Source organism: Pseudomonas mucoides (genome assembly GCF_015461845.1).
Taxonomy (GTDB): domain Bacteria; phylum Pseudomonadota; class Gammaproteobacteria; order Pseudomonadales; family Pseudomonadaceae; genus Aquipseudomonas; species Aquipseudomonas mucoides.
This window is the reverse complement of sequence record NZ_JACOPW010000001.1, coordinates 971,353-1,029,023: the sequence shown is the minus strand read 5'-3', so window position 1 is coordinate 1,029,023 and position 57,671 is coordinate 971,353. Positions and strand designations below refer to the sequence as shown.

The 57,671-nt window shown below is 59.1% G+C and carries 50 protein-coding genes and 1 tRNA gene (2 of these 51 only partly in view); 30 read left to right on the top strand and 21 right to left on the bottom strand.

What is annotated here, in order from left to right; translation table 11 throughout:
- A protein-coding gene (locus H8F22_RS04835; protein ID WP_194939800.1) for a 1-acylglycerol-3-phosphate O-acyltransferase crosses the window boundary here: on the bottom strand, positions 1-535 show its 5' portion. Its footprint begins 188 nt before the window's first position; the window shows 535 of its 723 coding nt (coding positions 1-535); its start codon is at positions 533-535; its stop codon lies off the left edge, out of view.
- Positions 536-749: 214 nt separating this feature from the next.
- Entirely contained in the window at positions 750-1,439 is a 690-nt protein-coding gene (locus tag H8F22_RS04830; protein ID WP_027922523.1) for a crotonase/enoyl-CoA hydratase family protein, read from the bottom strand.
- 308 nt (positions 1,440-1,747) lie between these two features.
- Here H8F22_RS04830 and H8F22_RS04825 point away from each other — a divergent pair.
- The 10 genes from H8F22_RS04825 to H8F22_RS04785 all read left to right on the top strand — a co-directional run bounded on the left by H8F22_RS04825 (position 1,748) and on the right by H8F22_RS04785 (position 7,881).
- Positions 1,748-1,837 (top strand) — tRNA-Ser (locus H8F22_RS04825).
- Between the two features lie 243 nt (positions 1,838-2,080).
- Entirely contained in the window at positions 2,081-2,914 is an 834-nt protein-coding gene (locus tag H8F22_RS04820; RefSeq protein ID WP_027922524.1) for an oxidoreductase, read from the top strand.
- A 22-nt stretch (positions 2,915-2,936) separates the two neighbouring features.
- A complete protein-coding gene (locus tag H8F22_RS04815) occupies positions 2,937-3,875 on the top strand; it encodes an AraC family transcriptional regulator (protein ID WP_027922525.1) in 939 nt (312 codons plus the stop codon).
- Positions 3,876-3,926: 51 nt separating this feature from the next.
- A complete protein-coding gene (locus H8F22_RS04810; RefSeq protein WP_194939799.1) occupies positions 3,927-5,255 on the top strand; it encodes a serine hydrolase domain-containing protein in 1,329 nt (442 codons plus the stop codon).
- Between the two features lie 27 nt (positions 5,256-5,282).
- The gene (locus H8F22_RS04805; protein ID WP_027922527.1) at positions 5,283-5,603 is read left to right on the top strand and encodes a YbjQ family protein; all 321 of its coding nucleotides are present in this window, start codon (positions 5,283-5,285) and stop codon (positions 5,601-5,603) included.
- Positions 5,604-5,780: 177 nt separating this feature from the next.
- On the top strand, positions 5,781-5,969 hold the full coding sequence (locus H8F22_RS32545) for a hypothetical protein (RefSeq protein WP_027922528.1): 189 nt from the start codon (positions 5,781-5,783) through the stop codon (positions 5,967-5,969).
- 336 nt (positions 5,970-6,305) lie between these two features.
- The gene (locus H8F22_RS04800; protein WP_027922529.1) at positions 6,306-6,677 is read left to right on the top strand and encodes a hypothetical protein; all 372 of its coding nucleotides are present in this window, start codon (positions 6,306-6,308) and stop codon (positions 6,675-6,677) included.
- A 114-nt stretch (positions 6,678-6,791) separates the two neighbouring features.
- On the top strand, positions 6,792-7,265 hold the full coding sequence (locus H8F22_RS04795; protein WP_050590149.1) for a glycine zipper domain-containing protein: 474 nt from the start codon (positions 6,792-6,794) through the stop codon (positions 7,263-7,265).
- A 122-nt stretch (positions 7,266-7,387) separates the two neighbouring features.
- The gene (locus H8F22_RS04790; RefSeq protein WP_027922531.1) at positions 7,388-7,570 is read left to right on the top strand and encodes a hypothetical protein; all 183 of its coding nucleotides are present in this window, start codon (positions 7,388-7,390) and stop codon (positions 7,568-7,570) included.
- A gap of 98 nt (positions 7,571-7,668) precedes the next feature.
- Positions 7,669-7,881 (top strand): hypothetical protein, encoded by a 213-nt coding sequence (locus H8F22_RS04785; RefSeq protein WP_059181332.1) that lies wholly within the window; start codon positions 7,669-7,671, stop codon positions 7,879-7,881.
- 456 nt (positions 7,882-8,337) lie between these two features.
- On the opposite strand, the gene H8F22_RS04780 is transcribed toward H8F22_RS04785, so the two are convergent.
- A complete protein-coding gene (locus H8F22_RS04780; RefSeq protein WP_032833448.1) occupies positions 8,338-8,757 on the bottom strand; it encodes a hypothetical protein in 420 nt (139 codons plus the stop codon).
- A complete protein-coding gene (locus H8F22_RS04775) occupies positions 8,754-13,610 on the bottom strand; it encodes an RHS repeat-associated core domain-containing protein (RefSeq protein ID WP_194939798.1) in 4,857 nt (1,618 codons plus the stop codon). The genes H8F22_RS04780 and H8F22_RS04775 overlap by 4 nt, the downstream gene beginning before the upstream one ends.
- A 252-nt stretch (positions 13,611-13,862) precedes the next feature.
- On the opposite strand from H8F22_RS04775, the gene H8F22_RS04770 reads away from it, so the two are divergent.
- Positions 13,863-14,558: an HAD-IA family hydrolase gene (locus H8F22_RS04770; protein WP_027922536.1), complete on the top strand. Its 696-nt coding sequence runs from the start codon at positions 13,863-13,865 to the stop codon at positions 14,556-14,558.
- 63 nt (positions 14,559-14,621) lie between these two features.
- Here the strand turns inward: H8F22_RS04770 and H8F22_RS04765 are convergent, their stop codons facing one another.
- Complete coding sequence (locus H8F22_RS04765) at positions 14,622-15,368, bottom strand: 3-oxoacyl-ACP reductase family protein (RefSeq protein ID WP_027922537.1); 747 nt, start codon at positions 15,366-15,368, stop codon at positions 14,622-14,624.
- Positions 15,369-15,493: 125 nt separating this feature from the next.
- On the opposite strand from H8F22_RS04765, the gene H8F22_RS04760 reads away from it, so the two are divergent.
- On the top strand, positions 15,494-16,417 hold the full coding sequence (locus H8F22_RS04760; RefSeq protein WP_194939797.1) for a LysR family transcriptional regulator: 924 nt from the start codon (positions 15,494-15,496) through the stop codon (positions 16,415-16,417).
- Positions 16,418-16,571: 154 nt separating this feature from the next.
- Here the strand turns inward: H8F22_RS04760 and H8F22_RS04755 are convergent, their stop codons facing one another.
- Entirely contained in the window at positions 16,572-17,312 is a 741-nt protein-coding gene (locus H8F22_RS04755) for a phosphoadenylyl-sulfate reductase (protein ID WP_008027340.1), read from the bottom strand.
- 173 nt (positions 17,313-17,485) lie between these two features.
- Here H8F22_RS04755 and thrH point away from each other — a divergent pair, with 173 nt between their 5' ends.
- Positions 17,486-18,103, top strand: a complete 618-nt coding sequence (gene thrH / locus H8F22_RS04750; protein WP_027922539.1) for a bifunctional phosphoserine phosphatase/homoserine phosphotransferase ThrH — start codon at positions 17,486-17,488, stop codon at positions 18,101-18,103.
- Positions 18,104-18,204: 101 nt separating this feature from the next.
- Here the strand turns inward: thrH and pabB are convergent, their stop codons facing one another.
- The 4 genes from pabB to rloA form a co-directional block, all read right to left on the bottom strand.
- A complete protein-coding gene (gene pabB / locus H8F22_RS04745; RefSeq protein WP_027922540.1) occupies positions 18,205-19,542 on the bottom strand; it encodes an aminodeoxychorismate synthase component I in 1,338 nt (445 codons plus the stop codon).
- A 157-nt stretch (positions 19,543-19,699) separates the two neighbouring features.
- Positions 19,700-20,686: an alpha-L-glutamate ligase-like protein gene (locus H8F22_RS04740; protein WP_027922541.1), complete on the bottom strand. Its 987-nt coding sequence runs from the start codon at positions 20,684-20,686 to the stop codon at positions 19,700-19,702.
- Entirely contained in the window at positions 20,686-22,218 is a 1,533-nt protein-coding gene (rloB, locus tag H8F22_RS04735; protein ID WP_027922542.1) for an osmotic stress tolerance membrane protein RloB, read from the bottom strand. Before rloB ends, H8F22_RS04740 begins: the two co-directional genes overlap by 1 nt.
- A 5-nt stretch (positions 22,219-22,223) precedes the next feature.
- Positions 22,224-22,760 carry a retropepsin-like aspartic peptidase RloA gene (gene rloA / locus H8F22_RS04730; RefSeq protein ID WP_194939796.1) on the bottom strand — a complete coding sequence of 179 codons (537 nt, stop codon included), beginning with the start codon at positions 22,758-22,760 and terminating at the stop codon, positions 22,224-22,226.
- Between the two features lie 302 nt (positions 22,761-23,062).
- Here rloA and H8F22_RS04725 point away from each other — a divergent pair, with 302 nt between their 5' ends.
- The 6 genes from H8F22_RS04725 (at position 23,063) to prpD (ending at position 31,603) form a co-directional block, all read left to right on the top strand.
- Positions 23,063-23,779 carry a GntR family transcriptional regulator gene (locus H8F22_RS04725; protein ID WP_172825947.1) on the top strand — a complete coding sequence of 239 codons (717 nt, stop codon included), beginning with the start codon at positions 23,063-23,065 and terminating at the stop codon, positions 23,777-23,779.
- Entirely contained in the window at positions 23,776-24,666 is an 891-nt protein-coding gene (gene prpB, locus H8F22_RS04720) for a methylisocitrate lyase (protein WP_027922545.1), read from the top strand. The genes H8F22_RS04725 and prpB overlap by 4 nt, the downstream gene beginning before the upstream one ends.
- A 42-nt stretch (positions 24,667-24,708) precedes the next feature.
- A complete protein-coding gene (gene prpC / locus H8F22_RS04715; RefSeq protein WP_027922546.1) occupies positions 24,709-25,836 on the top strand; it encodes a bifunctional 2-methylcitrate synthase/citrate synthase in 1,128 nt (375 codons plus the stop codon).
- A 204-nt stretch (positions 25,837-26,040) separates the two neighbouring features.
- The gene (gene acnD / locus H8F22_RS04710) at positions 26,041-28,635 is read left to right on the top strand and encodes a Fe/S-dependent 2-methylisocitrate dehydratase AcnD (RefSeq protein WP_027922547.1); all 2,595 of its coding nucleotides are present in this window, start codon (positions 26,041-26,043) and stop codon (positions 28,633-28,635) included.
- Between the two features lie 66 nt (positions 28,636-28,701).
- Entirely contained in the window at positions 28,702-29,892 is a 1,191-nt protein-coding gene (gene prpF, locus H8F22_RS04705; protein WP_027922548.1) for a 2-methylaconitate cis-trans isomerase PrpF, read from the top strand.
- 226 nt (positions 29,893-30,118) lie between these two features.
- Positions 30,119-31,603: a 2-methylcitrate dehydratase gene (prpD, locus tag H8F22_RS04700; RefSeq protein ID WP_027922549.1), complete on the top strand. Its 1,485-nt coding sequence runs from the start codon at positions 30,119-30,121 to the stop codon at positions 31,601-31,603.
- On the opposite strand, the gene H8F22_RS04695 is transcribed toward prpD, so the two are convergent.
- Complete coding sequence (locus H8F22_RS04695; RefSeq protein ID WP_407692647.1) at positions 31,572-32,480, bottom strand: DMT family transporter; 909 nt, start codon at positions 32,478-32,480, stop codon at positions 31,572-31,574. The genes prpD and H8F22_RS04695 overlap by 32 nt on opposite strands.
- Before the next feature lie 136 nt (positions 32,481-32,616).
- On the opposite strand from H8F22_RS04695, the gene H8F22_RS04690 reads away from it, so the two are divergent.
- On the top strand, positions 32,617-34,026 hold the full coding sequence (locus tag H8F22_RS04690) for an aminotransferase-like domain-containing protein (RefSeq protein WP_194939795.1): 1,410 nt from the start codon (positions 32,617-32,619) through the stop codon (positions 34,024-34,026).
- 124 nt (positions 34,027-34,150) lie between these two features.
- Here the strand turns inward: H8F22_RS04690 and ppsR are convergent, their stop codons facing one another.
- Positions 34,151-34,969 carry a posphoenolpyruvate synthetase regulatory kinase/phosphorylase PpsR gene (ppsR, locus tag H8F22_RS04685; RefSeq protein WP_027922552.1) on the bottom strand — a complete coding sequence of 273 codons (819 nt, stop codon included), beginning with the start codon at positions 34,967-34,969 and terminating at the stop codon, positions 34,151-34,153.
- A 174-nt stretch (positions 34,970-35,143) separates the two neighbouring features.
- Here ppsR and ppsA point away from each other — a divergent pair, with 174 nt between their 5' ends.
- The 8 genes from ppsA (at position 35,144) to H8F22_RS04645 (ending at position 43,201) form a co-directional block, all read left to right on the top strand.
- The gene (ppsA, locus tag H8F22_RS04680) at positions 35,144-37,519 is read left to right on the top strand and encodes a phosphoenolpyruvate synthase (protein WP_027922553.1); all 2,376 of its coding nucleotides are present in this window, start codon (positions 35,144-35,146) and stop codon (positions 37,517-37,519) included.
- Between the two features lie 91 nt (positions 37,520-37,610).
- Positions 37,611-38,600, top strand: coding sequence for an alpha/beta fold hydrolase (locus H8F22_RS04675; RefSeq protein WP_027922554.1), 990 nt, complete (start codon positions 37,611-37,613; stop codon positions 38,598-38,600).
- A gap of 121 nt (positions 38,601-38,721) precedes the next feature.
- Complete coding sequence (gene rraA, locus H8F22_RS04670; RefSeq protein ID WP_027922555.1) at positions 38,722-39,213, top strand: ribonuclease E activity regulator RraA; 492 nt, start codon at positions 38,722-38,724, stop codon at positions 39,211-39,213.
- A gap of 24 nt (positions 39,214-39,237) precedes the next feature.
- On the top strand, positions 39,238-40,233 hold the full coding sequence (locus H8F22_RS04665; protein ID WP_027922556.1) for a zinc transporter ZntB: 996 nt from the start codon (positions 39,238-39,240) through the stop codon (positions 40,231-40,233).
- 63 nt (positions 40,234-40,296) lie between these two features.
- Entirely contained in the window at positions 40,297-40,545 is a 249-nt protein-coding gene (locus H8F22_RS04660) for a hypothetical protein (protein ID WP_027922557.1), read from the top strand.
- A gap of 2 nt (positions 40,546-40,547) precedes the next feature.
- Entirely contained in the window at positions 40,548-41,372 is an 825-nt protein-coding gene (locus H8F22_RS04655; protein WP_008048604.1) for a mechanosensitive ion channel family protein, read from the top strand.
- Positions 41,373-41,459: 87 nt separating this feature from the next.
- A complete protein-coding gene (sigX, locus tag H8F22_RS04650; RefSeq protein WP_008146300.1) occupies positions 41,460-42,050 on the top strand; it encodes an RNA polymerase sigma factor SigX in 591 nt (196 codons plus the stop codon).
- A 107-nt stretch (positions 42,051-42,157) separates the two neighbouring features.
- Positions 42,158-43,201, top strand: a complete 1,044-nt coding sequence (locus H8F22_RS04645; protein ID WP_027922558.1) for an OmpA family protein — start codon at positions 42,158-42,160, stop codon at positions 43,199-43,201.
- 74 nt (positions 43,202-43,275) lie between these two features.
- Here H8F22_RS04645 and cobA read toward each other — a convergent pair whose 3' ends face one another.
- The 8 genes from cobA to H8F22_RS04605 form a co-directional block, all read right to left on the bottom strand.
- The gene (gene cobA / locus H8F22_RS04640) at positions 43,276-44,049 is read right to left on the bottom strand and encodes a uroporphyrinogen-III C-methyltransferase (protein WP_027922559.1); all 774 of its coding nucleotides are present in this window, start codon (positions 44,047-44,049) and stop codon (positions 43,276-43,278) included.
- Positions 44,050-44,059: 10 nt separating this feature from the next.
- Positions 44,060-46,777: a nitrate reductase gene (locus tag H8F22_RS04635; protein ID WP_059181324.1), complete on the bottom strand. Its 2,718-nt coding sequence runs from the start codon at positions 46,775-46,777 to the stop codon at positions 44,060-44,062.
- Entirely contained in the window at positions 46,777-47,094 is a 318-nt protein-coding gene (gene nirD / locus H8F22_RS04630) for a nitrite reductase small subunit NirD (RefSeq protein ID WP_027922561.1), read from the bottom strand. The genes H8F22_RS04635 and nirD overlap by 1 nt, the downstream gene beginning before the upstream one ends.
- Positions 47,091-49,544, bottom strand: coding sequence for a nitrite reductase large subunit NirB (gene nirB, locus H8F22_RS04625; protein ID WP_027922562.1), 2,454 nt, complete (start codon positions 49,542-49,544; stop codon positions 47,091-47,093). The genes nirD and nirB overlap by 4 nt, the downstream gene beginning before the upstream one ends.
- A gap of 349 nt (positions 49,545-49,893) precedes the next feature.
- Positions 49,894-51,564, bottom strand: a complete 1,671-nt coding sequence (locus H8F22_RS04620; protein ID WP_027922563.1) for a bifunctional protein-serine/threonine kinase/phosphatase — start codon at positions 51,562-51,564, stop codon at positions 49,894-49,896.
- Positions 51,565-51,571: 7 nt separating this feature from the next.
- Positions 51,572-52,783 (bottom strand): nitrate/nitrite transporter, encoded by a 1,212-nt coding sequence (locus H8F22_RS04615; RefSeq protein ID WP_027922564.1) that lies wholly within the window; start codon positions 52,781-52,783, stop codon positions 51,572-51,574.
- 309 nt (positions 52,784-53,092) lie between these two features.
- Complete coding sequence (locus H8F22_RS04610; protein WP_027922565.1) at positions 53,093-53,668, bottom strand: ANTAR domain-containing response regulator; 576 nt, start codon at positions 53,666-53,668, stop codon at positions 53,093-53,095.
- A 15-nt stretch (positions 53,669-53,683) separates the two neighbouring features.
- The gene (locus tag H8F22_RS04605) at positions 53,684-54,895 is read right to left on the bottom strand and encodes a CmpA/NrtA family ABC transporter substrate-binding protein (protein ID WP_027922566.1); all 1,212 of its coding nucleotides are present in this window, start codon (positions 54,893-54,895) and stop codon (positions 53,684-53,686) included.
- 228 nt (positions 54,896-55,123) lie between these two features.
- On the opposite strand from H8F22_RS04605, the gene H8F22_RS04600 reads away from it, so the two are divergent.
- On the top strand, positions 55,124-56,143 hold the full coding sequence (locus H8F22_RS04600; protein ID WP_059181321.1) for a quinone-dependent dihydroorotate dehydrogenase: 1,020 nt from the start codon (positions 55,124-55,126) through the stop codon (positions 56,141-56,143).
- Between the two features lie 188 nt (positions 56,144-56,331).
- Here the strand turns inward: H8F22_RS04600 and rmf are convergent, their stop codons facing one another.
- Positions 56,332-56,547, bottom strand: a complete 216-nt coding sequence (gene rmf / locus H8F22_RS04595) for a ribosome modulation factor (protein WP_003223300.1) — start codon at positions 56,545-56,547, stop codon at positions 56,332-56,334.
- Between the two features lie 531 nt (positions 56,548-57,078).
- Here rmf and rlmKL point away from each other — a divergent pair.
- A protein-coding gene (rlmKL, locus tag H8F22_RS04590) for a bifunctional 23S rRNA (guanine(2069)-N(7))-methyltransferase RlmK/23S rRNA (guanine(2445)-N(2))-methyltransferase RlmL (RefSeq protein ID WP_027922568.1) crosses the window boundary here: on the top strand, positions 57,079-57,671 show its start. The gene runs 1,678 nt beyond the window's last position; 593 of the gene's 2,271 nt are visible here — the first part of the coding sequence; it begins with the start codon at positions 57,079-57,081; the stop codon falls past the right edge of the window.

Here is a 57,671-nt window from a genome sequence, read left to right as displayed (position 1 = left end):
ACACGGGCACGATTGGTACGCCGGCAGCAATCGCCATTTGGAACGCGCCTTTCTTGAACGGCAGCAACTCTTCGCCCAGGTTGCGCGTGCCTTCCGGAAAGACCCAGATCGACGTGTCTTCATGCTGCAAGGTGTGCGTGGTGGTCAACATCGACTGGCGCGCCTTGTGCGCATTGCCGCGATCGATCAACACGTTGCCGGCCAGCCAGAACAACTGCCCGAACAGCGGCACCCACTTCAGGCTCTTTTTGCCGATGCACACGGTACGGCGGGGCACCACGTTGCCGAATACAAACAGGTCGTAGTTGGATTGGTGATTGGCGATGATCACGCAGCTGTCAGGCTTGTTCATCAACGGCCCGACATCGGCCTTCACCCGTAAACGCAAAATACACATCGCCGGCCACGCATAGAGACGTGCGCACAAACGGCTGTTGTCCGGGTTGAACGGGCGACACAGGCCCAGAATCACCCCAAGCACACCGGCCAGAATAAAGTGCAGGCCCATCAAGAACATACGAAACACAAACAGCATTTACAGGCCCCACCGGGACAAAAGGTGGCGCAGTGTACGGATGTGCACTGTTTTCGGCAATTGCCGCTATAGAGGAGGGAGATAGGCGATGTTTGTGCGCATGTTTCCGACTTGTGGGTCAGACGCGTTCTAGAGCGGTTACAGACTTTTCAACATCATGGGTAAGAAAAAGCCCGACTCGACGGTCGGGCTTTTCAACGCTGCGAGTCTGGGCTTAACCCAAGTGTTGCTGATCGAGGATGATTGCGTTATCCAGCGTCTCCAGCAGCGCCTTGCGTACTTTCAACTTGGTGTTCTTGTGCGCGGTCATGTTGATCTTCTTCAATTGACGAGCGGCTGCCAGCGCGGCGCCCTCCAGCTCTTCGGCCGAGACCACCACGTCGAGGAAACCTGCGTCTACGGCGCTCTTCGGAGTGAACATCTCGCCATTGATCACCGAGCGATGCAGCGCAGCCTTGCTCAGGCGATCACGGGCAATCTCGATACCGGCGTGGTGCATGGTCATGCCGATCTGCACTTCGTTCAGACCAATGCTGAACGGGCCATCAACCCCAATGCGGTAATCCGCCGACAACAGCAGGAACGCACCCTTGGCCACGGCATGCCCAGGGCACGCCACGATCACCGGGAACGGGTGCGACAGCAGGCGACGGGCCAGCGTCGAACCGGCAGTGACCAATGCCACGGCTTCTTTCGGACCGGACGTCATCACCTTCAAGTCATAACCACCGGACAGAATCCCCGGCGTACCGGTAATGATCACCACCGCACGATCAGTCACTGCCTGATCCAGCGCAGCGTTAAACGCGGCAATCACGTCGGGCGAGATGGCATTGACCTTGCCATTGCTCAGGGTCAGGGTCGCGATACCGTCTTCGAGATGGTAGGAAATCAACTCACTCATGACGCTATTCCTTGTATGAAAGTTGGGGCAGACGTTACCCACCGCGACAGGCCAGGTAAAGCGCCGTGACTGACCCGCCAGTCACCCTTTCCCCGCCGCACAAGCGTAGCCCGCCACATCCGCGGCGCGTTCCCTTCTATATAGAAGCAGGCGCGAAGCCGGAGATTGGCAGGTTTGCCATGACGCCAAACCCGGTGGAACGACTAAAACGCTAAGCGCATGAAAATTCTGCAAAAAAAGTTTGCCATCGGAAAAGGTTTCGACTACATTAGCGCGCCTCGACAGACAGAACTTGTTTGACGAGATACGGTGAAGTGTCCGAGTGGCTTAAGGAGCACGCCTGGAAAGTGTGTATACAAGAAATTGTATCGAGAGTTCGAATCTCTCCTTCACCGCCAAATTCGATGTAACCAGAACCCCTGATTTCGAGAGAAATCAGGGGTTTTGTGGTTTCCGGGGGCTGAAAAAGAGTCTGGCCAGTGACCCATCGAAAGCGCACGACAAACAACTGCCGAATGGCTAACTGCGCCCACCTCACTCTTGCCCCTGATACGAATAGGCAATGCTCGAAGACAAATCGGCATAGGTCGCCTGGTTTGCGATAGCTACCATGGCACCACACCTACTTGTCGGAGATGGCCATGATCAGCAGAAAAACCCTCTTCATCACCGGGGTCAGCAGCGGCTTCGGCAACGCCCTGGCGCAAGAAGCGCTTGCAGCGGGCCATCGCGTCATCGGCACCGTTCGCAGTGAAAGCGCGTTGCAAGCTTTTCAGGCTCTTTCCCCGGACAGTGTTCATGGGGTCATCCTGGATGTAACGGACTTTGATCGCATCGACAGCGTCATAGCGGAGGTTGAAGCAAACCACGGCCCGGTCGATGTATTGGTCAACAATGCCGGCTACGGACATGAGGGCATCCTCGAGGAGTCGCCGCTGGATGAGATGCGTCATCAGTTCGACGTCAATGTCTTCGGCGCGGTAGCGGTGATCAAGGCCTTCCTGCCTTATTTCCGCAAGCGTCGGGCCGGTCACATTCTCAATATCACGTCCATGGGCGGCACCATCACAATGCCGGGTATCGCCTACTATTGCGCCAGCAAGTTTGCTCTCGAAGGTATCTCGGACACACTCAGCAAAGAGCTACGGCCTTTCAATATCTTCGTCACGGCGGTGGCACCTGGCTCGTTTCGCACTGACTGGGCAGGACGTTCGATGCAACGCACGCCGCGAAGCATTGCCGACTATGACGCCAGTTTCGACCCGGTACGTAAGGCACGCGAAGAGAAGAGCGGTAAACAGCTGGGCGACCCGCGAAAAGCAGCACAAGCGATGTTGCAGGTCATTGCCAGTCCGACGCCGCCTGCGCACGTGTTGTTGGGTAGCGATGCATTGAGCCTGGTGCGTGACAAGCTTGCCAGCGCTGCCAGTGAAATAGATCAATGGGAAGCGGTGACCCGTTCAACCGATGGCTGATCGGCAAGTACAGGGAGCATTAATGACTCAGGTCGACTCACGCACCTCGCGCATGGTGCAGTTGATGGAAAAGCTCGCTCCGGTTGAAGGCTACAACCTGAGCGCGCTGGAGGACGTGCGCTTTTTGCGTTCAAACCGCCCGCTGACCCGCACTCCGGTTTTGTACGACCCCGGCATCGTGATCCTGTGCCAAGGACGCAAGCGCGGGTATCTGGGCGATGATGTCTACCTTTACGACGCCCAGCATTATCTCGTGGTCTCCGTCCCCGTTCCGTTCACCATGGAGACCGATGCCAGCGAAGCGGAGCCGATGCTGGCGGTTTACATGCGCCTGAACTTCCAGCTGGCCAGCGAGTTGCTGCTGCAAGTCGATGAAGCACTAGGACCCAGTGATGCCCAGCCCAAAGGCATGTACGCGTCGCCAATGGACGACTTGTTACGTACCTCGACGCTGCGTTTCCTTGACGCCATGAGTCGACCGGGTGATGCGCACATACTCGGCCCGTCGCTGATGCGGGAAGTCTACTACCGCATCCTGACGGGCGAGCAGGGTGGCTCAATGCGCGCTGCGCTTAATCGCCAGGGGCACTTTGGCAAGGTCACTCGGGCCATCCGCAAGATCCACAGTTGCTACCACGAGCACCTGGATGTGGAGTCCCTTGCCCAGGAAGCAAGCATGAGCGTGCCCAGCTTTCACCTGCATTTTCGTAGCGTGACGGACTCGTCTCCGATGCAATACCTCAAGTCGACGCGCTTGCATCAGGCTCGATTGCTGATGTTGCATAACGCGATGACCGCTTCGGCTGCGGCGTTCAATGTGGGCTACGAAAGCGCCTCGCAATTCAGTCGCGAGTTCAAACGCTTCTTCGGCCGAACGCCCCAGGCTGAGATTGAGTGGATGAAGGCGACCTATGCGTTGCCTGCGCCGTCCACGCCATCCTTTTATGTTTCGTCGCATTAGTGATAAGTCGGGACTGCTAGACTGCCGAACCCCTCGAATGGAATCGACACAATGCCTCACCTTCGCGCTGTTCACCGCCGCACTGTCAGGTCCATCACTGCGGTGTTGGCATGCGCCCTGTCACCACTCGTCACCGCAACCACATTCCCCGACGCCGAAGCCAGTGACCCCGCCAAACTGGGCTGGATGGTCGGTTCGCCACCTCCTGCCGATCGCACCGTGCGCTTCGAGGACGGCAGTTACTTCCAGTTCCCGGCTATGCGCTGGAGCGTTTCGAACTTCCGGCAGCTCATGCCGACAATCAACGTTTCACGAGGCCTCGGCGCCCCGGTCCCGCTGACTTCTGCGCTGCGCAACGATATCGATGCCGTCAGCTTCACGCCGCTTGGCGCAACGCAGGCGATGACCTGGAATCAATCCCTCGCCGCCACTTACACCGACGGAATTGTGGTGATGCACAGGGGCAAGGTGGTCTATGAGCGCTACTTCGGTGTGCTGAAACCCGAAGGTCAGCACGCGGCGATGTCAGTGACCAAATCCGTGGTCGGCACGCTGGGTGCAATGTTGGTGGCTGAGGGGCGAATCGATGCGAACAAGCCTGTCGCCGATTACGTTCCCGAACTGGCGGCCTCCGCGTTCGGCAACGCCACGGTACGTCAGGTCCTCGACATGACCACCGCGCTCAAATACAGCGAAGACTATGCCGACCCGAATGCCGAAGTCTGGGCGCACGCAAAGGCCGGCAGTCCATTGCCCAAGCCCAAGGACTACACCGGGCCGCGGAGTTACTACGAGTTTTTGCAGACCGTTCAACTGCAAGGCAAACACGGCAGCGCGTTTGGCTACAAGACCGTCAACACCGACGTCCTCGGCTGGATCATCGCCCGAGCGACCGGCCGCAACGTTGCGCAGTTATTATCGGAGCGCATCTGGAGTCGTTTGGGCGCCGAGCAGGATGCCTATTTCACCGTGGACGCCATCGGCACGCCGTTTGCTGGCGGTGGCTTGAACACCGGCTTGCGAGACCTCGCCCGGTTTGGCGAGATGCTGCGCAATGACGGCCAGTTCAACGGCCAGCAGATCGTGCCCAAAGCCGTCGTGGATGACATTCGTCGTGGTGGCGACAAACAGGTTTTCGCCAAGGCCGGTTATGACTTGTTGAAGGGCTGGAGTTACCGCTCGATGTGGTGGGTGACGGGCAAGGAGGGCGGGGCATTCATGGCGCGCGGCGTTCATGGCCAGCGCATCTATGTCGATCCGAAAGCCGAGATGGTGATTGTTCGTTATGCCTCGCACCCGGTTGCCAGTAACTCGGCGAATGATCCGGTGACGCTGCCGGCGTTTGATGCGTTGGCCGCGTTTTTGTCCAAGTTGCCTTGATTCGCTGTTTATAAAGAAGGAATTCCTATGATCACCACCACAACCCACGCCATCGAAGGCCGTCAGATCACCGCCTACCTGGATATCGTCAGTGCCGAGTCAGTGCAGGGCGTGAACGTTATCCGCGACGTGTTTGCCGGGATGCGGGATTTTTTCGGTGGGCGTTCTCAGACGTTGGAGCGGGCGTTGAAGGAAGCGCGGATTCAGGCGACTGACGAGATCAAGGAGCGGGCGCGAGCGCTTCAGGCGGACGCCGTGGTAGGGCTCGATTTTGAGATCAGCATGCCGGCTGGCAAGGGCGGGATGGTCGTGGTGTTTGTGACGGGGACAGCGGTCAGATTGAAGTGATTCGATTTGTTTGATCGCGAGGTGTTTTATCGGTCGCAGCGCGGGCCATTCGTCGGGCACGCAACAATCTGAATTACAAGTCCGGTAATGACCGACTAGTCTCAAAAGCCTTGGTGGTCGATATTTTTCAGGCAAATGGCTTTGCCGGTGTCGACCCTTTTTGAGAGGGGAAGAGGTATGGCTGATCCGTATATCGAAGACGACGGGGCTGAATTTCCAATCAACAATTGCGTTAAATGCGGCCAGACAGAGTATGTGGCGGGCTTCGGGGAAGACCCGGTCCAGGTCGGCAAAGTGAAATCCACCGTGCCCAGAGGGCCGAAGTCGAAATTTCTACCGAGAGTGGCAGCGCCTTCCAGGAAGTAACCGTTAACCGCACAAACCCCGCCATTCAGCGGGGTTTTTCGTTGTTGCAGCACCCATTGTCGGTTGAAAACCCGGCGGCAGACGCTCGGTGGTGTTGGTCGTTTGTTTTTTCACAAACTTTTCACAGCATCGCCCGTAGGCTCAAACCATCCGTTAGAAAGCAGTACCTGGCCCGTTCCCCAGCGGGCTTTTTTTTGCCTGCCATAAAACCTTTTCCATAAACGCTGTCCAACCGTCGCTAATTGCGAGGTGCGGAGGTTTTTGTGTGGACGTTTCGTGCGCTAAAGCATTCAATCCCCGCCTTTCATTTATCTCCCTATTTTTGAGGTTTTCGTCATGCGTTTAACTCTGCCTGCACTGGTTCTTGGGCTTCTGGTTGCTCAAGGTGCGATGGCTGCCAGTGATGGCACCGCGGCAATTGGCGGCGGTCTGGGCGGTGCGCTGGGTAATGTGGTCGGCCAAAGCATGGGCGGCAGCACCGGCGCAGCGATTGGTGCGGGCGTAGCGGGCGCAGCCGGCAGTGCTGTTACAGCACGCAAAGGCCACCGTACTTCCGCTGCCATTGGTGGTGGCGTTGGCGCGGCCGGCGGTTCGGTGATCGGCAACAGCCTGGGTGGCAAGAGCGGTTCCACCATCGGCGCTGGTTTGGGTGGTGCTTTGGGCGGCGGCGTTGGCAGCAACCTGGCCAACGGTCACAAGCGTCACTGATCCTGATCGATCAGCATCGAAGAGCCCGGCTAAACGCCGGGCTTTTTCGTTAATGAACGATTCTTTGACCCAAGCCTCAAAGGTCGTATACCCCCGTAGAATAAGAGGCTTCCCATGACTCCGGTTAACAACGGCAAAAAGTGTAGAAACATCATTGCTCGACGTTTGGTGCTGTCTGCGTTTGTGGTTGGACTGTTCGCGGCTCAAGGTGCAATGGCGGCCGGCGACGGCACCGCTGCAGTGGGCGGCGGTCTGGGTGGTGCGTTGGGTAACGTCGTCGGCGGACAATTGGGCGGCAGCACAGGCGCCGCTATTGGCGCGGGCGTTGGTGGTGCGGCCGGTAGCGCAGTCGGGGCGAGTAAAGGCAATCGCAACGAGGCGGCTATTGGCGGTGGTTTAGGTGCAGCAGGTGGCTCAGTGGTTGGCAACAGCCTCGGCGGCTCGACCGGTTCGACCATCGGCGCGGGCCTTGGCGGTGCCGCGGGTGGTGCAGTCGGGAACAACCTGGGCGACGACGGCAACAATGGCAGCTCACATTCCGGCCACGGGAACGGTCACAAGCATAAGCACAAAAACAAGCATCACTAATACGCTCTCGAATAGAAACCCGGCCTGGTGCCGGGTTTTTTGTGTCTGCAATTCGCAAACCGGAACGATTGGCCACAGGCGGTCTCGAACTTCATACACCCCCCAATAATGCGAGGCATGCCATGACGCCAGAAACCGAAGGCAAAGAACAAAAAGGCCCAAGCGGACTTCCATTCATCAACGACCCTGGCAATGAAGATCCGGGTTCACTCATGGACGACGCCACGGTGCCCCTCAACGACTCTGATGACGCGGGCGATGTGGGGAACCTCGAGTACGAAGAAGAGGATGAAGACGTAGATTGATGTGTTTTGTTTAACCGATCGTCTCTCTGATCGAACACCACCCTGCATCACCCCTCGAACTATCAGGGCCTGCTTTTCAGGCCCTTTGAGAGGTGCTTATGAACGCTGATCCGAAAGACACCGACACCGACGACACACCTGAATATCCGCTGCCGTCACCGACCGATTCGTTGAGTCGTGATCAACGTCCGCCCGATGACGATACGGCGGTGGAGCAAGTGCCTGACGATGATGTGAGGCGCGGTGATGTCGAGGCGGACCCTGAAGATCCGGACATTGCCGGTGAGGATTACTCAGGCGAGCCGAGCTGAGTCAAGCCGCTCGTCGGTTGTGTGGCACCTTTAAAAACAGAGCGCTGCCAGATCAGGTATGCACCTTTTTTAAAGGAGATGCGTCATGGTCAGTTCAAAATTAACAGCCCTGATCATTTCGGGGCTGTTGTCTGTCTGCTCATTGAGTGCGTTTGCTCAATCCAATGGGAATGATGCGCCTGTGGATAAAGGGGGGATGCCTCCGTCGACTGAAATGAATGCGAATTCTGCTGATGGTGATGCGTTGCCGCCGGGGAGTATTAATGGTGGGAATGGGGGGGATGCGAATGGGAGTAGTACTAGTCCGGGGAAGGGGAGTGGGGCGGTAAGTGGTGGGAGTGGGGCTGGAGGATCGGACAGCTCTGGAGAAGAGGCTGATGGGAGAAAGAAAGAGACTGGTAGTTAAAGCGGTAAAAAGCCCGGGTAATGCGCCGGGCTTTTGGTATTTAGTTACGACTAGTCCTCATCGTGGGTTTTTTCAGTCTCAATCCATTTTCTATAAAAGGCTCGCTGTTTGGCTGAGTCGTTAGTTAAGTTGTGTTCATCGTAATCGAATATGTAAATCACGTCATCGAATGATGAGGCTTTACCTAAAGTTAATTCGTATGCTTTCAATCCAAGAGACATCTGTGATGACATGCTGGACGTATGAACATTTACTTTTGATCCTTTGCATAGGAATTTTATTCCAGTGTTGTCTTCTCTAGTGCGAGCGAAGCATCTATAAAAATCAGAGTCAGAATAGGTTTTAGATAATCCGTTTTGCATCGTGAATATGATGGTTACATCTCCGTTTCCAGCTTTATTGTCGCATGTCAATCGAGCCGTTTCTTTAAGTCCATTGTTTTCAATCGTTATTTCTACTGTCCGTATCATTTTTTAATTCTCCTGTTAGGGTTTGGTATGGAATAACCAAAGTCTTTGCCATTATCAAGAATTAGGGTTGCTCCAAGTACATCCTCTTTTTCAATGCGGCTTGGAATGGCAATTTCTTTTTCTCTACCAAACTCGTACAAAGATCCTAGTTCTATATTTAGATCGTGTCCGGGGATTTTGTTGAGTGTATATAGATAGCCCGGTTTTGTGTTGTATTCAGTGGCGAAAAATTTCCCGGCTTCCCTAGAAGTGGATGTGCTAATAAAATTGCTCGGTGGATCCCGACTGTCTAATGAGTGTAGTAGTAGGTCGTTGCTTTTTCCTTTGCTTTTAAAACCATTTTCAAATACATCGTGAGGCTCCCTTTCGTCTCCGCGATATAAGAAGTCGTCCTCTTTTTTGGGTTTTGGTAATTGGGGTTCACGATTTTTAATCGCTACCTTACTGGCCGGATCCTCCTCCCCAAACGCCGGCCTCTTACACCCATCCCCCCCAGGACACTCATTCAACCCCAACGGATCAACCCATCCTGTCGGGTTCCGCGTGTACTGATACCCGTTCAACCCACCCGCTAACCCACTCGGGTCCGGCGTCAAATACCGTCCCAGATCCGGGTTGTAATAACGATGCCGGTTGTAATGCAGCCCTGTCTCCGCGTCGAAATACTGCCCTTGAAACCTCAACGGTTGATCCAGCACCTGATGGGTATCGCGATTCAACCGGGTCAGGCGGCCGTAGGCGGTGTATTGCGCGGCCCAGATGATGTCGCCGCTGTAGTCGGTGAGTTCTTGGGGGGTGCCAAGGTGGTCGAGTTGGTAGTAGAACGGGCAGGCCTGGCGTGGGCCTTTGCCGTCGAGCATGGCGAGTGGGCGGAAAGTGCCGGGTTCGTAGAGGTAGCTGCGGTGGTGGTCCAGGCTGTGTTCGGCGATGAGCTGGTCGCCTTGCCAGAAAAACTCGGTGGTTTTGCCGTCGACGGTTTTGCGGATGCGGCGGCCGAAGGCGTCGTAGCGGTAGGTCGCGCAGGTGCCGTTGGGCAGCGTGGCGCTGATTAACCGGTGTTGGCAGTCGTAGTGGTATTCGGTGACGAGTTTTTGCCCGGTGCCGCGGCGTTCGCGGATCAGGTTGCCGAAGGCGTCGTAGTCGAAGTGGCGGTCGCCTTGCATCAACAGGCGATTGCCTTTGATGGCGGCCGGGCCGGGGCGATCCTGCATCAGCAGATTACCGGCGGGGTCGTGGGCGAAGCTTTCGGGTTGTTGGTCGCGGGAGTGGCGGACGCGGATCAGGCGGTTGAGCGGATCGTATTGGTAGTTGCGTTGGCCATGGCGGGTGTCCGCGAGGGTGTCGAGGTTGCCGTTGGCGCTGTAGGCATAATCGCGTCGATACAGCGATTGCTGGTGTTGGCTGACGGCATGGGCCTTCAGACGACCTTGTTCGTCGTGGTCGTACTGGCTGTGTAACAAGCCTTGCTGGCGCTTTAGTTCGCGGCCGAATTGATAGGTGTGGCTTGTGAGCCGGGTGCCGTTGAGGTCGATGGCTGTCAGTGCACCACCCTTGGCGCGGTGGTAATCGATTTTGCTGTTGTCTGGCAGGCGCAGGTGGTTGAGTCGACCGCACGCGTCGTAGCCATAGCGCAATGTGGCCCAGCTCTGGTGTTCTGTGATCAGCCGGTTCTGAGTGTCGTATTCGAATTCCAGTGGGTGATCGTGGTTGTCGTCGACACTGACCAAGCGGCCCAGGCTGTCGTAGTGGTATTCGACGTTGCTGCCGTCGGGCAGGGTTTTGATCAGCAGGCGACCGGTTGAGTCCCGTTGGTAACGGGTCATCAGTTGCGAGCCGTCATCGCCGAACTCGATTTTTTCCAGCAGATGACCATTGAGGTCGTAGGCATACGCAGTGCGTCGACCGTCAAATCCGACTTCCTGTCGGATCAATCCACTAGCTGTGTAGTCCAGTCGATAGTGTTCGCCGGACTCGTTCTCGATTTCGGTCAGCAGAAGCCGTGCGTTGTCATAGCGATAGTGCAGATGCGTGCCGTCGGGGTTGATCCGGCGGCTGACCAGGTGCAGGTCATCGTCGTACTCAAAGCGCGTGACACGCCCCAATTCATCGCGTTCGGCGGTGATTTTGCCGTAGGCGTTGTAGCTGAAGGCTCGGCTGGCACCAGTAGGAAGAGTCGTCTGGAGCAGTCGGCCAACGGCGTCCCATTGGTAGTGAGTGACAGCGCCATGTTCATCCTGACGGGTAATCTGCCGTCCCAGAGCGTCGTAGGAAAACCGCCGCTGACCGCCGTCCGGCAAGGTCTCCTCGATCAGTTGCCCGATAGCATCCCGAACGAAAACATGACGACTGCTGTCCGGAAAACGGATCGATGCCAGTTGTCCTTGAGTGTCGTAGTGGTAGTGAGTGACCTGGCCGTCGGGGTCGATGGATTCGGTGACATCACCCTGAGCGTTGCGTTGATATTTCCATACCGCCTGACCGCGATAACGCGCATGCAGGAAACCGTTGCGGTATTCGTAGGACGTTGGCTCATCTTCAGGTGGAATCAGCGCAATCAGCCGCCCGAGATCGTCGTAGCGGTATTGAGTAATGGCCCCCAACGGCCCCTGTTCGGCAATCAGCTGACCCTTGTGGTCATAAGTCTTGAGGTGCTCGGCGCCATCCGGCCCGACCCGGCGCACCAACCGCGCCGTATCGTCATGGACGTAAACCTCCTCGCTGCCATCGACGTTTTTAACCAGCACTGCGCCGTTGTCGTCCCAGGCATAGCGCGTATCCATTTGCGCGAACGTCGCCCAGTGCCTTGTGCATCGGGCCGCTTTGCCGGACCGCTCCCACTCCCAAAAAAAACTGGCCCCACCGGCCAATTGCCGCTGGAGAATCACGTGTCGGTCGTCGTAGTCGTACCGTTCGCTTTCCCCGGCGGCATTGGTCGCTTCGATCAGTCGCTGTCGGGCGTCGTAGCGGTAGGCAATCAGCGTTTGCTCGGTACGCCAGGCGTCAGCCGCCGTATCGGCGGGGTGAAACGACTGGTACTCGACGGCGACGATGTGCCGGCGCTCGTAGCGCAACAGCAGCGAACGACCGGCGCCGTTGTCGAGGCGCTGAATGCGATCCTGCCGGTCACGGGTGATGTGCAGCCTGTTGTTATAGGCATCGCTGATCGTGGTCAGCCGGCCATTGCGAAAGTGATAGAACCGCGCGGTTTCGCCAGCGAGGGCGAGCACCAGTTCTTCTGGTTTATCCCCTGAATAAATCGCCGCCCGCGACAGGCTGTTGTGAATGGCCGGGCGTTTCTGGCTGGGCAGCGGAAATGTCGTGCGGCGGTTTTCATGGTCGATCCAGACGACGTGCTCTGCGTTCAGCTCCAGCCGATGCGCCAGCGAATGACTCCAGCCCCAGCCCAGCCCGCAATCGATTTCCACCGCGCTGCTTCGGTACAACCGGGTGAACGCAAACGGCAACAAACCGTTGAGCGATCCATCGTCCAGAGTCAGCAACTCTTCGCCGGTGACCATCGACACCGGGCAGCCATTGGTGCAGGTCAGTGGCCCGCAATCGGCGCTGTCGCCGTTGGGGTTTTTCGCCTGCTCGGGGGCGTCGTCGCGCTGTTCGTGCCGGCTCAGGCGAGTCTTGGGTGCGGATTTGTTGCGAGCAATGGCGACCGGGTTGTTCACCCATACAACCGGTGCAGAGCCTGCACTGATCTGTAGTGGCACCGCAGGCGCAGGGTTCAGCGGAACAGTGCGGATATTGACCGCGAGGGGTTTGAATACGCCCGTATGGGGCGTCAAGTCGGATAGAGCGGCCAGGCGCAAACTCGCGGCTGCCAGCCATTTACGCGCTCGCTCCGATTTGATTTTGCCCAGCACCTTCGCACTGATACCGAACCTCAGCCCTACAGGCCCCGTGAAGCGTGCCAGCAGGAATCCAATCAATACCCCTGTACGAATTTCTGCCACAACTTCGGCGATGTGCTGCGGTGGCATCATCCGCAGCCAACTGGTGAACGCCGCCAGATGGATGAACATCAACGGCTCGTCACTCAACACCAGCAACAGATTGGCAATCGATTCAGCCGAGGCCTGCAGCAGCGTTTCAAGTTCTACTTCGGTCAGGTACTCAAGGAGTTTTTCGCTGTTGGCCTGCAGGTCGGTGATCAGCTCGTAAATCTGCTTCACGTCATCCCACAAATCGTTCAGCGACGTCTCAACACCGAGCCAGTCAGCTTGTTGCAACAGGCCGTAGCGCTTGAGGAATCCGGCTTGTGCATACTCGGCCCATGGCGCTTCGAATTCAGTCGTCCACTCATTGCGCAGCCAGTCTTCCAGGCCGTCGATGACGCCTTGATAGGAGGCGTAGAGTGCTTTGACATGATCGGTGGAAACATTCGGAAAGAAGGTGATGCGGTAACGTTGGCCGCGTTCGCACTTGGGGATTTCGAGAATGCCGCTGGGGCCGATCTCGTGGTTGACCGGCTCGCCATAGGTGCCATCAGCATTCAACGGCTCGAGCATCACCGGCGTATTGCCGATGGGGACGAATTGCGCCGCGTCGAACATGTGTACCAGCGTCAACGAGCCGCTGGCCGGGCACTCCCCGACGGTGGAGCTGACAGGCGCAGTGGAATGCTTTGGCGCGACCAGCCGGACTAAGTTGCCGACCTTGAACACCTGCTCGATATCCAGCGCCTTGCCGGTCCAGAAACTCTCCGCCCAGGCATCGTAGTCGTTGAGGCACAGTCGAAAGTCAGCCAGCAACCCTTCGACATTCGGCTGCTCAGGGTCCATGGCAGCGACCACCAGCAGTCCGATGGTGTTGTTCAAGGCCAGAACCTTGTCAGGTTCGAACATTCGCAGTCCCTCGCGCAGATCAGATGTGAGCGCGAGACTTTGCTTGGGATCAGCGGCTAAAGAAGTCGGGAAAAGAGGCGTTTTATGTAGGGAAAGTCGCTAAATGACGGTCAGCACTTTTTGTAACGGTCGGGCATTGCCCGTTGCTCAATGTCAGCCGCGCTCGCTATGCTGCTGAATCCTTTAATCGATCACGGACCCGGCCACACCTGCGCCGCCTCTGGGATGTCATTAGAAAACGGATCCGATGCGATGAATGCACCGCTCAATCAGTTCGGCCCGATCAAGGCTGTGATTTTCGACATGGACGGCTTGTTGCTGGACACCGAGGGCATTTACACCGAGGTCACGTCGCTGATTGCCGCGCGTTACGGTCGGGTTTTCGACTGGAGCATCAAGCAAAACATCATTGGCCGTGGGGCCGGTGATCTGGCGCGATACGTGGTCGAGGCGCTCGATTTGCCGATCACCGCCGAAGAGTTCCTGGTGATCCGCGAACCATTGATGCGCGAGCGTTTTCCTGCCGCGCTGGCGATGCCGGGTGCTGAGGAACTGGTGCGGCACTTGAAGGCCAACAACATTCCGATTGCCGTGGGTACCAGTTCCTCGCGTCAGTCGTTCGGGCAGAAGACCACGTTGCACCGTGACTGGTTTGCGCTGTTCGATTTCGTTGTGACGGCCGATGACCCGGAGGTCGGCGCAGCTAAACCGGCGCCGGATATTTTCCTCACCGCAGCGCGGCGCCTGGGCGTTGCGCCTGAGGACTGCCTGGTGTTTGAGGATTCGCCGTTTGGCGTCACCGCGGCGAAAGCGGCGGGGATGACCGCGATAGCGATCCCGGATGCAGCCATGGCGGATGAGAAATACGCACATGCCGATGGCATTCTTCGTACGCTGAAAGCGTTCACACCGAGCGCGTGTGGTTTACCCGCCCTCGAATGGGCTTAACGCACCCGTAAGCAAAAGTGGGAGCGAACAGGCTCGCTCCCACTTTTGCTTGTGTCTAGCGCATCAGGCGCCGAAACCACCGTCGATGGTCAGGCTGGCCCCGGTGATGTAACCGGCTTCCGGACCAACGAGGTAGGCCACGAAGCTGGCGATCTCTTCTGCTTTGCCGTAGCGACCCACTGCCATCAACGGGATCAGGCTTTCCGCAAAGTCACCGTCAGCCGGGTTCATGTCGGTGTCGACCGGGCCGGGCTGCACATTATTAATGGTGATGCCGCGCGGGCCGAGGTCGCGGGCCAAGCCTTTGGTCAGACCTACCAGCGCTGATTTGCTCATGGCGTAAGGGCCGCCACCGGCGAAGGGCATGCGGTCGGCGTTGGTGCTGCCGATGTTGATGATGCGACCGCCTTCAGTCATGTGTTTGGCGGCGGCCTGGGTGGCGATGAACACGCTGCGCACGTTGATGGCCAGGGTCTGGTCGAAATCTTCGAGTTTGAAATCCTCCAGTGGTGCAACGGCCAGCACGCCAGCGTTGTTGACCAGGATGTCCAGGCGACCGAAGGCTTTAACCGTAGCACTCACGGCGTTGCGGATGGCTTCAGCGTCGGCGCTGTCCGCCTTGATGGCCAGGGCTTTGCCGCCGCTGCCGGTGATGCTGTTTTGCAATTCTTCGGCTTTGGCCGTGGAGCTGACGTAGGTGAAGGCAACGGTTGCGCCTTCAGCGGCCAGACGTTTGACGATGGCGGCGCCGATACCGCGGGAACCGCCTTGAATCAAAGCCACTTTGCCGCTGAGGTTCTGAGTAGTCATAACGATCTCCAAAATCCCGAGGCGAGATGCCTCGGTTGATGGAGCCTAGTATCGATTGAGGATCAGGCGATGAGTAGCCGGCAATTGCGATAGTCTGTGTAAACCAAAAGTTTATAGTGGCACCTATGGAAACCTTCGGCAGTATCGAATGCTTTGTGCGCAGTGCAGAGGTCGGCAGCTTTGCCGAAGCCGCGCGGCGCTTGAGTTTGACCCCGGCCGCCGTAGGCAAGAGTGTGGCAAAGCTCGAGGCACGGCTTGGTGTGCGGCTATTTCAGCGCAGCACCCGCAGCCTGACGTTGACGGAGGCCGGTCAGCTGTTCCTTGGCGAGGTCAGTTCCAGCCTGCACACGATCCAGAATGCGGTGGCCAATCTGGCCAGCGCCGAAGGCCGACCGGCGGGGACACTGAAGGTCAGCATGGGCACGGTGTTTGGGCGCTTGTATGTCGTGCCGTTGCTGGGGGAGTTTTTGCGGCGCTTCCCCGCGATCAACCCGGACTGGCATTTCGATAACCGTCAGGTCGATTTGATTGCGCAGGGGTTCGATGCGGCCATTGGCGGTGGTTTCGAACTGCCCCAAGGGGTGGTGGCGCGCAAACTGGCGCCGGCGCATCGGGTGTTGGTGGCGTCAGCCGGTTATCTGGAGGCGCATGATGCGATCGCCGAGCCCGATGATCTCAAGCACCACGACGGCATTCTGATTCGTTCGCCGCAGACCGGCCGGGTGCGCTCCTGGCAGTTGACCAGTCGCACGCAGCAACACAGTCCGCTGACGTTGAAGGCGCGGATGACCATGAGTGATTCGGAAGCCGCGTGCGCGACGGCGGCCCAAGGGCTGGGGATTGCGCTGGTGAGCATGCCGTTCGCCTCGGGGTTTCTGGAGAGCGGGAAGCTACAGCGGGTGCTGCCGGACTGGTATGTCGACGATGGCAACATTTCGATCTATTACGCGGAACACAAACTGTTGCCGGGCAAGACCCGGGCGTTTGTGGATTTCATCATTGAGCAGTTTGCGGAGCAGGGGCTGGGGCAGCGGTTTAGTGCGGTTTGAGTTCGGCTTGGGGCCGAGTTGCTGTCATCGCGGGCAAGCCCGGCTGCCACCGGGGATTTGTGAGCGCCGCCAATCCACTGTGGGAGCGTGGCTTGCCCGCGATGAACGATAACGCGGTCTGCCGCTCCCACAGGGGATCTCACAAGGCTCGGGATCAGGCCTTGGATTTGCTGATGATGTTGCCTGCATGCAACCCGCATTCTTTCTGCGTCGCCTCTTCCCACCACCAGCGACCTTCGCGCTCATGCTGGTTCGGCAGCACCGGACGGGTGCACGGTTCGCAGCCAATGCTGATGAACCCGCGCTCATGCAGGCTGTTGTAGGGCAGCTCCAGCATGCGGATGTAGCCCCAGATCTCTTCGCTGGTCATTTGCGCCAGCGGATTGAATTTGTACAGGGTGCGCTCGGGCGTCGAGAACGCGGTGTCGATTTCCAGCACCGCGACGGCGCTGCGGGTGCCGGGGCTCTGGTCCCGGCGCTGGCCGGTGGCCCAGGCGGTGACGCCGGACAACTTGCGGCGCAGCGGCTCGATCTTGCGGATGCCGCAGCATTCGCCATGGCCGTCCTTGTAGAAACTGAACAGGCCTTTTTCCTTCACGAAGGGTTCAAGTTTCGTGTAGTCCGGCGACACCAGTTCGATGTCGATCTTGTAGTGCTCGCGCACCTGATCGATGAAACGGTAGGTTTCCGGGTGCAAGCGGCCGGTATCGAGGCTGAACACCTTGACGTTCTTGTTCAGCTTCCAGGCCATGTCTACCAGCACCACGTCTTCGGCGCCGCTGAAAGATATCCACAGGTCATCGCCAAACTCGGCGAAGGCGAGTTTCAGGATGTCCTGGGCGGACTTATTGGCATAGGTCGTGGCGAGTTCCACGACGTCGAACGTTGGGCTCATCAGGGCGGCTTCCTACAGGTCGGTGGCGCTGGGCGCTCTATATGGCTGCGATGGTAACAAAATCCTGCAGCCGCTGGCGCGCCCTCTGCGTTGCGCCGGTCAGCCCGAATCGCTAGAGTTCGGCAGTCTTTTTGCTCGCTCGACTCAATAATCAATACAAATGGGAGTGTCTTGTGGAAATTGCCTGTCTGGATCTTGAAGGTGTACTGGTCCCGGAAATATGGATCGCGTTTGCCGAAAAAACCGGAATCGAATCCCTGCGGGCTACCACCCGGGACATTCCTGACTATGACGTGCTGATGAAGCAACGCCTGCGAATTCTCGATGAACACGGCCTGAAACTCGCCGATATCCAGGAAGTGATTGCCACGCTCAAGCCGCTCGATGGCGCCATCGAGTTCGTTAATTGGCTGCGCGAACGCTTCCAGGTAGTGATCCTGTCAGACACGTTCTATGAGTTTTCGCAGCCGTTGATGCGCCAGCTGGGTTTTCCGACGTTGCTGTGCCATCGCTTGATTACCGATGATTCCGGTCGGGTGACCAGCTATCAGCTGCGTCAGAAAGATCCCAAGCGTCAGTCGGTTCTGTCCTTCAAGAGCCTCTACTATCGGGTGATCGCGGCGGGGGATTCGTACAACGACACGACGATGCTGGGTGAGGCGGATGCGGGGATTCTATTCCATGCGCCGGACAATGTGATTCGCGAGTTTCCACAGTTCCCGGCGGTGCATACGTTTGAGGCGCTGAAGCAGGAGTTCATCAAGGCTTCTAATCGGGCGTTGAGCCTTTAGTCGTCTGGAAGGGCCCCATCGCGGGCAAGCCCGGCGCCTACAGGTATTGCGCTAAACCTGTGGGAGCCGGGCTGGGTCCGGGCGGCGTTCCGACGATGCTTTTAAAGGTTTTGCAGGGTGTCGAGCAGGACTTTGACCTTGGTTATCGATTCCTGATACTCGGCCTGCCACTCGGAGTCGGCGACGATTCCGCCACCGCCCCAGCAACACACTTGCCCATCCTTGACCAGCAAGCTGCGAATCGCGATGGAACTGTCCATCTCGCCGCGCACATCCAGATACAGCAATGACCCGCAGTACAATCCACGCCGGGTCGGCTCCAGCTCATCAATAATCTGCATCGCCCGAATCTTCGGCGCACCAGTGATCGAGCCGCCGGGGAAGCTGCCGGCAATCAGGTCCAGCGCATCGCGGTCATCCGCCAGTTCACCGGTCACGCTGCTCACCAGATGATGCACGTTCGGATAGCTTTCCAGGCTGAACAACTCCGGCACTCGCACCGAACCAATGCGGCAGGTGCGCCCGAGATCATTGCGCAGCAGGTCGACAATCATCAGGTTTTCCGCGCGATCCTTGGGGCTGGCGAGCAGTTCGGCGGCATTCGCCGCGTCTTCGGCAGCGGTCAGGCCGCGAGGGCGGGTGCCTTTGATCGGACGGGTTTCCACCTGCCGTTCGCTGACTTTGACGAAGCGCTCCGGCGACAGGCTCAGCACCGCGCCGCCCTCGGGCAGGCTCTGGAAACCGGAAAATGGCGTCGGGCACGCGGCGCGCAACGCGACGTACGCTGCCCATGGATCGCCTTGGCACTCCGCCCGGAAGCGCTGGGCGAAGTTGACCTGGTAGCAGTCACCGGCCTGGATGTAGTTCTGAATGCGTTCCAGCGCCTGGCGATACTGGTCGGCGCTCAGGTCGGCACGCATCGGCGCTTTCAGGGTGAAAGGTTCAAGGGTTTCGGCCGGCGGCTGACTGAACAGTGTGATCAGACGCTGGCGTTCGCTATTGACCAACGACGGGTGAAACACCAGTTGACTGGTCTTCACGTGGTGATCGCTGATCAAGGCCCAGTCATATAACCCGAAACGCGCATCGGGCAATTGCAGATCGTCTTGCGCCTGGCTCGGCAGGTTTTCCAGGTGCCGACCGAAGTCGTAGCTCAGGTAACCGATCAGGCCGCCGGCGAAGGGCAGTTCATCAGGCACTTGCGCTTTACCGAGTCGTGTCAGGTTTTCGCGCAGGCGTTGCAGGAAATCGCTGCCGCTTTCGTCGGGTAATACAGCCAGTTGCGCCAGCGGCCAGGCGCTGAGCAAATCAAAACGCCCACGCTCGGCACTTGGCCGGCCACTGTCGAGCAGCACAGCGCCGGGCGCGTGACGAATCGCCGCGAAGTAGTCGGCGGGGTTGGCGCGATAAGGGAGCGGGTGTACGGAACAGGTCAACATGGGCGGGGCGGGTCAGCCATCGAGGCGGGGTGGCGATTGTAGTCCTCTGCAGGATTTGCTCCTAGAGGGGATGTCGGGGATTGGCAAGTTGAGTGCTTTAGTGACTGTCAGTCCGCCATCGCGAGCAAGCTCGCGATGGCCGCGACTCGGTTTCAGATCAGCCCTCAACCGCCGGAATATGCCCAAACATCTCCTGAACAAACTCCACGCGCTCTTTCACCGTCTCGGTAACCCCGCGAGCCTTCAACTCTTCCAACCGCGCTTCAACCGCATGTGTACGCAAGGTCAGCCCGCAATCGTTGGCGATCTGGATGTTCAACCCAGGGCGGGCATTGAGCTCGAGGATCAACGGGCCTTTTTCCTGGTCCAGGACCATATCAACGCCGATGTAACCCAACCCGCACAGCTCATAACAGCCGGCCGCGAGTTTCATGAAACCGTCCCAGTAGGGCAGTTGCACGCCATCGACGGCGTTGGTGGTGTCGGGGTGTTTGGTGATGATGTTGTTCAGCCAGGTGCCGCGCAATGTTTCCCCGGTCGCGAGGTCGACACCGACGCCGATGGCGCCCTGGTGCAGGTTGGCCTTGCCGCCGGATTGCCGGGTCGGCAGGCGCAGCATGGCCATCACGGGATACCCCATCAACACGATGATGCGAATGTCCGGCACGCCTTCATAGCTGATGCTCTTGAAGATCTGGTCCGGGATCACCCGGTATTCGATCAGCGCGCGGTCGCGATGACCACCCAGGGAATACAGGCCGGTGAGGATACTGGAGACATGGTGCTCGATTTCCTCATGGCTGATGATCTTGCCGGACACCGTGCGATAGCGGCCCTCGAAACGGTCGGCGACCACAATGATGCCGTCGCCACCCGCGCCCTGCGCGGGTTTTATCACGAAGTCGGTACGGTCGCCGATGATGGAATCGAGGTTGTCGATTTCCTTCTCGGTGGAGATCACGCCATACAGTTGCGGCACATGAATGCCAGCGGCAATGGCGCGCTCCTTGGTGATGATCTTGTCATCGACAATCGGGTACAGGCTGCGCTTGTTGTACTTGAGCACGTAGTCGGCGTTACGCCGGTTGATGCCCATGATGCCCCGGGCTTCCAGGGCCTTCCAGGTTTTCCAGAAACCGAACATCAGACGTCCGCCTTCAGGAACGCCTTGAATCGCACCAGTTCGGTCAGGCGGTAGCCGCGATAGCGACCCATTGCCAGCATGAAGCCCACCAGGATCAGCAGGATCGCCGGGAACGTGAACACGAAGTACACCAGCTCCGGCACGGTCATGATCAAGTGCGCCAGGGACGCGGCGAACAGCGTGCCGATCGCCACTTTCATGGCATGGCCCGAACCGCGTTCTTCCCAGGTAATCGACAGGCGTTCGATGGTCATGGTCAGGATCACCATCGGGAACAGCGCCACCGACAGCCCGCGTTCGAGGCCAAGTTTATGGCTGAACAGGCTGATCGCCGCGATCAGCACCACCACGAAGGTCAGCACCACCGACAGCCTTGGCAGCATTTGCAGCTTCAGGTGTTCAAGGTAGGAACGCAGCGACAGCCCCAGCGCGGTGATGATCGTGAACAGCACGATGCCGAAGCCGAGCCCGGTTTCGCGGAAGGCGAGGGCGATCAGCACCGGGGTGAAGGTGCCGAGGGTCTGGATGCCGATCAGGTTGCGCAGGATCAGGATCACCAGCACGCCAATCGGGATCATCACCATGATCATGAACGTCTGCTGGGTTTGCAGCGGCAAACCGTACAGCGAGTATTCGAGGAAGTTGGCGTCGGTGTTTTCGTCGGTCAGCTTGGCCAGGCGAATGGCGTTCATTTCGCTGTTGTTGAGGCTGAAGGTCACGTTGGCTTTTTTGCCGCCATCGACGGTGATCAGGTTTTCGTCGCCGGTCCACCACAGCAGGCGATCGGTCGGCAGGCCTTGCTCACCGGTTTCCGGGTTGAAGTACAGCCAGTCAGTGCCGTTGAAGCTGCGCAACCAGAGTTCAGGCAGTTGCGGCTGGTCGGCCACCAGACGAATGGTGTGGACCTTTTCCACCGGCACGTGGGCGATGGACAGGACCAGCTCGACGATTTTGGCTTTGTTCGCGGTGGACGGATCGCCGGCCAGCAGCAGTTTCACATTGTCGTCGCTTAGATTGTTGACCCGCTTGATCGCTTCGCCAATGAAGGTCTCGACGTCAGCCGAGTGCTGGCGAATCGGTGCGAGCAGGGCTTCGGCGGCGATTTTTTCCGGGCCTTCGACGGCGATACTGTCACGGAAGGTCGGGCCCTTGACCTTGGATTTTTCGCCGGAGTAACGCTTGGTCAGCACCAGACGGTAATAAAGGGTTTGATTGCCCTTGGCCCGACGCGCCGACCAGGTGACCTTGCGGTTGCCGTCGACCCGATTCACTGCCACGCCGTAGTTATTGGAGATGAAGCTCTCGTTGAGGCTGACGAAGTCGCGGCTCAGTGGCGGCACGAACATCTGGATCTTGACCGGGTCCTTGGCACTGGCGACGAACTCGACCTTGGCGTCGATGTTCCACAAGTCGTCGGTGGCGTCTTCGGTCACGGGAATGCCGAGCACGAAGATCTGATAGGCCGTAACTGAAATGCCCAGCACCACCAGGATGGCGATCAGCATTTTCAGATGGAGGTTAAGAGAGCGCATTGGAATTACTCTGCGGTATGAGCGGCGGTGGCGCAGGCGGGTTTGCCAGCAGCGTATTTAAGACTGGGGTCGACCAGCGCGTCGAAGCGTTTGAGCGCTTCGGAGCCGATCAACAGCGGGTATTGGAAGGCGCTGCGGTCGGTCAGGTTCACTTCGATGTTGCGTAATGCCGAACCCATGCAGATGTCCAGCTCGATTACCGGGCGGGCCGTGTACTTCTTGCCTTCTTCCGGGTCGTAGTCACCGGCCCGGCGCTTGATCTTGCTGACACGGGCCAGCGGCCGTTCGATCGGGTGCGAATGGGCGGCGTCGATGGCCAGGTAAAAGCGTACCCAGGACTCACCGTTGCGTTTGAAGCGTTTGATGTCGCGGGCACTCAGTGAGGCAGTTTTCGCCCCTGTGTCGAGCTTGGCCGCGACTTCCAGGTCGATGCCATCCAGGGAGGCGTACTCGTTGAGGCCGTACACCGTCTTTTCCCCCGCCGCGGCAAAACCGGGCAGACACAGTAGATAAAGGAATGTCGGGAAGGGCTTGAGTCTCATAAATCCTGGCGCGCAGCGGTCCGTACGTCGATTCAAGGCCCTGGCATTGCTGCGCAAGCTCCCTCGTATGCCTATCAGCTATTTGTGACAAACAGTGCAGATGTCACAAACAAATGCGGGCGGCATTCTAGCACGGTGGTTTGCTGGCGCCACCGCTGGCGGGCGGCTATAAACCACTGTGCTGCTTTGTTATGGTGCGGCGGGTTATTAGACGATTGTCGACAATATCGAATTATCCTTTGACTGCGGCGCCTGTTTTCGCTAGTTTTTGCGGCATCAGCTTTCAAGGTGTCGACAATATGTTGGATCAACTGGATCCCCCGCTCATTACCCAAGACGATTCGGAGACACTTTCCGAAAACGTCTTCCGGCGTATTCAGGCGGCCATCGTCAAGGGCGAGATCGCCCCGGGCAGCAAGATCTCCGAGCCAGAGCTGGCGCGCACCTATGGCATCAGCCGCGGGCCGCTGCGTGAAGCGATCCACCGCCTGGAAGGTCAGCGCCTGCTGGTGCGCATTCCGCATGTCGGGGCGCGGGTGGTCTCGCTCAATCATGCCGAGCTGCTTGAGCTCTACGAAATCCGTGAATCCCTTGAAGGCATGGCCTGCCGCCTGGCCGCCGAGCGCATGACGCTCGAAGAAATCGACGAACTGCGCCGCGTCCTCGAAACCCACGAGCGTGACGAAGCGTTCCAGGCTGGCCGAGGCTACTACCAGCAGGAAGGTGATTTCGACTTCCACTACCGGATTATCCAGGGCAGCGGTAACCGCACCCTGACGCAAATGCTTTGCGGCGAGCTGTATCAACTGGTACGCATGTACCGCATCCAGTTTTCCACCACGCCCAATCGTCCACACCAGGCATTTGCCGAGCACCACCGAATTCTCGATGCCATCGCCGACCGTGACGGTGAACTGGCCGAGTTGTTGATGCGCCGCCACATCGGCGCCTCCAAACGCAATATCGCCCGTCATTACCAGGACGGCGCTAACCCGACAGCCAAACGAGGTGAGTCATGAGTTTGAACAAGAGCACTCCAGGCCAGCGTTTCCGCGATGCGGTCGCCAGCGAGCATCCATTGCAAGTGGTCGGCGCGATCAACGCCAACCACGCGCTGTTGGCCAAGCGCGCCGGTTTCAAGGCGATTTACCTGTCCGGTGGCGGTGTGGCCGCGGGCTCCCTCGGCGTGCCGGACCTGGGCATCACTGGCCTGGATGACGTGCTGACTGACGTGCGTCGCATCACCGATGTTTGCGACCTGCCGCTGCTGGTGGACGTGGACACCGGTTTCGGTTCCTCGGCGTTCAACGTCGCCCGTACCGTGAAATCGATGATCAAGTTCGGCGCTGCCGCCGTTCACATCGAAGACCAGGTCGGCGCCAAGCGTTGCGGCCACCGTCCGAACAAAGAAATCGTCTCGCTGCAGGAAATGGTCGACCGCATTAAAGCCGCGGTGGATGCGCGTACCGATGACAGCTTCGTGATCATGGCGCGTACCGACGCCCTGGCGGTCGAAGGTCTGGAATCTGCCCTGGATCGCGCCGCTGCGTGCATCGAGGCCGGCGCCGACATGATCTTCCCGGAAGCCATCACTGAACTGGACATGTACAAGCTGTTCGCCAGCCGTGTGAAAGCGCCGATCCTGGCCAACATCACCGAATTCGGCGCAACACCGCTGTACACCACCGAGCAACTCGCCGGTGCCGATGTATCGCTGGTGCTGTATCCGCTGTCCGCTTTCCGCGCGATGAACAAGGCCGCGGAAAACGTCTACACCGCCATCCGCCGCGACGGCACGCAACAGAACGTCATCGACACCATGCAGACCCGCATGGAGCTTTACGATCGCATCGACTACCACACCTTCGAGCAGAAGCTCGATGCGTTGTTCGCTGCGAAAAAGTAAGTCGAATAACTCCCTAATAAATTCAAGAAACTGGAGGCAGAAATGGCCGAAGCAAAAGTACTCAGTGGCGCCGGGCTCCGTGGTCAGGTTGCCGGGCAAACCGCACTGTCCACCGTGGGGCAATCGGGCGCAGGCCTGACCTATCGTGGCTACGACGTTCGCGAACTGGCGGCTGACGCGCAGTTCGAAGAGGTCGCCTACCTGCTGCTGTACGGCGAACTGCCGAGCAAAGCGCAACTGGATGCCTACGTCAGCAAGCTGAGCAAGCTGCGTGACCTGCCACAAGCGTTGAAAGAAGTACTGGAACGCATCCCCGCCGACGCCCACCCGATGGACGTGATGCGTACCGGCTGCTCGTTCCTGGGCAACCTGGAGCCGGAGAACAACTTCTCCGAGCAACACGACAAGACCGACCGTCTGCTGGCCGCATTCCCGGCGATCATGACCTACTGGTATCGCTTCAGCCACGACGGCAAGCGCATCAACTGCGTGACTGACGAGCCGACCATCGGCGGTCATTTCCTGCACTTGCTGCACGGCGAGAAGCCAAGCGAGTTGCACGTCAAGGTGATGAACGTTTCGCTGATCCTCTACGCAGAGCACGAGTTCAACGCGTCGACCTTCACCGCACGTGTTTGCGCATCCACACTGTCGGATCTGTTCTCCTGCATCACGGCGGCCATCGGTTCGCTGCGCGGTCCACTGCACGGCGGCGCCAACGAAGCGGCAATGGAAATGATCGAGCGCTTCAGCTCGCCGCAAGCGGCGATCGAAGGCACCCTCGGCATGCTCGAGCGCAAAGACAAGATCATGGGCTTCGGTCACGCGATCTACAAAGACAACGATCCGCGCAATGAAGTGATCAAGGGCTGGTCGAAAAAACTCGCTGACGAAGTGGGCGACAAGGTGTTGTTCCCGGTTTCCGAAGCCATCGACAAGACCATGTGGGAGCAAAAGAAACTGTTCCCGAACGCCGACTTCTACCATGCCTCGGCGTACCACTTCATGGGCATCCCGACCAAGTTGTTCACACCGATTTTCGTCTGCTCGCGCCTGACCGGCTGGGCTGCCCACGTGTTCGAACAACGCGCCAACAATCGCATCATCCGCCCGAGCGCCGAGTACGTCGGCGTTGAACAGCGCAAGTTCGTGCCAATCGAACAACGCTGAATGGTGGGGGTCGACACAGGGATCTAAATGCAACGCAGATCCCTGTAGGAGCGAGCCTGCTCGCGATGACGGACTGACATGCGACATCAGTGTCGGCAGTTACATCGCTATCGCGAGCAGGCTCACTCCTACAGTGGATTGTGTTCAGTTCAAGTCTTGCGTCTGGCCCCGCCTTTTGAAACTACCGTGACCCGAGTCCTGACGATGAACACAGAATTTCGCAAACAGCTGCCCGGCAGCCATCTGGATTACTTCGACGTCCGCGCGGCTGTCGAAGCCATTCAACCTGGCGCCTACGACACCCTGCCGTACACCTCCCGCGTGCTGGCGGAAAACCTTGTGCGTCGCTGCGACCCGGCCACGCTCACCGAATCCCTGAAGCAATTCATCGAACGCAAACGCGACCTCGATTTCCCGTGGTTTCCGGCCCGTGTGGTGTGCCACGACATTCTCGGCCAGACCGCACTGGTCGACCTCGCCGGCCTGCGTGACGCCATCGCCCTGCAAGGCGGCGACCCGGCGCAAGTGAACCCGGTGGTGCCGACGCAATTGATCGTCGATCACTCCCTGGCCGTCGAACGCGGTGGTTTTGATCCTGAGGCGTTCGAGAAGAACCGCGCCATCGAAGACCGTCGCAACGAAGACCGTTTTCACTTCATCAACTGGACCAAGAAAGCGTTCAAGAACGTCGACGTGATCCCGCCAGGCAACGGCATCATGCACCAGATCAACCTGGAGAAAATGTCTCCGGTGATCCAGGTGCGTGACGGCGTGGCGTTCCCCGACACCTGCGTCGGCACCGACAGCCACACCCCGCACGTTGATGCATTGGGCGTGATCGCCATCGGCGTGGGTGGTCTCGAAGCCGAGAGCGTGATGCTCGGTCGTGCGTCCTGGATGCGTCTGCCAGAAAGCGTCGGCGTCGAGCTGACCGGCAAGCTGCAACCGGGCATCACCGCCACCGACATGGTGCTGGCGCTGACCGAGTTCCTGCGCAAGCAAAAAGTCGTGGGTGCATGGCTGGAGTTCTTCGGTGAAGGCGCCGCTGCGCTGACCCTCGGGGACCGCGCAACCATCTCCAACATGGCACCTGAATATGGCGCCACCGCAGCGATGTTCTACATCGACCAGCAGACCATCGACTACCTCAAGCTCACCGGTCGTGAAGACGATCAGGTGCAGCTTGTGGAGCAATATGCCAAGACCACCGGCCTGTGGGCCGACAGCCTGAAGGGCGCGCAATACGAGCGCGGCTTGACCTTCGACCTGTCCACCGTGGTGCGCAACATGGCTGGCCCGAGCAACCCGCACGCCCGTGTCGCGGTTTCCGATCTGGCCGCCAAAGGCATCTCCGGCAAGTGGGATGATGTGCCTGGCCAAATGCCGGATGGCGCCGTGATCATCGCCGCCATCACCAGCTGCACCAACACCAGCAACCCGCGCAACGTGATCGCTGCCGGCCTGCTGGCGCGCAACGCCAACAAGCTCGGCCTGACCCGCAAGCCATGGGTCAAATCGTCCCTGGCACCGGGTTCGAAAACCGTCGCGCTGTACCTGGATGAAGCCGGTCTGACCGACGAGCTGGAACAGCTCGGTTTCGGCGTCGTCGCCTTCGCCTGCACCACGTGCAACGGCATGTCCGGCGCACTGGACCCGGTGATCCAGCAAGAGATCATCGACCGCGACCTGTACGCCACTGCCGTGCTGTCCGGTAACCGCAACTTCGACGGCCGGATTCACCCGTACGCCAAGCAAGCGTTCCTCGCTTCGCCGCCACTGGTGGTCGCTTACGCCATCGCCGGGACCATCCGTTTCGACATCGAAAAAGATGTGCTGGCCGTGGTCGATGGCAAGGAAATCCGCCTGAAAGACATCTGGCCGAGCGACGAAGAAATCGACGCCGTGGTCAAGGCCTCGGTGAAGCCTGAGCAGTTCCGTCAGGTCTACATCCCGATGTTCGCCATCCACGAAGACACCGGCCCGAAAGTAGCGCCGCTGTACGAGTGGCGCGAGATGAGCACCTACATCCGCCGTCCGCCGTACTGGGAAGGCGCGTTGGCCGGCGCCCGTCCGCTCAAGGGTATGCGCCCGTTGGCGGTGCTGCCGGACAACATCACCACCGATCACCTGTCGCCATCGAATGCGATCATGCTGGACAGCGCCGCCGGTGAATACCTGGCGAAAATGGGCCTGCCGGAAGAGGACTTCAACTCTTACGCGACTCACCGCGGTGACCACCTGACTGCACAGCGCGCCACCTTCGCCAACCCGAAACTGTTCAACGAAATGGTTCTGGAAAACGGCAAGGTCAAACAGGGTTCGCTGGCGCGCGTCGAACCGGAAGGCAAAGTGATGCGCATGTGGGAAGCCATCGAAACCTACATGGAACGCAAGCAACCGCTGATCATCATTGCCGGCGCCGACTACGGTCAGGGTTCGTCCCGCGACTGGGCGGCGAAGGGCGTGCGCCTGGCTGGTGTGGAAGCGATTGCCGCCGAAGGTTTCGAGCGCATTCACCGCACCAACCTGGTGGGCATGGGCGTGTTGCCGCTGGAGTTCAAGGCTGGCACCAACCGTCATACCCTGGCCATCGACGGCAGTGAAACCTACGACGTGATCGGCGAGCGCACACCGCGCGCCGAGCTGACGCTGGTGATCCATCGCAAGAACGGCGAACGCGTCGATGTGCCGGTGATGTGCCGCCTCGACACCGCCGAAGAAGTGTCGATCTACGAAGCCGGTGGCGTGTTGCAACGCTTTGCCCAGGACTTCCTCGAAGAGTCGGCAGTCGCCGTCTAACACACGCTGTACAGACACGGGACTTCAAGTCCCGTGTCTGTTTTCAAGGTAAGGAGTAACGAGCACATGGCTCACGCAGCTCAGATCAAAATCCCTGCCACCTACATGCGTGGCGGCACCAGCAAAGGCGTGTTTTTCAGCCTCAAAGACTTGCCTGAATCCGCACAAATTCCAGGCCCGGCCCGCGACGCCTTGTTGCTGCGCGTGATCGGCAGCCCCGACCCGTACGACAAGCAAATCGACGGCATGGGCGGTGCGACCTCCAGCACCAGCAAAACCGTGATCCTGTCGAAAAGCCTCAAGGCCGATCACGACGTCGATTACCTGTTCGGTCAGGTGTCCATCGACAAGCCTTTCGTGGACTGGAGCGGCAACTGCGGCAACCTGTCGGCAGCGGTCGGTTCGTTCGCGATCAGCAACGGTCTGGTCGACGCCAGCCGCATTCCGCACAACGGCGTGGCCGTGGTTCGTGTGTGGCAGGCCAACATCGGCAAGACCATCATCGCCCATGTGCCGATCACCAACGGAGAAGTGCAGGAAACCGGTGATTTCGAACTCGATGGCGTGACTTTTCCGGCCGCCGAAGTGCAGGTCGAATTCATGGACCCGGCGGCGGAAGAAGAGGGCGGCGGTGGTTCGATGTTCCCTACCGGCAACCTGGTGGACGACCTCGAAGTACCCGGCGTCGGAACCTTCAAGGCGACCATGATCAACGCCGGCATCCCGACGATTTTCGTCAATGCCGAAGACATCGGTTACACCGGCACCGAGTTGCAGGGCGCGATCAACAGCGACCCGAAAGCGTTGCTGATGTTCGAAACCATCCGTGCCTACGGCGCATTGCGCATGGGCCTGATCTCGAACATCGACGAAGCGGCCAAGCGTCAACACACCCCGAAAGTGGCCTTCGTGGCCAAGCCGGCGGACTACGTGTCGTCCAGTGGCAAAGCCATTGCAGCAGGGGATGTCGACTTGCTGGTTCGGGCGTTGTCGATGGGTAAATTGCACCACGCGATGATGGGCACGGCGGCGGTGGCGATCGGCACGGCAGCAGCGATTACTGGGACGTTGGTGAACCTCGCCGCGGGCGGTGTCGAACGCAATGCAGTACGTTTCGGTCATCCATCCGGCACGCTGCGTGTGGGCGCAGAAGCCAGCCTGGTCAACGGTGAGTGGACCGTGAACAAAGCCATCATGAGCCGCAGTGCGCGGGTGTTGATGGAAGGTTATGTTCGCGTACCAGGTGATTCCTTCTGACGTAAATTCAGAAATCACCGAAAACCCTGTGGGAGCGGGCTTGCTCGCGATGAGGCTTACACATTCAACATCTTTGTTGGCTGACTCACCGCTATCGCGAGCAAGTCGAATCGTCGCACCGTCGCTCCCACAGTTGACTGCATTTCAAAATAGGAAAGCTTTACTCGACTGAGATTTACCCTGAACCGAGGTCCCATCAACGAACCACTTCAAGAGTGAATCGAACATGAGTGCCAACGTCGACCAGAACATTCGCCCCGAGTACGACCGTGTCCTGCAGGACATTGCCGACTACGTCCTCACCTTCAACATCCAATCCCAAGAAGCCCTCGACACCGCCCGCAACTGCCTGATGGACACGCTGGGCTGCGGTCTTCTGGCGCTGCGATTTCCCGAATGCACCAAACACCTGGGCCCTATCGTCGAAGGCACCGTCGTGCCGTTCGGTGCCCGCGTGCCCGGCACCAGCTATCGCCTTGATCCGGTCAAAGCCGCGTGGGACATCGGCTGCATCGTACGCTGGCTCGATTACAACGACACTTGGCTCGCCGCCGAGTGGGGGCATCCGTCGGATAACCTTGGCGCCATTCTCGCGGTGGCCGATCACCTGTCGCAAAAGAGCCTGGCCAATGGCGAGGCGCCGCTGACCGTTCGCGCGGTGCTCGAAGCGATGATCATGGCCCACGAAATTCAAGGCGTGATTGCCCTGGAAAATTCCTTCAATCGCGTCGGCCTCGATCACGTCATCCTGGTGAAAGTCGCCTCGACGGCGGTCACCGCCAAACTCATGGGCGCCAGTCGCGAGCAGTTGCTGTCGGCGTTGTCCCATGCGTTCGCCGACGGCCAGGCGCTGCGCACGTATCGGCATGCGCCCAATGCCGGCTCGCGCAAATCCTGGGCCGCCGGCGATGCGACCAGTCGCGGCGTCCGATTGGCAGACATCGCCATGCGGGGCGAGATGGGCATTCCCGGCGTGCTGACGGCCAGACAGTGGGGCTTTTACGATGTTTTGTTCAGCCACACCAACAATGATCTGGCGCTCAAACCCGAAGACAAACGGGCCTTCAGTTTCTCGCGGCCGTACGGCAGTTATGTGATGGAAAACGTGCTGTTCAAAATCAGTTTTCCGGCGGAGTTTCATGCGCAAACCGCCTGCGAAGCAGCCGTGACATTGCACCCGCAGGTTCGCAATCGGCTGCATGAAATCGACCGCATCGTCATCACCACTCACGAGTCGGCGATCCGCATCATTTCCAAAGTCGGTCCGCTGGCCAATGCCGCGGATCGCGATCACTGCATCCAGTACATGACCGCCGTGCCGCTGGCGTTCGGCAATCTGGTGGCTGAGTACTACGAAGACGACTTCCACGCAGCGCATCCGATCATCGATGTGCTGCGCGAGAAAATGGTCATCGTCGAAGACCCGCGCTTCACCCGCGAATACCTCGAAGCCGACAAGCGCTCCATCGCCAATGCGGTGCAAGTGTTCTTCAAGGACGGCTCCAGCACCGAGAACGTGGTGGTCGAATACCCGATCGGCCATCGCCGCCGTCGCGCCGACGGTATCCCGCTGCTGGAAGACAAATTCAAGGCCAACCTGGCCACGCGTTTTACCGCCCAGCGCAGTGCGCAGATTGTTGCGTTGTGCACAGATCAGGCTGCTCTGGAAGCTACTCCGGTCAATCGCTTCGTGGACCTGTTCGTGCTCTGAGCCACTTTTCCATCGGCAATTTGGTGATCGCAAACCCGGTCAGCAGAATCGCCGAATACATCATCAGTTCCTGGGACAAGGGTTGCCCCTCGTACCAGGCGCCGATGATCACGGCGAACACCGGAAAGATGATAAACACGAAGGACAAAATGATCGGGCTCAGGCGTTTGAGCAGCAGGAAATAAACGATGAACCCGCCCACCGATGCGACCAGCCCCAGATAGAGCAGGGCACTCCACGACCGCGCGCTGATAGCCGTAAAAATCGGCGCCTCAACCTGCAAACCAGCGAGAAACAACATCATCCCGGCGATGCCGATGGGCAGCGTGTTGTAGGTGATCACGCTGATCGCGGTGCCGTGTTTTTTGGTCACCACGTAACACAACGCATGCATCACCGCCGCGCAGAGAATCGCCAACACCCCGAACAATTCGGCATGGTCCAGATGCAGGCCCTGGCTGCGGATAATCATGAACAGACTGCCAAAACCGATGGCGATACCGAGCACTTGCGACGGGTAGATTTTCTCGCGCAGAAACAGCGCCGAAAACAACAGGATGAACACAGGCATACAACTGAACAGCAGCGCTGTCAGCCCCGACGAAACGTGCATCTCGCCGTAGTTGAGCAAGTAATACGGCAAGCTGAAATACGACAGGGTGACGAACACAAAAAACCAGCGGCTTTCCTTGGGAAACAATAGCGGTTCACGCCGCATCAGGGCGAAGCCGAGGAACAACGGAAACGCGATCAAAAAGCGCAGGCCGGCAGCCGTCAGCGGCGGCACGGTTTCGACGGCAATCTTGATCCCCAGCCACGTCGTGCCCCAACTCAGGCACACGATCAGGAACAGCGCGCTGGTGACCAATGCCGCCAGCCAGGGTTTTCTAACACTTGAAGAGGCACTGATGGCGATGGACATGACTCGGCTCCCTTGTCGTCGGAATTGACCTGCAACCGCAAAAGGTCTATCCCTGATTGCACCTGTTTCAAGCACGCTATTCGGGGATTCAATGACTGTCAAAGCAAGTATTGCCATGGTGTCAATCCTGCGCGATGGCCTCGCCAGCGGGGTGGGCGTGAAGTACAAGCGTCTGGCGGATGCCGTCGAAAAAGCCATCGTCGAGGGGGTGATCGAACCCGGCAGCAAGTTGCCGCCTCATCGGTTGTTGGCGGACAGCCTCGGCGTGACCATCGGTACCATCAGTCGCGCGTATGGCGAGCTTGAGCGCGTGGGCCTGGTCCTCGCTCGTGTGGGTGACGGCACCTATGTGCGTCAGCGCGGAATGGAGCGTCCGCGTGACGGTGGGTTTCGCAATGTCAGCGATGAGCCGCAGGGCTTTTTTGACATGAGCCGCAACCAGCCGATTCCAGGGCAAGAGGCGCTGTTTCTGAGTCAGAGCCTGCAAGCGCTGGCCCTTGATCCGGGGGCGTTGCAACACCTCTGCGGCTACATCGCCGACGCCGGATTACCGCGTCATCGTGCCGCGGGTGCGCACTGGTTGCGGCACCAGGCATTCGAGCCGAATGCCGAGCAGATCGTTTGCGTCAACGGCGGTCAGCACGGTCTGTTGTGTGCCTTGATGGCGTTGCTCAAAGCGGGCGATACCGTGGTCACGGAACATTTGACGTATCCGGGTTTGATCAGTGTCGCGCGCATGCTCGGAATCAAGTTGATCGGTGTCGCGATGGATGATGAAGGGCTGATGCCGGATGCGCTGGAGGACGTTTGCCGTAACCATCGTGTGTCGGCGTTGTATTGCACGCCGACGATCCAGAATCCTACGGCGGCGGTGATGTCCTTTCCACGGCGCGAGGCCATTGCGGCGGTCTGCCGACAACACAATCTGCTGATTTTTGAGGATGAAGCCCACGCGGTTTTGGCGCCGCAGCGACCGCTGCCCCTGAGCCATTTTGCCCCGGAGCGTTCGGTGTTGATTGGCAGCTTGAGCAAGGCTGTTTCTGCGGGTTTGCGCGTCGGTTATCTGCATGCGCCGCAACCGTTGATCGGACGCTTGAGCGCAGCCGTGCGCGGGACGTGCTGGATGGCCAGTCCGCTAACGCTGGAAGTGGCGAGTCAGTGGATCGAAAACGGCGTTGCCGAGCAGTTGTTGGGGCAGCAGAGGGTCGAGATCAGTCGACGTAAGTCACTGGTCGCGGGATTGCTGGATGGGTTGGTTTACAAGACTCATTCCCACAGCCCGCACTTCTGGATCGAAGTGCCCGAGCCATGGCGGGCATCGCAGATCGCAGCGGAGCTCAAGGAGAATAATTATCGGGTGGCGACTGCCGAGGCGTTTGCGGTGGGGCATGGGGCGGTGCCGCAGTTCGTTCGGGCGAGTGTGTGCAATTCGGCGGGGGATGATCGGTTGTTGCTGCGAGGGTTTGAAGCATTGGCCGGGGCGCTGGCCGAGACCGCGTAATCGTTCATCGCGGGCAAGCCACGCTCCCACAGTGGATCTTCAGTGAACACAACGTTTGTGCACGACAAAGATCCCCTGTGGGGTGTGGCTTGCCCGCGATGGCGACAGGACAGGCACTGGGGGGCTACTTGAACCGCCGCTCCACACCCTTCTCAACAAGAATCTTCGCCGAAATCTCTTCCACCGAAAAATGCGTGGAGTTGATGTGCGGAATGTTCTCGCGGCGGAACAGATTCTCCACCTCGCGCACTTCAAATTCGCACTGGGCATAGCTCGAATAACGGCTGTTGGGTTTGCGCTCATTGCGGATCGCAGTGAGGCGGTCCGGGTCGATCGTCAGGCCAAACAGCTTGTGCTGGTGGGCGCGCAGGGCGCTGGGCAGGGTCAGGCGTTCCATGTCGTCTTCGGTCAGCGGGTAGTTGGCCGCGCGGATACCGAATTGCATGGCCATGTACAGGCAGGTCGGGGTCTTGCCGCAACGCGACACGCCGACCAGGATCAGATCGGCCTTGTCGTAGTAGTGCGTGCGGGCGCCGTCGTCGTTGTCGAGGGCGAAGTTCACCGCCTCGATGCGTTCCATGTAATTGGTGTTGGCACCAATGGAGTGGGACTTGCCGACGGTGTAGGAAGAATGCTCGGTCAATTCCTGCTCAAGCGGCGCCAGGAAGGTCGAGAAAATGTCGATCATGAAACCATTGGAAGTCGCGAGGATCTCACGAATGTCCTGATTGACGATCGTGTCGAAAATAATCGGCCGGAAGCCGTCGGTTTCGGCGGCTTTGTTGATTTGTTGTACCATGGCCCGCGCTTTATCCACGTTGTCGATGTACGGTCGCGTGAATTTGCTGAAGGTAATGTTTTCGAACTGCGCCAGGAGGCTTTGACCCAGGGTTTCGGCCGTGATGCCGGTACCGTCGGAAATAAAGAAAGCAGATCGTTTCATTTGCACCTTGGGCCTTAAGCTAATGACGAATCTTGGATATGATAGGCGCGGTTTGTCGGCCGCCAGTGGCCCGCATTCTCACTTATTTTCCAGGTCCAGGCCATACAGCTGGCAAACGCTCCCCCGAGCAGCCGGCTTCTGAGCTTTTCCAACACAGTTAGTGGAGAGATCACCTTGGTAGAGTACGTAGTTTCCCTCGATAAGCTCGGCAAACACGATGTTGAGCATGTGGGGGGCAAGAACGCATCCCTGGGCGAGATGATCAGTAACCTCGCAGGTGCCGGTGTATCGGTGCCCGGTGGCTTCGCCACGACAGCTCAGGCTTATCGTGATTTTCTGGAACTGAGCGGTCTCAACGATCAGATCCATGCCGCCCTCGACGCCCTGGATGTCGACGATGTCAACGCCCTGGCCCGTACCGGTGCCCAGATTCGTCAATGGATCATGGAAGCCGAGTTCCCCGAGAAGCTCAACGCCGAAATCCGCACCGCGTTCGCCACGCTGTCGGCCGGCAACCCTGACATGGCCGTGGCCGTGCGCTCTTCCGCTACCGCCGAAGACTTGCCGGACGCTTCTTTCGCCGGTCAGCAGGAAACCTTCCTGAACATCCGTGGTGTCGAAAACGTTATTCGCGCCGCCAAAGAGGTGTTCGCTTCGCTGTTCAACGACCGCGCCATTTCCTATCGCGTACACCAGGGCTTCGACCACAAGCTGGTGGCCCTGTCGGCTGGCGTTCAGCGCATGGTCCGCTCCGAAACCGGCACCGCCGGCGTGATGTTCACCCTCGATACTGAATCAGGCTTCCGTGACGTGGTGTTCATCACCGGCGCCTACGGCCTGGGTGAAACCGTCGTACAAGGCGCGGTGAACCCGGATGAGTTCTACGTCCACAAAGGCACGCTGGCCGCTGGTCGCCCAGCCATCCTGCGCCGCAACCTGGGCAGCAAAGCCATCAAGATGATCTACGGCGAAGTCGCCACGGCCGGTAAATCGGTCAAGACCATCGACGTCGACAAGGCTGATCGCGCACGTTTCTGCCTGACCGACGCCGAAGTCAGCGAACTGGCCAAGCAAGCGATGATCATCGAGAAGCACTACCAGTGCCCGATGGACATCGAATGGGCCAAAGACGGTGACGACGGCAAGCTCTACATCGTTCAGGCCCGTCCTGAAACCGTGAAGAGCCGCACCCAGGCCAACGTCATGGAACGTTACCTGCTGAAAGAAACCGGCACTGTGCTGGTTGAAGGTCGCGCCATCGGCCAGCGCATCGGCGCCGGCAAGGTCCGCATCATCAAGGACGTGTCCGAGATGGACAAAGTCCAGCCAGGCGACGTTCTGGTCTCCGACATGACCGACCCGGACTGGGAACCGGTCATGAAACGCGCCAGCGCCATCGTCACCAACCGTGGCGGTCGTACCTGCCACGCGGCGATCATCGCTCGCGAGCTGGGCATCCCGGCCGTGGTCGGTTGCGGCAACGCCACCCAGTTGTTGAAAGACGGCCAGGGCGTGACCGTTTCCTGCGCTGAAGGCGACACCGGTTACATCTTCGAAGGCGAACTGGGCTTCGACATCAAGAAGAACTCCGTTGACGCCATGCCGGACCTGCCGTTCAAGATCATGATGAACGTCGGCAACCCGGACCGCGCCTTCGATTTCGCGCAGCTGCCGAACGCCGGTGTGGGCCTGGCCCGTCTGGAATTCATCATCAACCGCATGATCGGTGTTCACCCCAAAGCGCTGTTGAACTATGACGGTCTGCCGCAGGACATCAAGGACAGCGTCGACAAGCGCATTGCCGGTTACAACGACCCGGTCGACTTCTACGTCGACAAACTGGTCGAAGGCATCAGCACCCTGGCTGCAGCGTTTACACCGAAAAAGGTCATCGTGCGTCTGTCGGACTTCAAGTCCAACGAATACGCGAACCTGATCGGCGGCAAGCTCTACGAGCCGGAAGAAGAAAACCCGATGCTGGGCTTCCGTGGTGCTTCGCGTTACATCAGCGAATCGTTCCGTGACTGCTTCGAACTCGAGTGCCGTGCCCTCAAGCGCGTGCGCAACGAGATGGGCCTGACCAACGTCGAAATCATGGTGCCGTTCGTCCGTACTTTGGGCGAAGCCAGCCAGGTGATCGATCTGCTGGCCGAAAACGGTCTGGCTCGCGGCGAAAACGGTCTGCGCATCATCATGATGTGCGAACTGCCATCCAACGCGATCCTCGCTGAAGAGTTCCTCGAATTCTTCGACGGCTTCTCGATCGGTTCCAACGACCTGACTCAGCTGACGCTGGGCCTGGACCGTGACTCCGGGATCATCGCGCACCTGTTCGACGAGCGTAATCCGGCGGTCAAGAAGCTGCTGGCGAACGCCATTGCCGCGTGTAACAAGGCAGGCAAGTACATCGGCATTTGCGGTCAGGGTCCTTCGGACCACCCGGACCTGGCCAAGTGGCTGATGGAGCAGGGCATTGAAAGCGTTTCGTTGAACCCGGACTCCGTACTGGAAACCTGGTTCTTCCTGGCTGAAGGTCAAGCCTCGGCGTGATGTGAATGAAGCCCCGGTCAAGTGGCCGGGGCTTTAAGAATTGAGTAGGGCGGGCTCCTCTGGATGCCGCCCTTTTTTGTGCAAGAGCATTATGCAAAGCAGCAGCAACCTATTTCCTGTCGCCCTGATCAGCGCCGAACGGCGCGGTGATCTGAGCGAAGATGTTTACCGTTTGAAGCCGGCAAACAGTCCCGACGTCAGCGTCGAGCTGGCCGTTACCCGGTTGGGCATGGCCGATGAGCCGGCGGTACGTGGCGTGCCGGTGATCCTGTTGCACGGCAGCTTCTCCAATCGCCGCTTCTGGTTTTCCCCGAAAGGGTTGGGGTTGGGCGCCTATCTGACGCGTCTGGGATTCGATGTGTGGATTCCCGAAATGCGCGGCCATGGCCTGTCCCAGCGTAACCAGAACTACCGCAAGAACCGTGTCGCCGACTACGCGCGTTACGATCTGCCCGCCATTGGCGCGTTCGTGCGTGAGCAAAGTGGCCAGGTCCCGCACTGGATCGGTCACTCGCTGGGCGGAATTACGTTGGCGGCAGCATTGGGTGGTGAGTACATCGGTGAACCTGTGGTGGCGTCTGCGGCGTTTTTTGGCACGCAGGTCAGCCGCACCTATTGGCCGTTGAAGATTCCCCCGGTGGAGTGGAGCGGGCGCTTTATTCTCAAGCGTTTTGCGCAACTGTCGGGATCACGGCTCAAGCGCGGACCGGAGGACGAGCCGATTGGCCTGGCCCTGGAAAGCATGCGTTGGTACGGATTGTTCGGGCGTTTTGGCGATGCCGACAAAGACTGGTGGGCCGGATTGGCCAATGTGGCGATGCCAGTGTTGGCCGTGAGCGCTGTTGGCGATCATCAGGACCCGGCGTGGGCGTGCCGCAAATTGTTCGAGCAGATCGGTTCCGAGCACAAGCAGTTCATCAACCTTGGCCGCGAACAGGGCTTTGGCGATAATTTTGGCCACGTAGAGATGCTGGTCAGCAAAGCGGCTCAAGCCGAGGTCTGGCCGTTGGTGGCGCGGTGGTTGGGTGATCAACAGACGCCCTTGATGGGCGATAAGCCGGATCTGGCGACGGCAGTTTGAGCCTGATGCTCTAACAAGGGCATTTCGCTCTGATCGGCTTGCGGCTAAGATATGACGCATTAAGCAGTTTTGGTCACGTTTCGACACCCTCGATTGTCTTCCTCTTTACAGGAGTTTCTCGATGAATCATTACCTCACGCCTGACCTGTGCGACGCCTATCCGGAGCTGGTGCAGGTGCTGGAACCGATGTTCAGCAATTTCGGTGGCCGTGATTCTTTCGGCGGCGAAATCGTGACCATCAAGTGCTTCGAAGACAACTCGTTGGTCAAGGAGCAAGCCGAGCTCAAGGGCAATGGCAAGGTGTTGGTGGTCGACGGTGGTGGTTCGCTGCGTCGTGCGCTACTGGGCGACATGATCGCCGAGAAGGCCGCGAAAAACGGTTGGGAAGGGCTGGTGATCTACGGTTGCATCCGTGACGTCGACGTCATTGCACAAACCGACCTGGGGGTTCAGGCCCTGGCCAGCCACCCGATGAAAACCGACAAGCGCGGCATTGGCGATCTGAACGTCGCGGTGACCTTTGCCGGCGTGACGTTCCATCCAGGCCATTACATTTACGCGGACAACAACGGCGTGATCATCTCGCCAAGCCCGCTGAAAATGCCTGAATAACCAGAAACCAACAAAGGGATGCGGATGTTCGAGGAAGAAAACGCGCAGTGGGGCCTGGTGCATGCCCTGGTACTGGACGGTAAAGGCAGTGCGCGTTCGATAGCCCGGACTGAACTCGATGACTTGCAGCTTCAGGCCCATGAGAGCCTGTGGCTGCATTGGGATCGCAGTCATCCGCAAACCCAGACCTGGCTGCGTAAAACCAGCGGTCTGAGTGAATTCAGTTGCGACCTTCTGCTCGAAGAAAATACCCGACCGCGTCTTCTACAGCTTTCGGACAGCGAACTGCTGCTATTTTTGCGTGGGGTCAATTTGAATCCCGGCGCAGAACCGGAAGACATGGTTTCGGTGCGGATTTTCGCCTCGGCCAAGCGGGTTATTTCCCTGCGTTTGCGTCCATTGCGCGCCACCGATGAATTGTTGGTGCAGCTCGCCGACGGCAAAGGGCCGAAAACCGCGTCCGAACTCGTCCTGTATATGGCGCAGTACCTCACCAATAAAGTGCAGGATCTGGTCAGTTGCCTCTCGGAAGTGGTCGATGAGGAAGAAGAAAAACTGGATGCCGACGAACGGTATACTCCCGAGCACGGCGCCATATTGCAGATCCGTCGCAGGGCAGCGGCGCTGAAACGTTTTCTTGCACCTCAGCGGGATATTTTCGGGCAACTGACGCGTATAAAATTGCCCTGGTTTGTCGAAGACGATGGCGATTACTGGAACGAATTGAACAACAGCCTGACCCGCTACCTTGAGGAGCTGGAATTGACCCGGGAGCGGGTGGGGCTGGTCCTCGAGGCTGAAGACAGACGTTTGAGCGTGCGCATGAACCGCACGATGTACCGCTTCGGGATCATCACCGGGATCTTTTTGCCGATGAGTTTCCTGACCGGTCTTTTGGGGATCAACGTCGGTGGTATTCCGTTCTCGGCGAGCCCGTATGGCTTCCTGATTGCGTGCCTGATGATGGTCTCGGTGGCGCTCGGGCAGTGGTGGTTATTTCGACGTTTGCGTTGGGTGTGAGCATGCGTCATGTGACCCGGGCAAATTTGATCGCGTCTTTCACAGACATCACGAGAGGTGCGTATGCACGATCCGTTTGAACAGTCTTTGCGCGACATGCTCAATGCATCACCGTCCACCCGGGACGACGATGCGTGCCTTGGGCGTGTACTGAAAACCGCCAATCGCCAGGTCGGCGCTGGCGATCTGTTCAGCCTGCTGGGCCGCTGGTTGCCCGCGCTGATGATTGCCCTCAACAACGGCTCGGCCCACGTCGCGCCAGTCTCCCGCCACCGTAAACCTACCGTTCGCACTGCTGATAAGGCTGATTGAATATGGAACTTGATCTCTGGACTCAGAGCCTCGTCACTGCAATGACTGCGTTATGGACAAAGGTTGCGAACTTCATTCCGAACCTGTTCGGCGCATTGGTTGTGCTGCTGTTGGGTTTTGTCGTGGCGAAACTTTTGGACACTTTATTGTCCAAGCTGCTCGCCAAGCTGGGTCTCGATCGCCTGATGGGCGGCACCGGTCTGACTAAATTATTGTCCCGGGCCGGCCTTCAAGTACCGATATCGACCTTGATCGGCAAGATCGTCTATTGGTTCGTCCTGCTGATTTTTCTGGTTTCTGCAGCAGAATCCCTTGGACTTGAACGAGTTTCAGCTACGCTGGATATGCTGGCTTTGTATCTGCCCAAGGTATTTGGCGCAGCGCTGGTGTTGCTGGTGGGTGTGTTGCTGGCGCAATTGGCCAATGGGCTGGTGCGCGGCGCGGCAGAAGGCGTAGGGCTGGACTATGCTTCGGGGTTGGGACGAATTGCTCAGGGCCTGGTGATAATCATCAGTATCTCGGTAGCGATCAGCCAGTTGGAGGTCAAGACAGACCTGCTCAACCATGTGATTGTCATCGTATTGATCACCGTTGGTCTGGCGGTTGCGCTGGCCATGGGGCTGGGAAGCCGGGAAATTGCCGGTCAGATTCTTGCGGGAATCTATGTGCGTGAGCTGTATCAGGTTGGGCAACAAGTGCGTGTTGGCGAGGTCGAAGGTCAGATCGAAGAGATCGGCACGGTTAAAACCACATTGCTGACCGATGAGGGTGAGCTAGTCTCTCTCTCCAATCGGATTCTCTTGGAGCAGCATGTGAGTAGCCGCTAACCCGGCAAACCCTGCTAATGTATGCCGCCGCGAATTGCCCCGAAAGGGCAGCGGCGGACATTGACCTGACTGTCGGCCCGACTTGTTTTGAATAAAGCTCAATCGCTCTCCACGCGCTACGACCCCCGCGAGCTCTCTGATGAGGAGTTGGTCGCGCGCTCGCATACCGAGCTGTTTCACGTAACGCGCGCCTATGAAGAACTGATGCGGCGTTACCAGCGAACATTATTTAACGTCTGTGCCCGATACCTTGGGAACGATCGCGACGCAGACGATGTCTGTCAGGAAGTGATGTTGAAGGTGCTGTACGGCTTGAAGAACTTCGAGGGGAAATCGAAGTTCAAGACGTGGCTATATAGCATCACGTACAACGAATGCATCACACAGTATCGGAAGGAACGGCGAAAGCGTCGCTTGATGGACGCTTTGAGTCTGGACCCCCTTGAGGAAGCGTCTGAAGAAAAGGCGCCGAAACCCGAGGATAAGGGTGGACTTGATCGCTGGCTGGTGTATGTAAACCCGATTGACCGTGAAATTCTGGTGCTACGTTTTGTCGCAGAGCTGGAATTTCAAGAGATCGCGGATATCATGCATATGGGTTTGAGTGCGACAAAAATGCGGTACAAACGTGCTCTTGATAAATTGCGTGAGAAATTTGCAGGCATTGCTGAAACTTAGTTCAGCGCAAATATCTCTTACGTGTAGGCTAGTTCTGATAGACTAGCCGCCGAGTTGTCCCCCGGTTTGAGGGACTGCTTTACAATCACCAGATGGGGATTTAACGGATGAAACTGAAAAACACCTTGGGCTTGGCCATTGGTACTCTTATTGCCGCTACTTCGTTCGGCGTTCTGGCACAAGGCCAAGGCGCAGTTGAAGGCGAGCTCAACTACGGGAAGAAGTACAACGACAGCGTTAAGAACGTTGAAGACGGCTACACTCCTGGCGCCTCCATCGGTTACTTCTTGACCGACGACGTATCGTTGAACCTGACCTACAATGCTGACGACCACACCCGTTCGAACAACGGTACCGGTTCTCAGAAAATTGAAGGCGACCAGTTCGGTCTGAACGCTCAGTACCACTTCAACAACGCTGGCGACGCTCTGCGTCCTTACGTTCAAGGTGGCGTTAAGCACGGCAGCATGACCAACGTAGCCGCTGATGGCCACACCGGTCGTGACCAGTCGACTTTCCTGACTGCTGGCGCTGGTCTGAAGTACTACTTCCTGGAAAACGTCTACGCTCGTGCTGGCGTAGAAGCTGACTACAAACTGGACAACGGCAAGTGGGACTACATCCCATCCGTTGGTCTGGGCGTGAACTTCGGTGGCGGCAACAAGCCAGTCGCTGCTGCTCCAGCTCCAGAGGTCTGCTCCGACAGCGACAACGATGGCGTTTGCGACAACGTTGACAAGTGCCCAGACACCCCAGCCAACGTAACTGTTGACGCTGATGGCTGCCCGGCAGTTGCTGAAGTTGTTCGTGTTGAGCTGGACGTGAAATTCGACTTCGACAAGTCGGTAGTCAAGCCAAACAGCTACGGCGACATCAAGAACCTGGCTGATTTCATGAAGCAGTACCCATCCACCACCACTACTGTTGAAGGTCACACTGACTCCGTCGGTCCTGACGCTTACAACCAGAAACTGTCCGAGCGTCGTGCAAACGCCGTTAAACAAGTTCTGACCAACCAGTACGGTGTTGAATCGTCCCGCGTTCAGTCGATCGGCTACGGCGAAACTCGCCCAGTTGCTGACAACAAAACTGAAGCTGGCCGCGCTGTAAACCGTCGCGTAGAAGCGCAGGTTGAAGCCCAAGGTAAGTAATTACCCGCCGCTCTGAGAAAAGCCCGGCTTAGGCCGGGCTTTTCTTTGTCTGCGATTTGGTGAACCGGGATGTGTCAGGCGCGTTGATATCCGACGTTAATGTCGACGGACAGGGCCTCTTCGCGAGCAGGCTCGCTCGCACAGTTGCCGGCAACTGCTCCAATCACCAGGATGGCCGGGCTTTTCAACGCGAAGGCCAAGGCATCTTCTTCCATCGCCATCAGGCTGCTCCGACATTCCCGTTGATGCGGCAACGATGCATTTTCGATCATCGCCACCGGCGTATCTGCTGACATTGCGCCCGCCAGCAGTTGCTCACGGATCTCGCTGAGCTTCGCAACACCCATGTAGATCACCAGCGTCGTGCCACCTTGAGCGAGCGCTTGCCAGTTCAGGCTGCTGCCATCCTGAGTGTGGGCGGTCACCAGCGTCACGCCTCGCGCGACACCGCGCAGGGTCAACGGAATATCGCATTGAGTCGCGCCAGCCAGGCCGGCGGTGATGCCATTGACCAGCTCGGCCTCGACCCCGCGCTCACGCAACCACTGCGCTTCTTCACCGCCACGCCCGAAGATGCACGGGTCACCCCCCTTGAGCCGCACGACGCATTTGCCCTGACGGGCATAACGCAGCATCAAACGATGAATGAATTCCTGTGGCGTAGAGCGGCAGCCACCGCGTTTACCCACCGGAATAATGCGCGCGCCGGGGCAGTGCTCAAGCACCGCGTCGTTGACCAGATCGTCGATCAGCACCACATCCGCTTCTCTCAACGCTCGAACAGCTTTAAGGGTCAGCAATTCAGGGTCACCGGGACCCGCGCCCACCAGCCAGACTTTTGCGTTCATTGTGTTTTCCTCACGAGATGATGGCGACCGGCTGCGCGGTGGCGGCCAGCAAACGCTTGATTTCCGGGACGCAGGAGCCGCATTGCGTGCCGCAACCCAATTCCTGTTTCAAACCCTGCAAGTCCAGGCCGCGGCGGATGCCGGCGCAGACCGCGTTTTGGCTGACGTTTTTGCAGTTGCACAGGGTTTTGTTGCCGATGGCTTCGGCGTCGACCTGGCCCGGCGGTGCACTCAGTGGGGCGAGCAGCCAGCGTCGCAGTTGTTCATCGGCGCGACCTTCGAGCCAGAGGTTTTGCAACCAGTGCCGGGCAAGGGTTTCACCCGCCAAGCGGATCGCGGTGATCCGTCCGTTCTCGATCCGCACGCGTTTACCGATGGAACGCCGTGGATCGTCGTAGGCCAGCACCGGACCGTCGTTGAGCCCCAGGCCTTGATCGATATCGCGCAGCAGTTGTGGGTCTGGCGCGGTGGCGTTGGCAGCGCGTATCAGCAGTGCAGGGCGCTCACGGCCTGCCAGGCTGAGACTGACGTAGGAAAACGCCTCGCAAAGGGGTCGTAGCGTCTCAAAATGCTGTTGGACATCACCCTCTACCAGCGCGAAAAGGTGCCAGGGCAACTGCACTGGCTCGAGGCGCACGCCACTGTGCTTGAGCTCAGGTTGTTTCGACAACGGGTCGAAGGCGGGCAGGGTGAGGCTGTTCACCCCCCCCTTGAAGAAACGGTCACCAAAATGCATCGGCAAAAAGGCTTGGCCCGGGCGCACGCTGTCGTCACTGGCGACCGGCACGATCACCGCGCCGCGGCGGCTTTTCAGGCTGATCAAATCCCCGGATTGCAGGCGATGCCGGCGCAGTTCATCCGGGTGCAGGCCCAACACGGCTTCGCTGACATGACCGAACAGCTGCGCCGAAGTGCCGGTGCGGCTCATGCCGTGCCATTGATCGCGCAGGCGACCGGTGATCAGCGTCAGCGGGAAACGTGCATCGCGCTGTTCCTTGGCGGCGCGATATGGATCAGCCACGAACTGCGCGCGGCCGCTGACAGTCGGGAAAACACCGTCGAGATAGAGACGTGCAGTGCCTGCGCTGGCGCCCGCAGGAAAGGGCCATTGTTGCGGGCCGAGCTTGTCGATCAATGCGTGGCTGATCCCGGACAAATCCAGATCCCGACCACGGGTCAGTTGTTTGTATTCGTCGAACACCTGCGCCGGGGTTTCAAAGGCGAACAGGCTGGTGGCTTCCGGGCGTAGACGTTTTTCCAGACGCTGTGCGAAATCCACGGTGATCGCCCAGTCCGGACGTGCTTCACCCGGTGCGACGATTGCCTGACGGACGTGGGAAATGCGCCGCTCGGAGTTGGTTACCGTACCGTCCTTCTCGCCCCAACTGGCGGCGGGCAACAACAGGTCGGCAAACCTCACGGTTTCAGTGGTGCGAAAGGCCTCCTGCAACACCACGAACGGGCAGGCTTGCAGTGCCGCGCGCACGGCCGTCTGATCGGGAAGCGACTGAGCGGGGTTGGTGCAGGCGATCCACAAGGCTTTGATCTTTCCGCTGCCCACCTGCTCAAACAACTCAATGGCCGTCAGCCCCGGGTTTTCCGGCAGTTGATCGACACCCCAATAAGCCGCCACGTCAGCGCGGTGCTCGGCATTGGCGGCATCGCGATGGCCCGGCAACAGGTTCGACAGACTGCCGGTTTCCCGGCCGCCCATGGCGTTCGGCTGACCGGTCAAAGAGAAAGGTCCTGCACCAGGACGGCCGATTTGTCCGGTCGCCAGGTGCAAATTGATCAGTGCGCTGTTCTTTGCACTGCCGGCGGTGGACTGGTTCAGCCCCATGCACCACAACGACAGGAAACTCGGTGAAGTACCGACCCATTCGGCGCATTGCTGCAGTTGCTCAACGCTGATTCCGCACAGTTGCGACACCATCTGCGGGGTGTAGTCGCGCACCAGAGTCTTCAGCTCGGGCAAGCCGTCGGTGTGGGCCTTGATGTAGTCGCGGTCGATCCAGTCTTCCCACAGCAGCAGGTGCAAAATCCCATGGAACAAGGCGACATCGGTCCCCGGAAGAATCGCCAGGTGCAGGTCAGCCAAATCGCAGGTGTCAGTACGACGCGGGTCGATGACGATGACTTTCATCTGTGGTCGGCGGGATTTGGCTTCTTCGAGGCGGCGAAAAAGTACCGGGTGGGCGTAGGCCATGTTGCTGCCGACGATCATCACGCAGTCGCTCAATTCCAGGTCTTCATAGCTGCACGGTGGTGCATCGGCGCCCAGGCTGCGCTTGTAGCCGACCACCGCCGACGACATGCACAGCCGCGAATTACTGTCGATGTTATTGGTGCCCACCAGCGCCCGCGCCAGTTTGTTGAAGGCGTAGTAGTCCTCCGTCAGCAACTGCCCGGAGATGTAGAACGCCACGCTGTCCGGGCCATGTTCGGCAATGGTTTTGGCGAAAACGCTGGCGGCGTGATCAAGGGCGGTGTCCCAGTCGGTGCGGCTGCGCGCCAGGCCTTTGCCCAGGCGCAGTTCCGGGTACAGCGCCCGTGCCGTCAAGTCGCCGGTCAGATGCAGGGTTGATCCCTTGCTGCACAATTTGCCGAAGTTTGCCGGGTGCGCCGGATCGCCGCTGACGCCGAGGATGCGCTCGCCGTCATGTTCGATCAGCACGCCGCAGCCGACCCCGCAATAACAGCAGGTGGACGCGGTGATCTGGCGGTCCATCAGCCTGCGTCCCGCAGGGCCAGCATCACTCGGCCATTTTCGACCCGCGCCGGGTGGTGATGGGCGCAGCCGATGTCCGGGGCCTGGGCTTCGCCGCTTTCCAGGTCGATTTGCCAGTTGTGCAGCGGACAGGCCACTCGCTTGCCGTAGATCAAACCTTGGGACAACGGTCCGCCCTTGTGTGGGCAACGGTCATCGAGGGCGAACACTTCATCATCGCTGGTGCGAAAAATCGCGATGTCACCTTTGGGGCCGGCAATGATCCGCGAGCCCAGGGCGTTGATTTCTTCCAGTGCGCAGATATCCAGCCAGTTCATGCCAGCACCTCCAGGTTCTTCACGGGAATGACGTCGAATTCTTTTTTCAGCAATGGCTGCGTCAGGCGTTCTTTCCACGGATCCTGTTCGAACGACAGCGAGAATTGCAGCCGGTCATTGAGCGCCTTGCGCCGTTCCGGGTCTTCCAGCACGGCTTTCTTGATGTGGTCCATGCCGACCCGTTGCAGGTAATGCACGGTGCGTTCGAGGTAGAAGGCTTCTTCGCGATAGAGCTGCAAAAACGCGCCGTTGTATTCGCGCACCTCTTCAGCGGTTTTCAATTTGACGAAAAACTCGGCGACTTCGGTTTTGATCCCACCGTTGCCGCCGATGTACATCTCCCAGCCGGAATCCACGCCGATGATGCCGACGTCCTTGATGCCTGCTTCCGAACAGTTGCGCGGGCAACCGGAGACGGCCAGTTTGACTTTGTGCGGCGACCACATGTTGAACAGGTCATGCTCCAGTTCGATGCCCAGCTGCGTGGAATTTTGCGTGCCGAAACGGCAGAACTCACTGCCGACGCAGGTCTTCACGGTGCGGATGGATTTGCCGTAGGCGTGGCCGGACGGCATGTCGAGGTCTTTCCAGACGCCCGGCAGGTCCTGTTTCTTGATCCCCAGCAAGTCGATGCGCTGACCGCCGGTGACCTTGACCATCGGCACGTTGTACTTGTCGGCGACGTCGGCGATGCGGCGCAATTCCGAAGGGTTGGTCACGCCTCCCCACATCCGTGGAACCACCGAGTAGGTGCCGTCTTTCTGGATGTTGGCGTGGGCGCGTTCGTTGATCAGGCGCGATTGCGGATCATCCTTGGCTTCGCCCGGCCAGGTGGAAATCAGGTAGTAGTTCAGCGCCGGGCGGCAGGTGGCACAGCCGTTCGGGGTGCGCCAGTTCAGGTAGCTCTGGGTGCCGGCGATGGTGAGCAGATGTTGTTCGCGAATGGCCTGGCGGATTTGCCCGTGGTTGAGGTCGCTGCAACCGCAGATGGCTTTTTCGCTTTTCGGCTTCACGTCTGCCGCGCCGCCCACGGTGTTGATCAGGATCTGTTCGACGAGGCCAGCGCAGGAACCGCAAGAGCTGGCAGCCTTGGTGTGTTTTTTTACCTCGTCGACACTGAACAGCCCGTGTTCCTGAATCGCCTTGACGATGGTGCCTTTGCACACGCCGTTGCAGCCGCAGACTTCGGCGGTGTCGGCCATGCTCATGGCCTTGTCCTGGCCCTGATGTCCTACGTCGCCTAATGCGTTTTCACCAAACATGAGGTGATCGCGGATCTCGCCAATGGCGTGATTCTCACGAATCTGCCGGAAATACCAACCGCCATCTGCCGTATCGCCGTACAGACAGGCACCGACCAGCACGTCATCCTTGATCACCAGTTTTTTGTAGACGCCACCGATCGGGTCGGAGAGGGTGATGGTTTCGGTGCCTTCGCCACCCATGAAGTCGCCGGCGGAGAACAGGTCAATGCCGGTGACTTTCAGTTTGGTCGACGTCACCGAACCTTGATAACGGGCGAAACCCAATTGGGCGAGGTGATTGGCGCAAACCTTGGCTTGCTCGAACAGCGGTGCAACCAGGCCGTAGGCGATGCCGCGATGGCTGGCGCACTCGCCGATGGCGTAGACCCGTGGGTCGTAGGTTTGCATCGTGTCGTTGACCAGAATCCCGCGATTGCAGGGAATGCCGGATTTTTCCGCGAGTTCGGTGTTGGGGCGGATGCCGGCGGCCATGACCACCAGGTCGGCGGGAATTATGTCGCCGTTCTTGAATTCAACCGAGCCGACCCGGCCATTGCCGGCATCGTGCAGGGCCTGGGTTTGTTCGCAGAGGCGAAAGTGCAGGCCACGCGCTTCAAGGGCGGTTTGCAGCAACTGGCCGCTGGTCTTGTCGAGTTGTCGTTCCAACAACCATTCACCGAGGTGCACCACGGTCACGTGCATGCCGCGCAGCATCAAGCCATTTGCGGCTTCCAGACCGAGCAATCCGCCGCCGATGACCACGGCGTGCTTGTGGGTCTTGGCGGTGTTGATCATGGCCTGGGTGTCGGCGATGTCACGGTAACCGATCACGCCCTGCAAGGTGTTGCCCGGGATCGGCAGGATGAACGGGGTCGAGCCGGTGGCGATCAACAGGCGATCGTATTCGGCCTCGGTGCCGTCTTCGGCGATGACCCGGCGTTTGACCCGATCGATCTCCACCACTTTGCGGTTGAGCAGCAGCTTGATGTTGTTATCCAGGTACCAGTCGAGGTCGTTGAGCACGATCTCTTCGAACGTTTGTTCGCCGGCCAGTACCGGCGACAACAGGATGCGGTTGTAGTTGGTGTGGGGTTCGGCGCCGAAGACCGTGATGTCGTACAGCTCGTTGCTCAACTTGAGCAGTTCTTCCAGGGTGCGAACCCCGGCCATGCCGTTGCCGATCATCACCAGTTTTAATTTTTTCATCAGGTTCTCCGGGGGAGCGGTGACCCGCCTCATCAGGGCTTCAGGTCTGGCTCGACAAATTTTGCGCAAACAAAAAAAGGCGTCCCGCTAGTTGCCTAGCGAGGACGCCTTTGTCCTGGTCCCGTTCTCTCGGGAAGCGCAGTCTTCATCGTTGAAGGCTGGGCTTTATGTGTGGTGGAAAGGGTAATGCAGTGGTTGTGCCAAGTGCTTCAGGTGGCCGGATTTACTGGGTTTGGTCGAAGACTTGGAATGTGAAATAGGTTTTTTCGCACCGAATCAATGCGCGATGCCCGCATTTGGCGCGGATTCTGTAGCAGCAGACTTCGCCAGCGGCTACAGGGGATTTGAATCAGCGATGAAATACAAGAACCAGCAGCACCAGATTCAGCAGCAATGACATCAGCGCCAATGTCCGCCAAACCTTCAACGGCTCACGCTCCATCAACGGTCTGGGCCGCACGCTCAAGCTGCGCCGCTCGCCCTGTTCCAGTAGCAGCAACCATTCTTCCGCCGTTTCAAACCGCTGACCCGGATCCGCCACAACGGCACGTTCCAGGCATTGCGCAATCCATTCCGGCAAATCCGGACGATAGCGACTGGCGCTGACCGGTACACCAAACCGTGGTCGCTGGAACGCTTCGATTTCACCGTAGGGGTAATGCCCGGTCAGCAGGAAATACAGGGTCACGCCCACCGCGTACAGGTCTTGTTGCGGCGTCGGGATGTCCCCGCGAAAGGCTTCCGGCGCAAGGTAACTGGGCGTTCCAGGCAGGGCAGAGGTTTGATCCTCTGACAAGCCTGGGCAATACGCGAGGCCGAAATCCAGCAGGCGTAATTCGCCGTCGTCACCCAGCAGCAGGTTTTCCGGCTTGATGTCGCGGTGCAGAATCTGCCGTCGATGCAGGAGGCCAACCGCGCGAAGCAGGCGCTCGGCCAGATCTTGCCATTGCGCCAACGGCAGAGGTCCGACACGGGTGTGCAGAGCTGCCAGCGTCGTTCCGGAATATTCGCGCATCACGTAGTACAAATGCTGACGCTGACTGGCGGCATGGACTTCAGGAAAATGCCGTCCTGCCACGCGCTTGAGAAACCATTCCTCCGACAGCAACGCTTGCCCGGCCAGGTGATCGTCGTGCAGCGCGGCGGGCAAGGTTTTCAATAGCCAGGGTTGCTGTTGTCCGTCGCGAACCCGATAGAGCAGCGATTGCTGGCTCTGGCCGAGTATCCCGTCAACGTGCCAGCCTTCGAAGGATTGACCGGGTTTCAGCGCCGGTGGCAACGGCCATTGCTGTAAGTGAATCAGCGCATCACCAATGCTCGTTTCACCCAGGGCATCGACTCGTACCAGCAAGGCACTTGCGTTGTCCTGGCTGCCGGCCAGGTGCGCAGCGTTGACGAGGGTCTGTGCCGCGCTCTCCAGATCGGGCTGATCTCGCAGAATGGCGGCAATCGCGGTGTCACCCAGCACAGCCCAGATGCCGTCGCTGAGCAGCACGAAACTCTCATTCAGGCGCAATTCGCCATCGAGAAAGTCCAGCACCAGATGCTGATCCAGTCCCAGTGCCCGTTTCAGCACATGCTGCATGCCCGGCTGGTCCCAGACATGGTCCTCGCTGACGCGCTGCAATTGATCCGCGTGCCAGCGATACACCCGGCAATCGCCGACATGGGCCAGGGTAAAACGCCTGCCGCGCATGACCAATGCGCTGACCGTGGTCAGCAGCGGTTGCCCGCCACCATTGGCCTGCAGCCAGCGATTTTGCGCCAGCAGCAGGCGGTCCAGTGCCTGAGCGACACCCCAGGTTTCCGGGGTGGCGTAATAGTCCAGCGCCAGCGCCTGCAAGGTCGAGCGGGCGGCGAGACCGCCGTCGGCGCATTGGCTGACGCCGTCGGCAATGGCGAATAAGTAGCCTTTGCTGGCCGCCAGCGCCGGGGCGGGCGTCACGAGGCGCAGGGCGTCCTGGTTTTCCTCGCGCGGGCCAATGGCGCTGGCTTCGGCAAAGCTCAGTTGCAGGCTCATTGAGGCCTCAGACCCGCGCCGCCGTCACAGCGGCCGAACCCCAGGTGGTTCTCCAGCGACGTTTTACCCCGTGCAGACCGAACCAGGCCAGGACGCCGAGGCTGGCGAACAACCACAGGGCCAGTTGATAACTGCCAGTGCTCTGTTTGATCGCGCCCATGCCTGCCGCCAGCGCAAAGCCACCGATACCACCGGCCATGCCGATCAAACCGGTCATCACGCCGATCTCGCGACGAAAACGCTGCGGCACCAACTGGAACACCGCGCCGTTGCCTGCACCCAAACCGAGCATGGTGCAGACGAAAAGCGCCAGCGCCGCGTAGGAATTCGGAAGATTGAAACCCACCGCTGCAATGCAGAGCGCCGCCACCGTGTACATCGCCAGCAGCGTGCGTATCCCGCCGAAACGATCTGCCAGGGCACCACCCAATGGGCGCATCAGGCTGCCACCGAACACACAGGCCGCCGTGTAGTAACCGGCCGTCACCGGGCTCAGGCCGTACTGGTCGTTGAAATAGCCGGGCAGGGCGCTGGCCAGGCCGATGAAGCCGCCGAAGGTCACGCTGTAGAAAAACATGAACCACCAGCTGTCGCGATCGCCCAGGGCCTTGAAGTAGTCGGCCATCGACTTGGCTTTCGGCCGTTCCGGCGCGTTTTTCGCCAGCCAGGCAAAAACGATGAGTGTCAGGATCAGCGGGATCAGGGCGAAGCCGAACACGTTGCTCCAGCCGAACGCAGCGGCCAATACCGGAGCAATCAGTGCGGCAAGCACGGTGCCCGAGTTACCGGCACCGGCGATGCCCATGGCTTTGCCTTGATGCTGTGGCGGATACCACTGCGAGGCCAGCGGCAGGGCGACGGCGAAGGACGCCCCGGCCATGCCGAGGAACAGGCCCAGCACCAGCGCTTGCTCATAGCTGTGAATCCCGAGTTTCCAGGCGCCGAACAGCGCGCAGATGACAATCACCTGGCCTATCAGTCCGGCGGTTTTGGGCGACAGACGATCCGCCAGCATACCCATGATAAAGCGCAGCACGGCCCCGGCCAGGATCGGCGTGGCCACCACCAGCCCGCGTTGTTGGGTGGTCAGGTGCAGGTCCGCGGCGATCTGCACGGCCAACGGGCCGAGCAGGTACCAGACCATGAAGCTCAGGTCGAAATAGAGGAAGGCCGCAAACAGTGTCGGCGTATGGCCGGATTTCCAGAAGCTTGAATTCATCGCGCACCTCAGCTGTGAAGAGTCTCGAGAAGGAGTCATGAGCTAGCAGGTGGGGCGCCTGTGGGCCGCACCACCGGCCCCGGGCTGTGGGGCCAAAACGAAAAAACGCCGCTACCGGATTCGCCAAGGGCAAATGAGGTGAGCGACGTCTTTGTCGTAGGTGGGGCAACCGCCGTTGGTTACCTGTGGTGATTACTTAGCCAGATTTGTGCCAGTTTCAGGAGATCGTTCCCACGCGGAGCGTGGTAATGCCGCCATGGACGCTCCACGTCCGCTTCAAGCTGTGACGAGGAGCGTGGGAACGATCGGTTACCCGAGCAACTCACTCATGGCAATGATCTGCTCGGCAACCTGGATCAACTTCTGTTGCCGGCTCATCGCCTGCCGGCGCATCAGGGTGTAGGCCTCTTCCTCGTTGCAACTTTTCATCTTCATCAACAGCCCCTTGGCCAGTTCGATGCGCTTGCGCTCGGCCAGTTGCTGGTCGCGGGCATACAGCTGGGCGCGCAGGGCCTGGTCACTTTCAAACCGCGCCATGGCCACGTCGAGAATCGGCTGCAGGCGCTGTGCGTGAATGCCTTCGACGATGTAGGCACTGACCCCGGACTTGATCGCCTGACGCATCACGCCGGGGTCGTGTTCATCGGTAAACATGACAATCGGTCGTGGCTGGTCACGGGTCACCAACACCACTTGTTCCAGCACATCGCGGCTCGGTGACTCGGTATCGATCAGGATCACGTCCGGACGCACCGTTTCGACGCGTTCGGGCAGGTCGATGGTCAGGCCCGATTCGTCGATTACCTCGAACCCGGCTTCGGTCAGGGCGGCTTTCAGTCGACCGACTTTTTTCGCAGTGTCGTTGATCAGCAGGATACGCAGCATGTTCGCAGTCTCCTGTCAGCGCTGGGCGAATCGGTGCGAGCTGTCGCTCAGGGCGTGTAACTTGAAGCTGCGGGCATAACCGGCCGGGTCGGAACCGTCCCAGACTTTGCCGTCGATCAACTGGCTGCTGCGCATGTCCTGCCCCCGGATATCGACACCGACGGCACTGGCGGCTTCGCGGTACAGATCCAGTTGCTGGACCTGACGGGCCACGCCGAGGTAATCCGGATCGTCGCGCAACAAGCCCCAGCGCCGGAACTGGGTCATGAACCACATGCCGTCGGACAGGTACGGCACGTTGACCTCGCCGCCCGCATGGAAGCGCAACGCGTGCGGGTCCTGCCAGCGATGGCCCAGGCCGTCGGCGTAGTCGCCCAACAGGCGCGGTTCGATGCAGTCGAGGGGGGCGTCGAGGTAGTCGGGCGCGCTCAACAGCTGCGCGGTGCTGCGGCGGTTTTCCGTGCTTTGTTCAATGAACCGGCTGGCTTCCAGGATCGCCATCACCAAGGCCCGCGCGGTGTTGGGATACTGCTCGACAAACGCACGGGTGCAGCCGAGGACTTTTTCCGGGTGATCGGGCCAGATGGTCTGGGTCGTCGCCAGGGTAAAGCCGAGATTCTGTTGCACTGCGCTGGCGGACCACGGTTCACCCACGCAAAAGCCATCGATACGCCCGGCTTGCAGGTGCGCGACCATTTGCGGGGGCGGTACCACCACGCTGTCGACATCTTGCAGCGGGTGGATGCCCTGACTCGCCAGCCAGTAATACAGCCACATGGCGTGGGTGCCGGTCGGAAAGGTCTGGGCGAAGGTGAGTTTCGGGCGAGATTGGTGCACGTGGCGCTCGAGTGCATCAGGACTGGTCACGCTCAGCGCCTGCAAACCGTGGGAGAGATTGATGCTCTGGCCATTCTGGTTCAGGCCCATCAGCACGGCCATGTCGGTCGAGGCCACGCCGCCGATGCCCAGATGGACGGCATAAATAAGACCATACAGGCTGTGGGCGGCGTCGAGTTCGCCGCTGACCAGTTTGTCCCGCAGGTTGGCCCAGGACGACTGGCGCTTGAGGTTCAGGGTCAGGCCGTAAGGCTGGGCGAACCCCTGAGTGGCGGCGACCACCACCGAGGCGCAGTCGCTCAGGGCCATGAAGCCGAGGTTGATGTCGGTCTTTTCCGGGGCATCGCTGCCATTGACCCACGCCAGAGGGTTGGCTGGAACTTCAATCATCGATAAGCACCTTGCATAAAAAACGCCGTACCAGGCGCCTTGCCAGAGCAAGGGCCAGTGACGACGCCGTTGTCTTTCGACCCATTCCGCCGTTGGCATGAGTGCTGATACCGGTGGTGGTGCAAGGCATATGCCATCGCTCGCTGATTTTGTCGCGCGCCTCGCCTGCGGCCCCGATGCGCGGCTATAATTGCCGCCACTTTTCGTAGCCCAGAGTCAAACCCGCCCATGTACACCCTGGCCCGTCAGCTGTTGTTCAAACTTTCCCCGGAAACCTCCCACGATCTGTCTCTGGACCTGATCGGCGCGGGCGGACGTTTGGGCCTCAACGGCTTGCTGTGCAAGGCCCCGGCGAAAATGCCGGTGTCGGTCATGGGCCTGGACTTCCCGAACCCGGTGGGCTTGGCGGCGGGTCTGGACAAAAACGGCGCGGCCATCGACGGTTTCGCCCAGTTGGGTTTTGGTTTTGTCGAAATCGGCACCATCACCCCGCGTCCGCAACCGGGCAACCCGAAACCACGGATTTTCCGCCTGCCGGAAGCCGAGGCGATCATCAACCGCATGGGGTTCAACAACCTTGGCGTCGATCACCTGCTGGCGCGTGTAGCCGCCGCCAAATACAAGGGCGTGCTGGGCATCAACATCGGCAAAAACTTCGACACCCCGGTCGAGCGCGCGGTCGATGATTACCTGATCTGCCTGGACAAGGTCTACGCCCACGCCAGCTATGTGACGGTCAACGTCAGCTCGCCGAACACCCCGGGCCTGCGCAGCCTGCAGTTCGGCGATTCGCTCAAGCAGTTGCTCGCTGACCTGGCCACGCGCCGCGCCGAGTTGGCGTTGCGTCACGGTAAACATGTCCCGCTGGCGATCAAGATCGCACCGGACATGACCGACGAAGAAACCGCGCAGGTCGCACAAGCGCTGATTGAAACCGGGATGGACGCGGTGATCGCCACCAACACCACCCTGAGCCGCGTCGGTGTAGAAGGCATGGAGCACGGTGACGAGGCGGGCGGTCTGTCCGGCGCACCGGTTCGTGACAAGAGCACCCACACCGTGAAGGTGCTGGCCTCGGAGCTGGCCGGTCGCTTGCCGATCATCGCCGTGGGCGGGATCACCGAAGGCAAACACGCCGCAGAGAAAATCGCTGCGGGTGCGAGCCTGGTGCAGATCTACTCCGGCTTTATCTACAAAGGTCCAGCGCTGATTCGTGAGTCGGTAGACGCCATAGCCGCCCAGCGCTGACGTGTAGCAGCTGTCGAGCCTCGCAGGCTCGACAGCTGCTACACGGGAATTGTGTTTCGGCGAAAGACAGGCATAAAAAAGGGCTCCTCGAAGGAGCCCCTGGGCCGGAGCCCGCCGTCCGGATGGGACGTGCGTGGTTAATTCATTCAGTCATCAGATTGTCGTGTCGGAGTGTTAGGCCCTGTAAATTAGCCGACGGCGTGAAGTTCGTTGAGTCTGTGGATTCCCGCAGTGCCGGTCATACCGTCCCAGTTGTCGCCGCGTCCCTCGCGCCAGCCGTTAATCCAGGCTTGGCGTACTGACGGTAGAGTAAATGGGCAAAGCTCACGGGATTTGCCACCAACGCCATATTGATATCCGCGCAAAAATGCTCTTTCCAACGGATCACGCTTAAGTCTTCTCATAGGGTGTTGCCCTCACTTGTTGACTGTATTTATCGCGTAGACCTCAATCGAGGTCTGGCAGAAAAAAACTTCTGCCGTTGGGGCCCGCTGCCGGCGTCGCGAGCCAAGGTGTCGACGTCGTTGCGGCGTCAACCTGTGTTGAGTTCTAACCAATGCGTCACATCGAGGGAATGATCGTTTTGTCATAAGGACGTAACCATAAAGATGCTATGGCCATAAGTAACACGATGTTTGCCCGTGTTTATTGGCCAAAGCCCTGTATGATCGGCCCCCCGCAGGATGACGGGGTTAATCCTTTAGTGAGAATGACTTCTGTTGCGCAGAAGCACTATTCGACGAAGGGTCGACTTATGACATTTTGTTGCATCAACTTTTTTATCTGCCTGTGCATCTAAGCTCTTCTAACCTGAGCAGCACAGGTGGGACGGCACACCTTCGTGCCACGCGGGCGCTCTTTTAGAAAAGCGCCTGATTGAAAACCGGATCGGCAATGCGTTGTCGGTTCACTTAGCTAAAGGCTCTGAAATTCCAATGTCCGATCAATTCGAAATCTTCCTCACTTGCCCCAAAGGCCTTGAAGGCCTGCTGATCGAGGAAGCCGTCGGGCTTGGCCTTGAAGAAGCACGTGAGCACACCTCTGCCGTGCGCGGCATGGCGACCATGGAAACCGCTTATCGCCTGTGCCTGTGGTCACGTCTGGCGAACCGGGTGTTGCTGGTGCTCAAGCGTTTCCCGATGAAAGACGCTGAAGACCTGTACCACGGCGTGCTGGACATCGAGTGGCAAGACCACATGCTCAACGACGGCACCCTGGCCGTCGAGTTCAGCGGTCATGGCTCGGGCATCGACAACACTCACTTTGGTGCCCTGAAAGTCAAAGACGCCATCGTCGACAAACTACGCACCCCGCAAGGCGACCGTCCGTCGATCGACAAGCTCAACCCGGACCTGCGTATTCACCTACGCCTGGACCGTGGCGAAGCGATTCTGTCCCTCGACCTGTCCGGTCACAGCCTGCACCAGCGTGGTTATCGCTTGCAGCAAGGCGCGGCGCCGCTGAAGGAAAACCTCGCGGCCGCGATCCTGATCCGTTCCGGCTGGCCACGCATTGCGGCCGAAGGCGG

What these genes read in the sequence shown, in the direction of transcription:
- H8F22_RS04805 (WP_027922527.1), top strand. Translation starts at nt 5,283, where the DNA reads ATGATCACCACCACAACCCACGCCATCGAAGGCCGTCAGATCACCGCC.
- prpF (WP_027922548.1), top strand. Translation starts at nt 28,702, where the DNA reads ATGGCTCACGCAGCTCAGATCAAAATCCCTGCCACCTACATGCGTGGC.
- H8F22_RS04795 (WP_050590149.1), top strand. Translation starts at nt 6,792, where the DNA reads ATGACTCCGGTTAACAACGGCAAAAAGTGTAGAAACATCATTGCTCGA.
- H8F22_RS04660 (WP_027922557.1), top strand. Translation starts at nt 40,297, where the DNA reads ATGCACGATCCGTTTGAACAGTCTTTGCGCGACATGCTCAATGCATCA.
- H8F22_RS04690 (WP_194939795.1), top strand. Translation starts at nt 32,617, where the DNA reads ATGACTGTCAAAGCAAGTATTGCCATGGTGTCAATCCTGCGCGATGGC.
- H8F22_RS04620 (WP_027922563.1), bottom strand. Translation starts at nt 51,564, where the DNA reads ATGAGCCTGCAACTGAGCTTTGCCGAAGCCAGCGCCATTGGCCCGCGC.
- H8F22_RS04810 (WP_194939799.1), top strand. Translation starts at nt 3,927, where the DNA reads ATGCCTCACCTTCGCGCTGTTCACCGCCGCACTGTCAGGTCCATCACT.
- rmf (WP_003223300.1), bottom strand. Translation starts at nt 56,547, where the DNA reads ATGAGAAGACTTAAGCGTGATCCGTTGGAAAGAGCATTTTTGCGCGGA.
- H8F22_RS04830 (WP_027922523.1), bottom strand. Translation starts at nt 1,439, where the DNA reads ATGAGTGAGTTGATTTCCTACCATCTCGAAGACGGTATCGCGACCCTG.
- H8F22_RS04775 (WP_194939798.1), bottom strand. Translation starts at nt 13,610, where the DNA reads ATGTTCGAACCTGACAAGGTTCTGGCCTTGAACAACACCATCGGACTG.
- H8F22_RS04635 (WP_059181324.1), bottom strand. Translation starts at nt 46,777, where the DNA reads ATGGACCGCCAGATCACCGCGTCCACCTGCTGTTATTGCGGGGTCGGC.
- rraA (WP_027922555.1), top strand. Translation starts at nt 38,722, where the DNA reads ATGAATCATTACCTCACGCCTGACCTGTGCGACGCCTATCCGGAGCTG.
- H8F22_RS04790 (WP_027922531.1), top strand. Translation starts at nt 7,388, where the DNA reads ATGACGCCAGAAACCGAAGGCAAAGAACAAAAAGGCCCAAGCGGACTT.
- acnD (WP_027922547.1), top strand. Translation starts at nt 26,041, where the DNA reads ATGAACACAGAATTTCGCAAACAGCTGCCCGGCAGCCATCTGGATTAC.
- H8F22_RS04800 (WP_027922529.1), top strand. Translation starts at nt 6,306, where the DNA reads ATGCGTTTAACTCTGCCTGCACTGGTTCTTGGGCTTCTGGTTGCTCAA.
- H8F22_RS04655 (WP_008048604.1), top strand. Translation starts at nt 40,548, where the DNA reads ATGGAACTTGATCTCTGGACTCAGAGCCTCGTCACTGCAATGACTGCG.
- H8F22_RS04785 (WP_059181332.1), top strand. Translation starts at nt 7,669, where the DNA reads ATGAACGCTGATCCGAAAGACACCGACACCGACGACACACCTGAATAT.
- ppsR (WP_027922552.1), bottom strand. Translation starts at nt 34,969, where the DNA reads ATGAAACGATCTGCTTTCTTTATTTCCGACGGTACCGGCATCACGGCC.
- H8F22_RS04780 (WP_032833448.1), bottom strand. Translation starts at nt 8,757, where the DNA reads ATGATACGGACAGTAGAAATAACGATTGAAAACAATGGACTTAAAGAA.
- H8F22_RS04645 (WP_027922558.1), top strand. Translation starts at nt 42,158, where the DNA reads ATGAAACTGAAAAACACCTTGGGCTTGGCCATTGGTACTCTTATTGCC.
- H8F22_RS04815 (WP_027922525.1), top strand. Translation starts at nt 2,937, where the DNA reads ATGACTCAGGTCGACTCACGCACCTCGCGCATGGTGCAGTTGATGGAA.
- H8F22_RS32545 (WP_027922528.1), top strand. Translation starts at nt 5,781, where the DNA reads ATGGCTGATCCGTATATCGAAGACGACGGGGCTGAATTTCCAATCAAC.
- H8F22_RS04600 (WP_059181321.1), top strand. Translation starts at nt 55,124, where the DNA reads ATGTACACCCTGGCCCGTCAGCTGTTGTTCAAACTTTCCCCGGAAACC.
- prpD (WP_027922549.1), top strand. Translation starts at nt 30,119, where the DNA reads ATGAGTGCCAACGTCGACCAGAACATTCGCCCCGAGTACGACCGTGTC.
- nirB (WP_027922562.1), bottom strand. Translation starts at nt 49,544, where the DNA reads ATGAAAAAATTAAAACTGGTGATGATCGGCAACGGCATGGCCGGGGTT.
- rloA (WP_194939796.1), bottom strand. Translation starts at nt 22,760, where the DNA reads ATGAGACTCAAGCCCTTCCCGACATTCCTTTATCTACTGTGTCTGCCC.
- nirD (WP_027922561.1), bottom strand. Translation starts at nt 47,094, where the DNA reads ATGAACTGGCTGGATATCTGCGCACTGGAAGAAATCAACGCCCTGGGC.
- pabB (WP_027922540.1), bottom strand. Translation starts at nt 19,542, where the DNA reads ATGTTGACCTGTTCCGTACACCCGCTCCCTTATCGCGCCAACCCCGCC.
- prpC (WP_027922546.1), top strand. Translation starts at nt 24,709, where the DNA reads ATGGCCGAAGCAAAAGTACTCAGTGGCGCCGGGCTCCGTGGTCAGGTT.
- cobA (WP_027922559.1), bottom strand. Translation starts at nt 44,049, where the DNA reads ATGAACGCAAAAGTCTGGCTGGTGGGCGCGGGTCCCGGTGACCCTGAA.
- H8F22_RS04740 (WP_027922541.1), bottom strand. Translation starts at nt 20,686, where the DNA reads ATGTTCGGTTTCTGGAAAACCTGGAAGGCCCTGGAAGCCCGGGGCATC.
- H8F22_RS04615 (WP_027922564.1), bottom strand. Translation starts at nt 52,783, where the DNA reads ATGAATTCAAGCTTCTGGAAATCCGGCCATACGCCGACACTGTTTGCG.
- H8F22_RS04820 (WP_027922524.1), top strand. Translation starts at nt 2,081, where the DNA reads ATGATCAGCAGAAAAACCCTCTTCATCACCGGGGTCAGCAGCGGCTTC.
- H8F22_RS04665 (WP_027922556.1), top strand. Translation starts at nt 39,238, where the DNA reads ATGTTCGAGGAAGAAAACGCGCAGTGGGGCCTGGTGCATGCCCTGGTA.
- H8F22_RS04675 (WP_027922554.1), top strand. Translation starts at nt 37,611, where the DNA reads ATGCAAAGCAGCAGCAACCTATTTCCTGTCGCCCTGATCAGCGCCGAA.
- H8F22_RS04760 (WP_194939797.1), top strand. Translation starts at nt 15,494, where the DNA reads ATGGAAACCTTCGGCAGTATCGAATGCTTTGTGCGCAGTGCAGAGGTC.
- H8F22_RS04605 (WP_027922566.1), bottom strand. Translation starts at nt 54,895, where the DNA reads ATGATTGAAGTTCCAGCCAACCCTCTGGCGTGGGTCAATGGCAGCGAT.
- H8F22_RS04755 (WP_008027340.1), bottom strand. Translation starts at nt 17,312, where the DNA reads ATGAGCCCAACGTTCGACGTCGTGGAACTCGCCACGACCTATGCCAAT.
- H8F22_RS04770 (WP_027922536.1), top strand. Translation starts at nt 13,863, where the DNA reads ATGAATGCACCGCTCAATCAGTTCGGCCCGATCAAGGCTGTGATTTTC.
- rloB (WP_027922542.1), bottom strand. Translation starts at nt 22,218, where the DNA reads ATGCGCTCTCTTAACCTCCATCTGAAAATGCTGATCGCCATCCTGGTG.
- prpB (WP_027922545.1), top strand. Translation starts at nt 23,776, where the DNA reads ATGAGTTTGAACAAGAGCACTCCAGGCCAGCGTTTCCGCGATGCGGTC.
- H8F22_RS04610 (WP_027922565.1), bottom strand. Translation starts at nt 53,668, where the DNA reads ATGCTGCGTATCCTGCTGATCAACGACACTGCGAAAAAAGTCGGTCGA.
- H8F22_RS04765 (WP_027922537.1), bottom strand. Translation starts at nt 15,368, where the DNA reads ATGACTACTCAGAACCTCAGCGGCAAAGTGGCTTTGATTCAAGGCGGT.